The 55,785-nt window shown below is 72.3% G+C and carries 52 protein-coding genes and 1 pseudogene (2 of these 53 only partly in view); 21 read left to right on the top strand and 32 right to left on the bottom strand.

Features of this window, described 5'->3' with window-relative positions; all coding sequences use genetic code 11:
* Window positions 1-54: the 5' end (the start) of a hypothetical protein gene (locus ABT034_RS19045; RefSeq protein WP_351216568.1), read on the bottom strand. It extends 798 nt beyond the left edge of the window; the window shows 54 of its 852 coding nt (coding positions 1-54); its start codon is at window positions 52-54; its stop codon lies off the left edge, out of view.
* A gap of 82 nt (window positions 55-136) precedes the next feature.
* Here ABT034_RS19045 and ABT034_RS19040 point away from each other — a divergent pair, with 82 nt between their 5' ends.
* Together ABT034_RS19040 and ABT034_RS19035 are read left to right on the top strand one after the other, a co-directional pair.
* Complete coding sequence (locus ABT034_RS19040) at window positions 137-919, top strand: SDR family oxidoreductase (RefSeq protein ID WP_351216566.1); 783 nt, start codon at window positions 137-139, stop codon at window positions 917-919.
* Window positions 920-1,105: 186 nt separating this feature from the next.
* Window positions 1,106-2,665: a sodium:solute symporter family protein gene (locus tag ABT034_RS19035; protein ID WP_351216564.1), complete on the top strand. Its 1,560-nt coding sequence runs from the start codon at window positions 1,106-1,108 to the stop codon at window positions 2,663-2,665.
* Here the strand turns inward: ABT034_RS19035 and ABT034_RS19030 are convergent.
* From ABT034_RS19030 to ABT034_RS19005, 6 genes are all read right to left on the bottom strand, one after another.
* Window positions 2,650-3,768, bottom strand: a complete 1,119-nt coding sequence (locus ABT034_RS19030; RefSeq protein ID WP_351216562.1) for an ADP-ribosylglycohydrolase family protein — start codon at window positions 3,766-3,768, stop codon at window positions 2,650-2,652. The two genes, ABT034_RS19035 and ABT034_RS19030, sit on opposite strands and share 16 nt — an antisense overlap.
* A gap of 75 nt (window positions 3,769-3,843) precedes the next feature.
* Window positions 3,844-6,468 (bottom strand): bifunctional FO biosynthesis protein CofGH, encoded by a 2,625-nt coding sequence (locus tag ABT034_RS19025; RefSeq protein WP_351216560.1) that lies wholly within the window; start codon window positions 6,466-6,468, stop codon window positions 3,844-3,846.
* 58 nt (window positions 6,469-6,526) lie between these two features.
* Entirely contained in the window at window positions 6,527-6,925 is a 399-nt protein-coding gene (locus tag ABT034_RS19020; protein WP_351216558.1) for a PIN domain-containing protein, read from the bottom strand.
* Window positions 6,922-7,206 carry a hypothetical protein gene (locus tag ABT034_RS19015; RefSeq protein ID WP_351216556.1) on the bottom strand — a complete coding sequence of 95 codons (285 nt, stop codon included), beginning with the start codon at window positions 7,204-7,206 and terminating at the stop codon, window positions 6,922-6,924. Before ABT034_RS19015 ends, ABT034_RS19020 begins: the two co-directional genes overlap by 4 nt.
* 18 nt (window positions 7,207-7,224) lie before the next feature.
* Entirely contained in the window at window positions 7,225-8,058 is an 834-nt protein-coding gene (locus ABT034_RS19010; protein WP_351216554.1) for an LLM class F420-dependent oxidoreductase, read from the bottom strand.
* Between the two features lie 96 nt (window positions 8,059-8,154).
* Complete coding sequence (locus ABT034_RS19005; RefSeq protein WP_351216552.1) at window positions 8,155-8,859, bottom strand: hypothetical protein; 705 nt, start codon at window positions 8,857-8,859, stop codon at window positions 8,155-8,157.
* Between the two features lie 123 nt (window positions 8,860-8,982).
* Here ABT034_RS19005 and ABT034_RS19000 point away from each other — a divergent pair, with 123 nt between their 5' ends.
* A complete protein-coding gene (locus tag ABT034_RS19000) occupies window positions 8,983-9,729 on the top strand; it encodes a GNAT family N-acetyltransferase (RefSeq protein ID WP_351216550.1) in 747 nt (248 codons plus the stop codon).
* 75 nt (window positions 9,730-9,804) lie between these two features.
* Here the strand turns inward: ABT034_RS19000 and ABT034_RS18995 are convergent, their stop codons facing one another.
* The 6 genes from ABT034_RS18995 to ABT034_RS18970 form a co-directional block, all read right to left on the bottom strand.
* Window positions 9,805-11,370: an APC family permease gene (locus ABT034_RS18995; protein WP_351216548.1), complete on the bottom strand. Its 1,566-nt coding sequence runs from the start codon at window positions 11,368-11,370 to the stop codon at window positions 9,805-9,807.
* Window positions 11,371-11,632: 262 nt separating this feature from the next.
* Window positions 11,633-13,084 carry an aldehyde dehydrogenase family protein gene (locus tag ABT034_RS18990; protein ID WP_351216546.1) on the bottom strand — a complete coding sequence of 484 codons (1,452 nt, stop codon included), beginning with the start codon at window positions 13,082-13,084 and terminating at the stop codon, window positions 11,633-11,635.
* Window positions 13,081-14,820 (bottom strand): N-acyl-D-amino-acid deacylase family protein, encoded by a 1,740-nt coding sequence (locus ABT034_RS18985; protein WP_351216544.1) that lies wholly within the window; start codon window positions 14,818-14,820, stop codon window positions 13,081-13,083. Before ABT034_RS18985 ends, ABT034_RS18990 begins: the two co-directional genes overlap by 4 nt.
* A gap of 151 nt (window positions 14,821-14,971) precedes the next feature.
* Window positions 14,972-16,096: an LLM class flavin-dependent oxidoreductase gene (locus ABT034_RS18980; RefSeq protein WP_351216542.1), complete on the bottom strand. Its 1,125-nt coding sequence runs from the start codon at window positions 16,094-16,096 to the stop codon at window positions 14,972-14,974.
* Between the two features lie 108 nt (window positions 16,097-16,204).
* Window positions 16,205-16,984, bottom strand: a complete 780-nt coding sequence (locus ABT034_RS18975) for an SDR family NAD(P)-dependent oxidoreductase (protein WP_351216540.1) — start codon at window positions 16,982-16,984, stop codon at window positions 16,205-16,207.
* Window positions 16,985-16,995: 11 nt separating this feature from the next.
* Complete coding sequence (locus ABT034_RS18970; protein ID WP_351216538.1) at window positions 16,996-17,913, bottom strand: LLM class F420-dependent oxidoreductase; 918 nt, start codon at window positions 17,911-17,913, stop codon at window positions 16,996-16,998.
* A gap of 159 nt (window positions 17,914-18,072) precedes the next feature.
* Here ABT034_RS18970 and ABT034_RS18965 point away from each other — a divergent pair.
* A pseudogene (locus ABT034_RS18965) lies at window positions 18,073-18,258 on the top strand (PIN domain-containing protein); the annotation flags it as partial.
* 114 nt (window positions 18,259-18,372) lie between these two features.
* Here the strand turns inward: ABT034_RS18965 and ABT034_RS18960 are convergent.
* On the bottom strand, window positions 18,373-19,590 hold the full coding sequence (locus ABT034_RS18960) for an amidohydrolase family protein (protein ID WP_351216536.1): 1,218 nt from the start codon (window positions 19,588-19,590) through the stop codon (window positions 18,373-18,375).
* 281 nt (window positions 19,591-19,871) lie between these two features.
* Between ABT034_RS18960 and afsR the strand changes: the two genes are divergently transcribed.
* The 5 genes from afsR (at window position 19,872) to ABT034_RS18935 (ending at window position 25,881) form a co-directional block, all read left to right on the top strand.
* The gene (gene afsR, locus ABT034_RS18955; RefSeq protein ID WP_351216534.1) at window positions 19,872-23,012 is read left to right on the top strand and encodes an SARP-family global regulator AfsR; all 3,141 of its coding nucleotides are present in this window, start codon (window positions 19,872-19,874) and stop codon (window positions 23,010-23,012) included.
* A 215-nt stretch (window positions 23,013-23,227) separates the two neighbouring features.
* Complete coding sequence (locus ABT034_RS18950; protein WP_351216532.1) at window positions 23,228-23,470, top strand: hypothetical protein; 243 nt, start codon at window positions 23,228-23,230, stop codon at window positions 23,468-23,470.
* A 305-nt stretch (window positions 23,471-23,775) separates the two neighbouring features.
* On the top strand, window positions 23,776-24,612 hold the full coding sequence (locus ABT034_RS18945; protein ID WP_351216530.1) for a helix-turn-helix domain-containing protein: 837 nt from the start codon (window positions 23,776-23,778) through the stop codon (window positions 24,610-24,612).
* Between the two features lie 82 nt (window positions 24,613-24,694).
* On the top strand, window positions 24,695-25,165 hold the full coding sequence (locus tag ABT034_RS18940) for a cupin domain-containing protein (protein ID WP_351216528.1): 471 nt from the start codon (window positions 24,695-24,697) through the stop codon (window positions 25,163-25,165).
* Window positions 25,162-25,881 (top strand): SGNH/GDSL hydrolase family protein, encoded by a 720-nt coding sequence (locus ABT034_RS18935; RefSeq protein ID WP_351216526.1) that lies wholly within the window; start codon window positions 25,162-25,164, stop codon window positions 25,879-25,881. The genes ABT034_RS18940 and ABT034_RS18935 overlap by 4 nt, the downstream gene beginning before the upstream one ends.
* A gap of 469 nt (window positions 25,882-26,350) precedes the next feature.
* Here the strand turns inward: ABT034_RS18935 and ABT034_RS18930 are convergent, their stop codons facing one another.
* The gene (locus tag ABT034_RS18930; RefSeq protein WP_351216524.1) at window positions 26,351-27,886 is read right to left on the bottom strand and encodes a sensor histidine kinase; all 1,536 of its coding nucleotides are present in this window, start codon (window positions 27,884-27,886) and stop codon (window positions 26,351-26,353) included.
* Complete coding sequence (locus tag ABT034_RS18925; protein WP_351216522.1) at window positions 27,879-28,553, bottom strand: response regulator transcription factor; 675 nt, start codon at window positions 28,551-28,553, stop codon at window positions 27,879-27,881. The genes ABT034_RS18930 and ABT034_RS18925 overlap by 8 nt, the downstream gene beginning before the upstream one ends.
* A 94-nt stretch (window positions 28,554-28,647) precedes the next feature.
* Between ABT034_RS18925 and ABT034_RS18920 the strand changes: the two genes are divergently transcribed.
* Window positions 28,648-30,060 carry a DUF2079 domain-containing protein gene (locus ABT034_RS18920; RefSeq protein ID WP_351216520.1) on the top strand — a complete coding sequence of 471 codons (1,413 nt, stop codon included), beginning with the start codon at window positions 28,648-28,650 and terminating at the stop codon, window positions 30,058-30,060.
* Here ABT034_RS18920 and ABT034_RS18915 read toward each other — a convergent pair.
* Together ABT034_RS18915 and ABT034_RS18910 are read right to left on the bottom strand one after the other, a co-directional pair.
* Complete coding sequence (locus tag ABT034_RS18915; protein ID WP_351216518.1) at window positions 30,048-30,725, bottom strand: LppU/SCO3897 family protein; 678 nt, start codon at window positions 30,723-30,725, stop codon at window positions 30,048-30,050. The two genes, ABT034_RS18920 and ABT034_RS18915, sit on opposite strands and share 13 nt — an antisense overlap.
* 162 nt (window positions 30,726-30,887) lie before the next feature.
* A complete protein-coding gene (locus ABT034_RS18910; protein ID WP_351216516.1) occupies window positions 30,888-32,438 on the bottom strand; it encodes a FadD3 family acyl-CoA ligase in 1,551 nt (516 codons plus the stop codon).
* A gap of 83 nt (window positions 32,439-32,521) precedes the next feature.
* Between ABT034_RS18910 and ABT034_RS18905 the strand changes: the two genes are divergently transcribed.
* Genes ABT034_RS18905 through ABT034_RS18895 form a run of 3 tightly spaced genes read left to right on the top strand, consistent with a single transcriptional unit; the run spans window position 32,522 to window position 34,896 of the window.
* A complete protein-coding gene (locus ABT034_RS18905; RefSeq protein WP_351216514.1) occupies window positions 32,522-33,664 on the top strand; it encodes a lipid-transfer protein in 1,143 nt (380 codons plus the stop codon).
* Window positions 33,665-33,673: 9 nt separating this feature from the next.
* On the top strand, window positions 33,674-34,105 hold the full coding sequence (locus tag ABT034_RS18900) for a Zn-ribbon domain-containing OB-fold protein (protein WP_351216512.1): 432 nt from the start codon (window positions 33,674-33,676) through the stop codon (window positions 34,103-34,105).
* Complete coding sequence (locus ABT034_RS18895) at window positions 34,102-34,896, top strand: enoyl-CoA hydratase/isomerase family protein (protein ID WP_351216510.1); 795 nt, start codon at window positions 34,102-34,104, stop codon at window positions 34,894-34,896. Before ABT034_RS18900 ends, ABT034_RS18895 begins: the two co-directional genes overlap by 4 nt.
* Window positions 34,897-34,906: 10 nt before the next feature.
* Here the strand turns inward: ABT034_RS18895 and ABT034_RS18890 are convergent, their stop codons facing one another.
* The gene (locus tag ABT034_RS18890; protein WP_351216508.1) at window positions 34,907-35,515 is read right to left on the bottom strand and encodes a hypothetical protein; all 609 of its coding nucleotides are present in this window, start codon (window positions 35,513-35,515) and stop codon (window positions 34,907-34,909) included.
* A 126-nt stretch (window positions 35,516-35,641) separates the two neighbouring features.
* Between ABT034_RS18890 and ABT034_RS18885 the strand changes: the two genes are divergently transcribed.
* Entirely contained in the window at window positions 35,642-36,268 is a 627-nt protein-coding gene (locus ABT034_RS18885; RefSeq protein ID WP_351216506.1) for a hypothetical protein, read from the top strand.
* A 5-nt stretch (window positions 36,269-36,273) separates the two neighbouring features.
* On the opposite strand, the gene afsK is transcribed toward ABT034_RS18885, so the two are convergent.
* Together afsK and ABT034_RS18875 are read right to left on the bottom strand one after the other, a co-directional pair.
* Window positions 36,274-38,724, bottom strand: a complete 2,451-nt coding sequence (gene afsK / locus ABT034_RS18880) for a protein serine/threonine kinase AfsK (protein WP_351216504.1) — start codon at window positions 38,722-38,724, stop codon at window positions 36,274-36,276.
* Between the two features lie 197 nt (window positions 38,725-38,921).
* Complete coding sequence (locus ABT034_RS18875) at window positions 38,922-39,716, bottom strand: VOC family protein (protein ID WP_351216502.1); 795 nt, start codon at window positions 39,714-39,716, stop codon at window positions 38,922-38,924.
* A 331-nt stretch (window positions 39,717-40,047) separates the two neighbouring features.
* Between ABT034_RS18875 and ABT034_RS18870 the strand changes: the two genes are divergently transcribed.
* Window positions 40,048-40,695 (top strand): TetR family transcriptional regulator, encoded by a 648-nt coding sequence (locus tag ABT034_RS18870; protein WP_015034308.1) that lies wholly within the window; start codon window positions 40,048-40,050, stop codon window positions 40,693-40,695.
* Between the two features lie 87 nt (window positions 40,696-40,782).
* Here the strand turns inward: ABT034_RS18870 and ABT034_RS18865 are convergent, their stop codons facing one another.
* Complete coding sequence (locus ABT034_RS18865; protein ID WP_351216500.1) at window positions 40,783-41,253, bottom strand: nitroreductase family deazaflavin-dependent oxidoreductase; 471 nt, start codon at window positions 41,251-41,253, stop codon at window positions 40,783-40,785.
* Complete coding sequence (locus ABT034_RS18860) at window positions 41,254-42,540, bottom strand: acyl-CoA dehydrogenase family protein (RefSeq protein WP_351216498.1); 1,287 nt, start codon at window positions 42,538-42,540, stop codon at window positions 41,254-41,256.
* Window positions 42,541-42,646: 106 nt separating this feature from the next.
* Between ABT034_RS18860 and ABT034_RS18855 the strand changes: the two genes are divergently transcribed.
* The 3 genes from ABT034_RS18855 to ABT034_RS18845 all read left to right on the top strand — a co-directional run bounded on the left by ABT034_RS18855 (window position 42,647) and on the right by ABT034_RS18845 (window position 44,886).
* Entirely contained in the window at window positions 42,647-43,816 is a 1,170-nt protein-coding gene (locus ABT034_RS18855; RefSeq protein ID WP_351216496.1) for a thiolase C-terminal domain-containing protein, read from the top strand.
* A 126-nt stretch (window positions 43,817-43,942) separates the two neighbouring features.
* The gene (locus tag ABT034_RS18850) at window positions 43,943-44,605 is read left to right on the top strand and encodes a pyridoxine/pyridoxamine 5'-phosphate oxidase (RefSeq protein WP_351216494.1); all 663 of its coding nucleotides are present in this window, start codon (window positions 43,943-43,945) and stop codon (window positions 44,603-44,605) included.
* Window positions 44,606-44,637: 32 nt separating this feature from the next.
* Window positions 44,638-44,886, top strand: coding sequence for an SCO4226 family nickel-binding protein (locus tag ABT034_RS18845; RefSeq protein ID WP_351216492.1), 249 nt, complete (start codon window positions 44,638-44,640; stop codon window positions 44,884-44,886).
* A 49-nt stretch (window positions 44,887-44,935) separates the two neighbouring features.
* On the opposite strand, the gene ABT034_RS18840 is transcribed toward ABT034_RS18845, so the two are convergent.
* From ABT034_RS18840 to ABT034_RS18825, 4 genes are all read right to left on the bottom strand, one after another.
* A complete protein-coding gene (locus tag ABT034_RS18840; protein WP_351216680.1) occupies window positions 44,936-46,771 on the bottom strand; it encodes an AMP-dependent synthetase/ligase in 1,836 nt (611 codons plus the stop codon).
* A 154-nt stretch (window positions 46,772-46,925) separates the two neighbouring features.
* Entirely contained in the window at window positions 46,926-47,630 is a 705-nt protein-coding gene (locus ABT034_RS18835; protein WP_351216490.1) for a TetR/AcrR family transcriptional regulator, read from the bottom strand.
* Window positions 47,631-47,735: 105 nt separating this feature from the next.
* Complete coding sequence (locus ABT034_RS18830; protein WP_351216488.1) at window positions 47,736-49,082, bottom strand: dicarboxylate/amino acid:cation symporter; 1,347 nt, start codon at window positions 49,080-49,082, stop codon at window positions 47,736-47,738.
* 359 nt (window positions 49,083-49,441) lie between these two features.
* A complete protein-coding gene (locus ABT034_RS18825; RefSeq protein ID WP_351216486.1) occupies window positions 49,442-49,708 on the bottom strand; it encodes a DUF4229 domain-containing protein in 267 nt (88 codons plus the stop codon).
* A 159-nt stretch (window positions 49,709-49,867) separates the two neighbouring features.
* Between ABT034_RS18825 and ABT034_RS18820 the strand changes: the two genes are divergently transcribed.
* Both ABT034_RS18820 and ABT034_RS18815 read left to right on the top strand, forming a co-directional pair.
* Window positions 49,868-50,401 (top strand): GNAT family N-acetyltransferase, encoded by a 534-nt coding sequence (locus ABT034_RS18820; RefSeq protein WP_351216484.1) that lies wholly within the window; start codon window positions 49,868-49,870, stop codon window positions 50,399-50,401.
* 114 nt (window positions 50,402-50,515) lie between these two features.
* Window positions 50,516-51,382 (top strand): AraC family transcriptional regulator, encoded by an 867-nt coding sequence (locus tag ABT034_RS18815; protein WP_351216482.1) that lies wholly within the window; start codon window positions 50,516-50,518, stop codon window positions 51,380-51,382.
* Between the two features lie 50 nt (window positions 51,383-51,432).
* Here the strand turns inward: ABT034_RS18815 and mqnE are convergent, their stop codons facing one another.
* Window positions 51,433-52,596, bottom strand: a complete 1,164-nt coding sequence (mqnE, locus tag ABT034_RS18810) for an aminofutalosine synthase MqnE (protein ID WP_351216480.1) — start codon at window positions 52,594-52,596, stop codon at window positions 51,433-51,435.
* Between the two features lie 65 nt (window positions 52,597-52,661).
* The gene (locus ABT034_RS18805; RefSeq protein WP_351216478.1) at window positions 52,662-53,117 is read right to left on the bottom strand and encodes an Lrp/AsnC family transcriptional regulator; all 456 of its coding nucleotides are present in this window, start codon (window positions 53,115-53,117) and stop codon (window positions 52,662-52,664) included.
* Between the two features lie 114 nt (window positions 53,118-53,231).
* Here ABT034_RS18805 and ABT034_RS18800 point away from each other — a divergent pair, with 114 nt between their 5' ends.
* A complete protein-coding gene (locus tag ABT034_RS18800; RefSeq protein WP_167537137.1) occupies window positions 53,232-53,369 on the top strand; it encodes a hypothetical protein in 138 nt (45 codons plus the stop codon).
* Here ABT034_RS18800 and ABT034_RS18795 read toward each other — a convergent pair whose 3' ends face one another.
* The 3 genes in view from ABT034_RS18795 to ABT034_RS18785 are tightly spaced (at most 38 nt apart) and all read right to left on the bottom strand, a layout consistent with a single transcriptional unit that may run on beyond the window.
* Entirely contained in the window at window positions 53,370-54,038 is a 669-nt protein-coding gene (locus ABT034_RS18795) for a UbiX family flavin prenyltransferase (RefSeq protein ID WP_351216475.1), read from the bottom strand.
* A gap of 38 nt (window positions 54,039-54,076) precedes the next feature.
* Window positions 54,077-54,979: a menaquinone biosynthesis prenyltransferase MqnP gene (mqnP, locus tag ABT034_RS18790; RefSeq protein WP_351216473.1), complete on the bottom strand. Its 903-nt coding sequence runs from the start codon at window positions 54,977-54,979 to the stop codon at window positions 54,077-54,079.
* Window positions 54,976-55,785, bottom strand: partial view of a menaquinone biosynthesis decarboxylase gene (locus ABT034_RS18785; RefSeq protein WP_351216471.1) — the 3' portion only. 648 nt of this gene lie beyond the right edge of the window; only the last 810 of its 1,458 coding nucleotides appear in the window; the start codon falls outside the window, past its right edge; it ends in the stop codon at window positions 54,976-54,978. The genes mqnP and ABT034_RS18785 overlap by 4 nt, the downstream gene beginning before the upstream one ends.

The following is a 55,785-nucleotide window of genomic DNA, read 5'->3' as shown; positions in this document are numbered from 1 at the left end:
GACGGCCGCCAGCTCCGCGTACATGGCAGTGTCACTGGACGTCTCCTCGCTCACTCCCGTACCCCTTCCCTAGTCGGTGACGGGCCCCTACTCTGACGGACCGTCAGATGCTTGGCCAGGGTCGAGGAGGGTCCGGATGCTGCTCCAGGGGAAGACGGTCGTCGTGTCGGGGGTCGGTGCCGGGCTCGGGCACCGGGTCGCCGAGACGGTGGTACGGGACGGGGGCAACGCGGTGCTCGGCGCGCGCACCGAGGGCAATCTCGCCAAGTCCGCCGCCGAGATCGACCCGGAGGGGCGCCGTACCGCGTACCGCGTCACCGACATCACCGACGAGGAGCAGTGCGAGGCCCTCGCCGCGCTCGCCGCCGCGCGCTTCGGCGGCATCGACGCGGTGGTCCACGTCGCCGCCCTGGACTCCTACTTCGGCGGCCTGGAGGACGCCGACTTCGCGACCTGGCAGCAGGTCCTCGACGTCAATCTGCTCGGCACGCTGCGGATGACCCGGGCCTGCCTGCCGGCGCTCAGGGAGCGCGGGGGTTCGGTGGTCCTGATCGGTACGCAGTCGGCGGTGGCCGCGCCCTCGCAGGTGCGGCAGGCGGCGTACGCAGCGTCGAAGGGGGCGCTCACCTCGGCCATGTACTCGCTCGCGCACGAGCTCGGGCCGCACCGGATCCGGGTCAACACGGTGCTGCCGGGCTGGATGTGGGGGCCGCCGGTGCAGGCGTACGTCCGGTTCGCCGCGCACGGCGAGGGGGTGCCGGAGGCGGAGGTGCTCGCCCGGCTGACCGAGCGGATGGCGCTGCCGGAGCTCGCGACGGACGGGGACGTGGCGGAGGCGGCGGTCTTCCTCGCCTCGGACCGGGCGCGGGCGATCACGGGGCAGTCGCTGCTGGTCAACGCGGGTGAGCTGATGCGGTGACCCTGCCCCGGAGAGGGTTCCGGACGACGACAACAAGTTCATGGACATGAACAAGGGTCAGTAAACAGAACGATTTTACTGTCCCTTGACCCTCCATTGCATTGTCCCCGCCTCACAACACGCCACACCATGAACGGCGTTCACAAGGGCGTCCACAAGGCGGACCAGACCCCTGGAGGGGGCTTCATGAACAGTCTCGACTGGGCCGTGCTCATCGGCTATTTCGGCGTGATGGTCGCGATCGGCGTCTGGTCCCACAAGCGGGTGGACACCGTCTCCGACTTCTTCACCGCCGGCGGCCGGATGCCCTGGTGGCTCTCCGGCATCTCGCACCACATGTCGGGCTACAGCGCCGTGATGTTCACCGGTTACGCCGGCATCGCCTACACCTACGGCGTCACCTCCTACGTCACCTGGTCCTTCCCCATCGCCATCGGCATCGCGATCGGCGCGAACCTCTTCGCGCCCCGCCTCAACCGGCTGCGCTCCCGGCTCCGGGTCGCCTCCCCGCTCGAATACCTCAAGGACCGCTACAACCTCCCCACCCAGCAGGCCCTCGCCTGGTCCGGTGTCCTCCTGAAGATCGTCGACGTCGGCGCCAAGTGGGCCGCCATCGCGACCCTGCTCTCCGTCTTCACCGGCATCTCCCTCAACCAGGGCATCCTCATCACCGGCGTCGTCACCGGCATCTACTGCACGGTCGGCGGACTCTGGGCCGACGCCCTCACCGAACTCGGCCAGTTCGTCATCCAGTTCTTCGCCGGCATCGCGATGCTCGTCGCCGTCATGGCGAAGCTCGGCGGCTTCAGCGCCCTGTGGACCGTGTGGGACCGGCCCGAGCTCCAGGGCCACACCGCGCCGACGGCCGGCCCGTACACGATGACGTTCCTGCTCGCGTACCTCTTCATCAAGACCTTCGAGTACAGCGGCGGCATGTGGAACCAGGCCCAGCGCTACATGGCCACCCCCAGCGCCCGCGAGGCCACCCGCTCCGGCCGGCTCTCCGCCGCGCTCTGGTTCGTGTGGCCGCTCGTCCTCTTCTTCCCCATGTGGGTCGCGCCGCTGCTCGTCGACCCGAAGAAGCCCGACGCCTCCGACAGCTACGCCCTGATGACCGAGCAGCTGCTGCCGCACGGGCTGCTCGGCCTGGTCGTCGTCGGCTTCTTCTCGCACACCATGGCCATGTGCTCCTCCGACGCCAACGCCATCGCCGCCGTCTTCACCCGGGACATCGCGCCCGTCCTCAGCAAGGCCGCGCGGAGCTGGACGCAGCAGGCGGGGCTGCTCGCCGCGCGCTGGTCGACGATCGCGTTCCTCGCCCTGTCGATGGCGGTCGCCACCCAGGTCAACTCCCCCACCTTCAAGGACATCATCACCGTCGTCATCAAGTGGGTGGCCGGTCTGATGGGCCCGATCGCCATCCCGTTCATGCTGGGTCTGCTGCGGACCTTCCGGAAGTCCGGGCCGACGGCGGCGCTGGTCTCGTGGGCGGCCGGCCTCTTCGTCTTCTGGCTGACCAACTACGGCCTGGACGGCATGGAGCTGCAGATCCAGATCGTCTCGCCGCTCGCCACTTCCCTCATCCTGTACGTCCTCATCGGCTTCGTCAGGCCGGAGGACACCCCGGCGAGGGACGCGATCCTCGACAAGCTCCACTCGGACGACGGCAGCCCGGCCGGAGGAGCCGGAGCCGCCGCGATCCCCGCGCAGACCGGCGGCGACCGCTCGGATCAGCCGCGCGGGTAGCGCGCCAGCCAGCCCGGCGAGGACCCCGTCGGGCCGTGCAGGGCGGCCCCCTGCGTCATCTCCATCGAGAAGTCGTCCGCGAGCTCCAGGAGCGTCGCACGGCCCTCCAGTTCGGCCAGCCAGGCCGGCGGGAGGGCCGTCTCGCCGTGCAGGGCGCCGAGCAGCGCGCCGGTCAGCGTCCCCGTCACCGCCGAGGGCCCGTCGTGGTTCACGGCGAGCCGCAGCCCGTGCCGTACGTCCTCGCCGACCAGGGCGCAGTAGACGGCCGCCGCCAGCTGCCCCTCGGCCCGGTCCTCGTCCGCGCCGAGGGCCGCCACCCGCTCCGGGTTCGGCGCTCCTTCCCGTACGGCTCCGAGGGCGCGTCCGAGCGCCTCGGTGACCGGCTCGTGGCCGGGGCGCGCCGCCAGCAGCTCCAGGGCCCGGTCCACGGCCGCCTCCACGGAGCCGCCGCGCGCGAGACCGTGGACGGTGACCGCGAAGGCGCCCGACGCGAGGCCGGCGGCGGGGGCGCCGTGGGTCTGCACCGCGCACTCCACGGCGAGCTGGCAGACGAGCTGCGGCTCCCAGCCGACGAGCAGCCCGAAGGGGGCGGAGCGGACGAGGGCGCCGGAGTCGGCGGCCTGCGGGTTCTTGGGCTTGTCGAGGGTGCCGAGGATGTCGTCGCCGAGGCCGGTGAGGCAGGCGCGGGGCGGGTTGCGGCGGGCGTAGAGCCACTCCTCGCGGGCGAGCCAGCCGTTGTCCTTGCGGCGCTCGTCGGGGCCCCAGTCGCGCTGGGTGGCGGCCCAGCGGAGGTGCGCCCGGTGGACGTCGGTGGGCGGGTGCCAGACGCCGGTGTCGCGCCGGACCTGGGCGCGGATCAGGCCGTCGACGGTGAACAGGCCCATCTGGGTGGCGGCGGTGACGGCGCCGGGGCGGCCGAACGCGGGCGCGGGCTCCGTGAGTCCGTCAGGTCCGTGGGCGTCCCGGATCGCTTCGAGGGTGAGCCCGTCGACGCCCGCCCCCAGGGCGTCGCCGAGGGCTCCGCCGAGCAGACAGCCCCGTACGCGGGCGCGGAAGTCCTGCTGTTCGGCGCGGCCCCACACGGCCGCGGCTGTCGTGGCCACGTCGTGCCCTCCCCCCGTAGACCGGTCTGCGCAGCACTGTAATCGACCGGGTACGCCCGTTCGGGGGCCGGAACGTTATATGATCCGACGCCCTTCAGGCCGCTTTTGACCGGACTCGCCACCCTCGATCACCGGCAGCAGTTCGGGGAGGTGGCCGTCGGAGGCTCGGGCGGTGTGTTGGCGTTCCTCGGGGACTTCGCCGTACAGGGTCGTGCGGGGTTTCGCCGGGCGGCCCGCTGCCTCCGCGATGGCCTCCAGGTCGCGGATCGAGCGGTACGAGCCGTAACTCGACCCGGCCATGCGGGAGATGGTCTCCTCCATCAGCGTGCCGCCGAGGTCGTTGGCGCCGGAGCGGAGCATCTCGGCGGCGCCCTCCGTGCCCAGCTTGACCCAGCTGGTCTGGATGTTGGGGATGTGGGGGTGGAGGAGCAGCCGGGCCATGGCGATGACCGCGCGGTTGTCGCGGACGGTCGGGCCGGGGCGGGCGATGCCCGCGAGGTAGACGGGCGCGTTGGTGTGGATGAAGGGGAGCGTCACGAACTCGGTGAAGCCACCCGTCTCCTGCTGGATGCGGGCCAGGGTGCGGAAGTGGCCGAGCCAGTGCCGGGGCTGGTCCACGTGCCCGTACATCATCGTGGACGACGAGCGGATGCCCAGCTCGTGGGCCGTGGTGATGACCTCGATCCACGTCGCCGTCGGCAGCTTGCCCTTGGTGAGGACCCAGCGGACCTCGTCGTCGAGGATCTCGGCGGCCGTGCCGGGGATCGAGTCGAGCCCGGCCTCCTTCGCGGCCGTCAGCCACTCGCGGATGGAGAGGCCGGTGCGGGTGGCGCCGTTCACGACCTCCATCGGGGAGAAGGCGTGGACGTGCATGCCGGGGACCCGTTCCTTCACCGCGCGGGCGATGTCGAAGTACGCGGTGCCGGGCAGGTCGGGGTGGATGCCGCCCTGCATGCAGACCTCGACGGCGCCGACCTCCCAGGCCTGCTGGGCGCGGTCCGCGACCTGGTCGAGGGAGAGCGTGTACGCGTCGGCGTCCGTACGGCGCTGGGCGAAGGCGCAGAAACGGCAGCCGGTGTAGCAGACGTTGGTGAAGTTGATGTTCCGGGTGACGACGTACGTGACGTCGTCGCCGACGGCGTCACGCCGGACGTCGTCCGCGATCCGGGTGAGCGCGTCGAGGGCGGGCCCGTCGGCGTGGAGCAGCGCGAGCGCCTGGGCGTCGCTGAGCTTCGTCGGGTCGGCGGCGGCCGTGCTCAGCGCCTCGCGGACGTCGGCGTCGACCCGCTCCGGGACCATCCCGGGCGCGGCGGCCTCGCGCAGCGCCTCCCAGTCGCCGTACACCTCGTCGAAGTCGTCGCGCCGGTCGTGGGTGCGGCCCGTGGTGTCGATGGTGGCGTGCAGGTCGGTGCGGCCGGCGGCGGTGAACGCCTCCTCGGGCTCCTGCCAGGGCAGGCCGCGCACCTCCGCGTCCGGGTTCGCGAGGCCGGTCCCGGGGTCGGCGAGGGCGCGGACGTGCGGGAGGAGCCGGGGGTCGAGCCAGGGTTCGCCCCGGGTGACGAACTCGGGGTAGACGCAGAGACGTTCGCGCAGCTCGAACCCTGCGGCGGCGGAGCGGGCGGCCAGCTCGTCGATCTGCGGCCAGGGCCGCTCGGGGTTGACGTGGTCGATGGTGAGCGGGGAGACACCGCCCCAGTCGTCGATACCGGCGGCGATCAGCCGCTCGTACGCGGAGTCGACGAGGTTCGGCGGGGCCTGGAGGCAGGCGGAGGGGCCCAGGATGAGGCGGGCGACGGCGACGGTGGCGACGAGGTCGTCGAGTTCGGCGTCGGGTGTTCCGCGCATGGCCGTGTCCGGCTTGGCGCGGAAGTTCTGGATGATCAGCTCCTGGATCGAGTGGTACGCCCTCGACACCCGGCGCAGCGCGAAGAGGGACTCGGCCCGCTCCTCCAGGGTCTCCCCGATGCCGAGGAGCAGCCCTGAGGTGAAGGGCACGGAGGACCGTCCGGCGTCCTCCAGGACCCTGAGCCGGACGGCCGGTTCCTTGTCGGGGGACCCGTAGTGGGGGCCGCCGGGTTCGGACCAGAGGCGGGTCGCGGTGGTCTCCAGCATCATCCCCATGGAGGGCGCGACCGGCTTGAGGCGCTGGAAGTCGGTCCAGGACAGCACGCCCGGGTTGAGGTGCGGGAGGAGCCCGGTCTCCTCCAGGATGCGGATCGCCATGGCGCGTACGTACGCGATGGTGTCGTCGTAACCGTGCGCGTCGAGCCACTCGCGGGCCTCGGGCCACCGGTCCTCCGGCTTGTCGCCGAGGGTGATGAGGGCTTCCTTGCAGCCGAGTTCGGCGCCGCGCCGGGCGATGTCGAGGACCTCGTCCGGCGACATGAACATCCCGTGGCCGTCGCGGCGGAGCTTGCCGGGGACGGTGACGAAGGTGCAGTAGTGGCACTTGTCCCGGCAGAGGCGGGTGAGCGGTATGAACACGCTCTTCGAGTACGTGATGATCCCCGGCCGCCCGGCGGCGTCGAGCCCGGCGTCCCGCACCCGCCCGGCGGAGGCGACCAGATCAGCCAGGTCCTCTCCCCGCGCCCACAGCAGCACGGTGGCCTCGGTGACATCGAGCGCCACCCCGTCCCTGGCCCGCTTGAGGGCACGGCGCATGGCGTTCTCGGTGGGTCGCGCTGCCTGGTGATCCGTCATGGACCGAGCATACGAGCGGGTACGGCGGGGAGGATTCGGATCCCCGCAGGTTGGCCGGTCAGTGGTAGCCCAGTATCCCGGGCGCGTCGATGTCCACTGTGACGATGCCGGGCGGGTAGCGGTCCTCGTGGGCCGTGAGCAGGATCGACATGCCGGTGAACTGCGGCCGCGGCGAGGCGCAGTAGAGCGCGTGGCACGTGTCCAGGCCGCCGAAACCGTCGCGCACGAGAGTGCCGACGGTCATTGCGGCGACGGTGTCGAGGTTGTCGACGTCGACGGCGGAGAAGGTGAGGGCGGCGCGCCCTGCACCCTCACTCGTCGCCTCGGCCTCCGCCAGACACAGGGCCGGGACCCGCATGCGGTCGCCGGGGGTCTTCGCCATGTTGGCGGCGAGCTCGATGAGGGCCTTGTGGCCCTCGGCGAGCGCACGAACCGCGCTGGTGTCGAGGATGATCACGCGGCTTCGCTCCGAGCGGCCCGGACCTTCTCCGCCGCGATCTTGTAGATGTTGCCGAGGATGTCGGGCGCCCGGTCGAACTCCTCGTCGCTCATGTCCACGCCGAGGAGCGCTCGGGCATGGTCACGGTCCGCCCGCAGCCGTTCCGCGATCTCCTCGCGAGTGGGCTCCTTCTCCGCCAGCTGCTGGACCAGCTGACCCAAGGTGAGGCCGCGCTCGGCAGCGAGGGTGGCCAGGTGGTCGCGGGTCTCCTTGGAGACCTGGATCGTCGTCGTCGCCATAGACGAACTATATCTGCCTTACGGCAGGTACCGTGCGAACTCGTCCAGCACCCCCAGCACCTCCGCCTCACCCCCCGGCGGCAGCTGGAGGACGACCTCCTCGCAGCCCAGTTCCTCGTAGCGGGCGAGCTTGCCGGGGTTCGGCAGGACCGCGTACGGAACGACCTGCAGGGCCTTCGGGTCGCGGCCCGCGCGCTCCCAGACCTCCCGCAGTACCGGGAGCGACTCCGTCAGTCCCCGGCCGCCGATCGGCATCCAGCCGTCGGTCCGCGCGGCGATCTCCGCGAACAACTTCGGGCCCGCCGCCCCGCCCAGGAGGGTGCGCGGGGCGCCGCCGGCCGGCTTGGGCCAGGCCTCGGACGCCCGGACCGAGTGGCCGAACCCGCCCTCGTACGCCGTCGGCTCCGGCGCCCAAAGCGCCCGCATCAGGTCCAGGCGGTCGCCGGTCAGGTCCCGGCGGGTGGACCAGTCGACACCGTGGTCGGCGGCCTCCTCGCGGTTCCAGCCGTAGCCGACGCCGAGGGTGAAGCGGCCACCGGAGAGGTGGTCGAGCGTGGCGATCTGCTTGGCGAGGGCGATCGGGTCGTGCTGGGCGAGCAGGGTGATCCCCGTCCCGAGCCCGAGCCGCTCGGTGACGGCGGCGGCCTGCCCGAGCGCCACGAACGGGTCCAGGGTGCGCCCGTACTCCCGGGGCAGGTCACCGCCCGCCGGGTAGGGCGTGGTCCGTTCGACGGGGATGTGGGTGTGCTCGGGGAGGTAGAGCCCGGCGAAGCCGCGCTGCTCCAGCTCGCGCGCGAGCCGCACCGGGGTGATGGTCTCGTCGGTCAGGAAGATCGTGGTCGAGATCCGCATAGCGGCACGGTAGGCCGTGCGGCGCGGTTTTCCGAGGGGTACGGCACGGGCGGCGCCCGGCAGGATGTGCCGGGGAGTACGGGCGGGCCGTGTCCGTCAGGAACGGCCCGGGTCCACCGCCCGCTGCTCCGCCGCCAGGTCTCCGTACCCGCCGTGCTCCCAGACCTTCTCGCGGAAGCGCTGGAGGGTGAGCGGGATCCGGTCCTCGCCGGGCACGCCTTCGAGGTGGACGGTGCCGCAGCGGTGGCAGTACCAGCCGTGCGACCAGAGTTCCTCGGCGCGGTGGCGCCCGCGCGTCAGGCGGGCGAAGGCGCTGCGGCGGCGCAGCACCACGGCGAGCACCAGGACGGCGGTGAGCAGCGCGAACGCCGAGATCCAGCCGAGGAAGGCGAAGTCGGGCGGGGGCGCGGCCGCGACCGTCCCCAGCGGCTGCGAGTAGTCCGGCTCGGACGAGCCCTCCGGGATGAGATACACCCCGCCCACGTGCGGCACCCCGTCGCCGCCCGCCGCCGCGGGCTCGTCCTCGAACCAGTGACCGGCCTGGACGCCGCCGATGAAGGTGCCGATCGAGACGAGGGCGGCGAAGACGCCGAGGACGACGATCCCGTACGTCGGCGACCGCGGCACCGGTGCGAGCGCGTCGGAGACCCCCGTGGTCACCGTCCGCGTCACGGTCCGCATGTCGCCGTCCGAGTCCCGCTCACGGCTGCTGACCGCGTCACGTCCCGCGAGGTACACGGCCGGCACGGCCTGCACCCGGTCCTCGCGCCCGCAGCCCGGGCACGTGTGTGTCCTGCTCATCGTCGTCTCCCCCCAGTCGACAGAAGTGACGGGATCATGCCACCCGCGGTTCCTTTCCCGCCCGTTCTTTCCCTCCCAGGAAATACGCCTGCGCCGCCGCTCCCCGCCCTCTACCGTGGCCCGGTGCTGAACCAGATCGAGACGTACTACGACGCCGTCCCCCGCTCCTCCGCCCGCGCCGAGGACTTCGGGCCGCTGACCCTCTTCGTACGGGAGGGCGAGGGCTGGCCCTTCTACGCGCGCCCCACCCTCGGGACCGCCGGTGACATCCCGGTCGAGGCCGTGGAGAAGGTCAGGGCCCGGCAGCGGGAGCTCGGTGTGCCCGAGGCCTTCGAGTGGGTCGCGGAGACGACGCCGGGGCTGCGGGCGGCCGTGGAGGCGAGCGGGCTCACCGTGCACGAGCACCCGCTGATGGTCCTGGCCGGCGACGGGCTCGCCGTACCGGAGCCGGAGGACGTCACCGTGCGGATGGTCGGCGCGGACGACCCGGCCCTGGAGAGCGCCGTCGCGGCGCCGTTCGCCGCCTTCGGCGTCGCCCCCGAGCCGGGCACCGCGGCGCGGACCGGCGCCAGGATCGAAGCCGGGTGGACCCGGCTCGCGGCGGCCCTCGACGGCGCGGGAGGCGCGCTCTCGGCCGGCCAGCACCAGCCCGTCGGGGCCGTCTCCGAGGTCGTCGGCGTCGGCACGGTCCCGGCGGCCCGGCGTCGGGGCCTCGGCCTCGCCGTGACGGCCGCCCTGGTCGCGGACGCCCGCGCCCACGGGACGGAGCTGGTGTTCCTGTCGGCCTCGGACGCGGACGTGGCCCGGCTGTACGGCCGGCTCGGCTTCCGTACGGTCGCGACGGCGCTCATCGCGGAGGCGGAGGCGTAGGACGAAAAACGAAGGTGGCGGACCCCCCACGGGCCCGCCACCTTCGCGTTCGTATGACTCAGGAACGCACGACCGTCAGTCGGCCACCACCAGGGACGGCGTCTCCTTCGTCAGGATCTCGCCGCGGAAGAAGGCGGGGCTCCTGCGCTGCATGACCAGCATGATCACCACGCCGAGGAGGAGCAGCCCGACGCCGATCACGAAGACCGAGCCGACACCGAGGACCGCGGAGCCGGAGCCGTATGCCGGGTCCCACATGTCGTACAGCGTCTTGCCGAAGACGGCGGTCAGCATCAGGCCGCCGAGCAGCGGCATGAGGCCCTTGTAGGCGAAGTTCCGGCCGGAGCGGAAGAGCTCGCCGCGGAAGTACCAGACGCAGGCGAAGGCCGTGAGCGCGTAGTAGAAGCAGATCATCAGGCCGAGCGCGTAGATCGTGTCGACCAGGACGTTCTCACTGAGCAGGGTCATCACGGTGTAGAAGACGCCCGTGGCGGCGCCGGCCACGATGGTGGCCTTGCCGGGGGTCTTGAAGACCGGGTGGACCTTGGTGAAGGACTTCGGCAGCGCCTCGTACGTCGACATCGCGAGCACCGTGCGGGCGACCGGGATGAACGTGGTCTGGAGGCTGGCGGCGGCCGAGGCGAGGACCGCGACGAAGAGCAGGATGCCGAGCGCGGGGCCCATGACGGGGCCGGCGAGCGCGGCGAAGACGTTGTCGGAGGTCTCCGGGTTGGCGAGGCCGAGGCCCTCCTCGCCGGAGCCGACGACCATCTGCGCGGCGATGCCGGTGGCCAGGTAGGAGGCGACCAGGACGACCATCGCGATGAGCGCGGCGCGGCCGGGGGTCTTCGCGCTGCCGGTGGTCTCCTCGTTGGTCGCCATGCAGGCGTCCCAGCCCCAGTACATGAAGATCGAGAGGGAGAGCCCGGCGGTGAAGGCGGCGAAGGACTGGACCGCGAAGGGGTTCATCCAGGACCAGGAGAAGGAGACCGAGGTCTCGAAGTCGCCGGCCTTCGAGAGCGCCATGGCCACGAAGACCACGAGGACGACGAGCTGGAGGCCGACGAGGGCGTACTGGATGCCCTTGGTGGCGGTCATGCCCCGGTAGCTGATCGCGGTGGCGACGGCGATGAGCGTGAGGCAGGTGATGATGTGGACGGCCTTGTTCTCGTCCAGGGCGGCGATGGACTCACTGCCGGTGATCTCACCCGCGAGGAGCCAGAAGTAGGAGGTCGCGACGCCGGCGAGGTTGGAGAGCACGATGATCGTCGCGATGACGAGGCCCCAGCCGCACATCCAGCCGATCTTGGGGCCGAAGGCCTTCACGGTCCACGTGAAGGAGGTGCCGCAGTCGGGCATGACCCGGTTGAGCTCCCGGTACGCGAAGGCGACGAGGAGCATCGGGAGGAAGCCCGCGAGGAAGATGGCCGGCATCTGGAGGCCGACCTCGCCGGCCGTGGAGCCGAGCGTCGAGGTCAGGCAGTAGACGGGGGCGACCGTCGAGATGCCGATCACGGCACTGCCGAGGAGGCCGACGGAGTTGCCTCCGAGGCCCTTGGTGCGAACGCCGTGGCTGTCGCCCGGGGCGTTGACGCCCCTTACCGTGTCTCCGGCCTGAGGCCGTGCTTCCACCTGAGTCATGAACAGGACGTTAAATGCTGCGGTTTCCACATCCGGAGGTCTTGACTCCGCAAGACTCACCGATCTACTGCCTTGCTTTGCGAGGCAGAATCAGGCCAGATGCCAATGATTGAAAGATCGACGACCGCGAGGGGCCGACCAACCGGTAGGTCGATCGACCCCTCGTCCGATATGCGGGAACCGCAGCTGAGCCCGGAATGTCCGTTTTCAAATTTTCCCGAGGAATTTTCGCGGAGGTCGTGCGGGCGCCCTCGACCCGGGCTCAGCCCGGCCACACCACCGCTTGCAGCTCGCTGTAGGCGTGCAGCGCGTACGAGCCCACGTCCCGTCCGACCCCGCTCCGCTTGAATCCGCCGAACGGTGCCTCCATGTTCCGGCCGATCGTGTTCACCCCCACCCCGCCGGCCCGCAGCCGGGCCGCGATCCGGAAGGCGCGGGCCACGTCGCCCGACCACACGTAGTCGATGAGCCCGTAGTCGCTGTCGTCGGCGAGCGCGATCCCCTCCTCCTCGTCGTCGAAGGGGACGACCACGACGACCGGGCCGAAGATCTCCTCCCGGACCACCCGCATTCCGGGGGTGCAGTCGGCGAGCAGCGTCGGCGCCACGTAGAAGCCCCTGGCGAGGTCCGGGCGCTCGCCGCCCGCGACGACCCGCGCCCCCTCCTTACGGCCGAGCTCGACGTACGACTCCACCCGGTCGCGGTGGGCCGCCGAGATCACCGGGCCGACGACCGTGCCCTTCGCCGCCGGGTCCCCCACCGTCATGAAGGCCATGTACCCGGTCAGCTTCTCGACCAGCCGCTCGTAGATCCCGCGCTGGGCGAGCACCCGGGTCGGGGCCGTACAGATCTGTCCGCTGTAGAAGGAGAACGTCGTCCCGATCCCCATGACCGCCGAGTCCAGGTCGGCGTCGTCGAGGACGAGCGCGGCCCCCTTGCCGCCCAGCTCCATCAGCTGCCGCTTGAGCGCGCGGCCGCAGACCTCGCCGATCGCCTGCCCGACCGCCGTGGAGCCGGTGAACGACACCATGTCGACGTCCGGGGAGTCCACGGCCGCCTGCCCGGCCTCCACGGAGGAGCCGGTCACCACGTTGACGACGCCGGGCGGGACGCCGGCCTCCTCCAGGGCGCGGGTCATCGCGTACACGGAGAGCGGGTCCTGCGGGGCGGGCTTCACGAGGACCGTGTTGCCCATGGCGAGGGCCGGGGCGATCTTGCCGGCCGGGTTGGCCCAGGGGTTGTTGTACGAGGTGATGCAGGTGACGACGCCGACCGGGCGCCGTACCGCCACCGCGCCGAACACCCCGGCCTTCCCCATCGGGCCGGCTTCGTTGACCTGCGGGGGCAGTGCCTGCTCGACCGGCTCCATGGCCCCGCGCGCGTACCGCCGGAAGCGGGCGGCGCCGACGGCGACCTGCATGCCGCGCGCGGTGGCGGTGGTGGCCCCGGTCTCGGCGCGCGCGAGCAGGACGTTCTCCTCGGCGTCCCTGGCCATGAGGTCGGCGGCCCGGTCGAGGATCGCCGCCCGCTCCTCCGGCCGCGTACGGGACCAGGTGGCGAAGGCCTCGCGGGCGGCGGCGGCAGCCTCGTACACCTGGTGTCTGCCCGCCTCGGGCGCGAGGCCGACGACCTCCTCGGTGGCCGGGTCGATCACCTCGTAGTGACCGCCGTCGGGCTCGACCCACTCGCCGCCGATGAAGAGCTGCTGGTTCACCTGGTCGCCACCGTCCTCGTGTCGCGGCCGGAGCGCAGGACCTTCCCCGGGATCGCGCCGGTCACCTCGTCGTCCCGTACCGTCTCCACGCCGTTGACCCGTACCGACACGATCCCGACCGCCCGCGAGTCGAGGCGCGGGCTGTCCCCCGGCAGGTCGTGCACGAGGGTCGCCGGGCCCGCGTCGATCCGCTCCGGGTCGAAGAGGACGAGGTCGGCGTGGAAGCCCTCCTCGATCCGGCCGCGCTCGCGGAGGCCGAAGAGCCGGGCCGGGTCGTCGGTCAGCATCTGCACGGCCCGCTCCAGGGGGACCAGCTTCCTGCCCCGTAGGCAGTCGCCGAGGAACCGGGTCGTGTACGGGGCTCCGCACATCCGGTCCAGATGGGCGCCCGCGTCGGAGCCGCCGAGCAGGACGTCCTCGTGGTCCCAGGTCGCGCGGCGCAGGGCCCAGGAGGCCGGGTCGTTGTCGCTGGGCATCGGCCACAGGACGGTCCTGAGGTCGTCGTTGGCGCAGATCTCGACGAGGCACTGGAAGGGGTCCTGGCCGCGTTCGGCCGCGATGTCGTCGACGACGCGACCGGTGAGGCCCTCGTTCTCGCGGCTGTACGTGTCACCGATGACGTACCGGCCGAAGTGCGCGAGGCGCCGGAACACCCCGGCCTCCCTGGAGTCGGCGCGCCGCAGCATCCCGGCCCGTACGTCGGGGTCGCGGAGCTTCGCGAGCCGCTCGGGGAGGGGCAGTCCGAGGATCTCGCCCCAGCCCGGGATGAGGTTGAGGGCGCAGAACGTGCCGAGGGACATGTTCATGGGGGTGAGGATCGGCATGGTGAGGGCGACGATCCGGCCGCCGGACTTACGGGCCCGTTCGGAGGCGGTGAGCTGGCGCGGGACGCGTTCGGGGACGGCGGCGTCGATGGTGAGGACGTTCCAGTTGAGGGGCCGGCCGGCGGCGGCGCTCATCTCGACGAACAGGTCGATCTCGTCGTCCGAGAACTGGTCCAGGCAGCCGGCCAGGATCGCCTCGATCTGGGTGCCCTCGTGTTCGCCGACGGCCGCGGAGAGGGCGATCAGCTCGGCGGGGGTGGCGTGCCGGGAGGCGACGGGGGCACCGTCGCCGTCCGAGTGGGTGGAGGACTGGGTGGTGGAGAGCCCCCAGGCGCCGGCTTCCATGGCCCTCTTGAGGAGGGCGACCATCTGCTCCAGCTGCTCGGGGGTGGGCTGCCCGCCGACGGCGTCGGCGCCCATCACGTACCGGCGGAGGGCGCAGTGGCCGACCAAGAAGCCGGCGTTGACGGCGATCCGCCCGTCGAGGGCGTCGAGGTACTCGGCGAAGGAGGACCAGCTCCAGTCGACGCCCTCCTCCAGGGCCTTGAGCGCCATGCCCTCGACCTTGGACATCATGCGGCGGGTGTAGTCGGCGTCCTCGGGCCGGTCCGGGTGGAGCGGGGCCAGGGTGAAACCGCAGTTGCCGCCGACGACGGTGGTGACGCCGTGGTTCATGGAGGGGGTGGCGTACGGGTCCCAGAACAGCTGGGCGTCGTAGTGGGTGTGCGGGTCGACGAAGCCGGGGGCGAGGACGAGGCCGGTGGCGTCCTGGGTGGTACGGGCGGGCTCGGTCGCGGTGCCGGGTTCGGCGACCAGAGCGATGCGTCCGTCGCGTATGCCGACGTCGGCGGGGAAGCGGGGGGCGCCGGTGCCGTCCACGACGGTGGCGCCCTTGATCAGGTGGTCGAGCATGACGTTCCCTTTCTGGACGTGGACACGGGTGCGCCCCGGACCGGGGGCCGCCGCGGAACGGCTCCCGGCCGGGGCCGGTACGGGGTGGCGGTCCGGGAAGACACCACCCCGCGCTCGAACGCCGGGGCCGGCCCCGCCACCCGCGGCCCCGTCAGGAGCCCGCGGCCTGGCGGAAGCGGGTCGTGCGGTGGATCGGGTCCGTGTCGATCTTCGGGATCACGTGCTCACCGATCAGCCTGATCGAGTTCATCGTGTCCTCGTACGAGATCCCGATCGGCAATCCGAAAGACAGCTGGTCCGCCCCCGCCTGCTCCCACCGCTTGCACTGGGCGAGCACCTCCGACGGATCGCCGCAGATCATCAGCTCCTCCTGGATGAGGAGTTCGATGATCTCGGCCGAGTACTCGGGCAGCAGCTCCGGCCACTCGGGCACGCCCTCGGGCCGGGGGAACGTGTCGTGGTAGCGGAACAGCAGCGACTGGAGGTAGTTGAGGCCGCCCCCGACCGCGATCTCCACCGCCTTCTCGTGCGTCTCCGCGCAGATCGCCGTCGACGTCACCATCACGTTGTCGTTGACGAAGTCACCGACCGCCCGCGCCTCCTTGATCGCCGTCTTGTAGGACTCGACGACCCACTCCATGTCGGAGACCTTCTGCACGCTGAAGCCGAGGACGCCGAGCCCCTTCTTCCCCGCCATCGCATACGAGGACGGGGACCCGGCCGCGTACCACATCGCCGGGTGGGACTTCCCGTACGGCTTGGGGAGGATCTTGCGCGGCGGCAGCGACCAGTGCTTGCCCTGGAAGCCGACGTACTCGTCCTGGAGCCACATCTTGGGGAACTCGGCGATCGTCTCCTCCCACAGCTCCTTCGTGAAGTTCATGTCGGTGACGCCCGGCATGAACCCGAGGATCTCGTGGGAGCCGGCGCCACGCCCGGACCCGAACTCGAAGCGCCCGCCGGACAGGTGGTCGAGCATCGCGACCTTCTCGGCGACCTTGACCGGGTGGTTGACCGGGGCGAGCGGGTTGAAGATGCCCGAGCCGAGGTGGATCCGCTCCGTCGCGTGGGCGAGGTAGCCGAGGTAGACGTCGTTGGCGGAGAGGTGGGAGTACTCCTCCAGGAAGTGGTGCTCCGAGGCCCAGGCGTACTTGAAGCCGGACCTGTCCGCCTGGATGACGTACTCGGTCTCCTCCATGAGGGCCTTGTGCTCGGCTTCGGGATCGGTCTCGGCGCGCTTGCCGACGTATCCCTGTACGAAGATCCCGAATTCCAAGGGGGTTCACCGTCCTCGTCGTCACCCATGAATTCTGACGTACCGTCAGATTCTCGATGTGCCCGACTGTCGCACCACCCGACAGGGGCGTCAATACCTGATGGAGCGTCAGAAAAGGCTGACCCCGGCCAGCCAGCCGCCGTCGATCACGAACGGCTGGCCCGTGATGTACGCCGACTCGTCCCCGGTCAGGAAGAGCGCGAGCGCCGCCACCTCCTCCGGGCGCCCGATCCGCCCGAGCGGCACGAGCGTGCGGTACAGCTCGGCCGCGGCGGCCGGGTCCACGCCCTCCGGGTTGCTCATGGGGGTGTCGATGGCGCCCGGGCAGAGGGCGTTCACCCGGATCCCCTTCGCGGCCAGCTCCAGCGCGGCGACGCGGGTGAGTCCGAGGACGGCGTGCTTGGAGGCGGCATAGGCGCCGACCCCGGCCATGCCCGTGAGCCCGGTGTACGAGGCGGTGTTGACGATCGTCCCGCCGCCGGCCGCCGCGATCTCGGGCGCGACCGTCCGGATGCCCAGGAAGCAGCCGGTCTGGTTGACGGAGACGATCGCCTGGAACTCCTCCAGGGGCGTGGAGAGCAGCTCGTTAAAGCGGAGGATGCCCGCGTTGTTGACGAGCCCGTCGATCTTCCCGAAGCGCTCCTTGGCGAACTCCACGGCCGCCGCCCAGTCGTCCTCGCTCGTCACGTCCAGGTGGACGTACGCGGCCCGCTCCTCCCCCGACCCTGCCGACTCCCCCAGCTCCTTGGCCAGCGCCTCCCCGGGACCGTCGAGGACGTCCGCGAGCACGACCCGCGCCCCTTCCCCCGCGAACAGCCGCGCCTCCTGCTCGCCCTGCCCGCGCGCCGCGCCGGTGACGAGGACGACCCGCCCGTCGAGCTTGCCCATGTCCGTACTCCCTAGAGGTGGGGGGCGACCTCCGTGCCGAAGGCCGCCATCTGGTCGATGAGTTCGGTACGGCTCCGGGAGCGGAACCGGACCTGTATCTGGTCCACGCCCATCTCCCCGTACGCGCGCAGGGAGGCGGCGAGCTCGTCCGGCGGCCCGCTCAGGGTGCGGCGGCCGACGCTCCAGGCGGGGCTGCCGACGTACAGCGGCTCGACGATCGCGCCGACGGTGATCGGCTCCGCGATCCCGGCCTCGGCGCGGAGCCGCAGCAGCTTCTGGATCTGTACGGCCAGCCGGTCGCGCGGGTCGCCCTGCGGCAGCCAGCCGTCGCCCTTGAGCGCGGCCCGGCGGACGGCGGCCGGGGAGGAGCCGCCGACCCAGAGCGGGACCCGCTCCTGCGCGGGCCGCGGCAGCTGGCCCAGCTCCTTGAAGGTGAACCGCTCCCCCGAGTGCTCCGGGTACTCCTCGGGCCCGAGCGCCGCCCGCAGCGCGTCAACGGTCTCGTCGAGCACGGCGCCCCGGCGCGCGAAGTCCACCCCGAGCGCCTCGAACTCCTCCTGTACGTGTCCGGCGCCGACCCCGAGCACGAGGCGGCCGCCGGAGAGGTGGTCGAGGGTCGCGTACGCCTTGGCGGTGACGAGCGGATGACGCAGCCCGACGACGGCGACGTGCGAGAGGAGCCGGACCCGCTCGGTGGCGGCGGCGAGGAAGGAGAGCGTGGCGACCGGGTCGTACCAGACGGTGCTCATGGCCTCGGCGAGCCGGCGCGGGATGGCGACGTGGTCGCAGCTCGCGAGGTAGTCGAAGCCGTGCGCCTCGGCGGCCCGGGCGACGGCGAGCAGATCGGCGGGCCCGGCGCCCGCCTCCCAGGGCTCGGCGTAGAGGGCGGACTGCGACTGGACGGGCAGCTGCATCCCGTAGACCACCATGGGGACCCCTTAACTGACGGTACGTCAGATATGACGAGGGGGCCCATCGTCACCGGTGACGGGCGAGGAGGCAAGGGGTGGGGCGGGGATGGCCCCGGTCGGGCGCCGGGCCCCGGGCGGACCGACAGGCAGCCGAAATGTTGGTGCAGTACATGTTTTGTAGAGATGTTCACCGACCTCGACCCCGACGTGGCCGTACCGAAGAACGCCGGACGCTGGATCGGTTCCGTCCAGCACCGGATGGCGAGGGCCGGGGAGCACCGGAGCGCCTCGGCCGTCGATCTGATGATCGCGGCCACCGCGGCCCATCACGGCCTGACCGTCCTCCATGACGGCGTCGACTAGCGCACCATCGCCCGGCACGCGGCCGACCTGAGCGAGCACAGCGTCCACGACGTCGGGTAGCAGCCGGGCTCGACGTCGGGCAGCGGCCGGGCTCGACCGGGCGCCCGGCCCCCGTCACGGCCGCCAGAGGCCCTCCGGCGACAGCCCGAGGAGGTCGATCGCGTTGCCGCGGACGATCCGCTCGACGACGTCCGGCGGCAGGTGCCCCATCTGGGCCTCGCCGACCTCCCGCGACTTGGGCCAGGTGGAGTCCGAGTGCGGGTAGTCCGTCTCGTACAGGACGTTCCCCGCCCCGATGGCGTCGAGGTTGCGCAGCCCGAAGGCGTCGTCGAAGAAGCAGCCGAAGACGTGCCCGGCGAAGAGCTCGGACGGCGGGCGCAGGACCTTCTCGGCGACCCCGCCCCAGCCCCGGTTCTCCTCCCACACGACGTCCGCGCGCTCCAGGATGTACGGGATCCAGCCGATCTGCCCCTCCGCGTACATGATCCGCAGGTTCGGGAAGCGCTCGAACGTGCCGCTCATCAGCCAGTCGACCATCGAGAAGCAGCAGTTCGCGAAGGTGATGGTCGAGCCCACGGCCGGCGGGGCGTCGGCGGAGGTGGACGGCATCCGGCTGGAGGAGCCGATGTGCATGGCGATGACCGTGCCGGTCTCGTCGCAGGCGCGGAAGAAGGGGTCCCAGTGGTCCGTGTGCACCGAGGGGAGCCCGAGGTGCGGCGGGATCTCGGAGAAGGCGACGGCCCGCACCCCGCGAGCGGCGTTCCGGCGCACCTCGGCTGCGGCGAGCTCCGGATCCCAGAGCGGGATGAGGGTGAGCGGGATCAGCCGCCCGTGGGCCTCGGGCCCGCACCACTCCTCCACCATCCAGTCGTTGTACGCGCGGACGCAGAGCAGCCCGAGTTCGCGGTCGTCCGCCTCGGTGAAGGTCTGCCCGCAGAAGCGGGGGAAGGTGGGGAAGCAGAGCGCGGACTGGACGTGGTTGACGTCCATGTCGGCGAGGCGGTCGGGGACGGAGTGGGATCCGGGCCGCATCTGCTCGAACGTGATGACTTCGAGGCGGATCTCGTCCCTGTCGTAGCCGACGGCGGTGTCGAGCCGGGTGAGGGGCCGGTGCAGGTCCTCGTAGACCCACCAGTCGCCTATCGGCCCGTCGTCCCCCTTGGCGCCCATGACCGGGGCGAACTTGCCGCCGAGGAAGGTCATTTCCTTGAGGGGCGCCCGGACGATCCGGGGGCCGGTGCCGCGGAAACGGGACGGGAGCCGGTCCCGCCAGACGTGCGGGGGCTCCACGGTGTGGTCGTCCACCGAGATGATCTTCGGGAAGGTCTCCATGGCTTTCACGGTAGCGCCGATCTGACGATGCGTCAGCTATCGTGCGGCAGATCGGGGGAGGGGGTGGGTGCGGGGGTGGGTGCGGGGGTGGGTGCGGGGGCGTCGGTCGTGCGCGGTGCCGGCGGCGGTACGAGGCGGCTCGGGCGGCGGTGCGTGCGCGATGCGGCGGCCGTATGGGGGTGCTGTGACGGGCTGTAGTGCGACCGACCCGATGCTGACGGACTCCCTCCGGACAAGGCAGACTGTCCTGGGCGAAACCAGCGGTACGGGCAGGGGGAGCGATGGACCGTGAGAACGGGCCGCGAGTTCCGGTGCAGCGGACACCGAAGACGGACGCGGGTGCCGACTCCGGCGCGGGCGTGGGTACGGGGATGAGCGCGGGCGCGGACGCCGACGCTTCGCGCGGCGACGGGGGCGTAGGCGCGGGCACGGGGGTCGCAGCGAACAGTTCCGGCAACGGCCCCGCCGCACCCACCGAAGCCGGGACCACCACCGACACCACCGACTCCGGCGCCCCCGCCCCCACCCAAGGTCTGCGTTTCGCCGTGCTCGGGCCCGTGCGGGCCTGGCGGGACGGGGAGCCCGTGCCCACCGGGTCGCCGCAGCAGCGGGCCCTGCTCGCGGCCCTGCTCCTGCGCGGCGGGCGTACCGCCACCGCGTCCGAGCTGATCGACGCGCTCTGGGGCGAGGAGTCGCCCTCGCGGGCCCTCGCGGCCGTACGGACGTACGCCTCCCGGCTCCGCAAGGCCCTGGACCCCGAGGTCCTCGTCAGCGAGTCCGGCGGCTACGCCCTGCGGACGGCCGCCGCGGCCCTCGACGTCACCCTCGCGCAGGAGCTCGCCGCCGGGGCGGAGAAGCTGCGGTCGGCCGGGGACCGCGCGGGCGCCCGCGACCGGCTCGCCGAGGCCCTCGACCTGTGGGACGGCGAGGTGCTGGCCTCCGTACCCGGCCCGTACGCCGAGACCCAGCGGACCCGCCTGGAGGAGTGGCGGCTCAGCCTCCTGGAGACCCGGCTCGACATCGACCTGGAGGTCGGCGCGCACGCCGAGGCCGTCTCCGAACTGACCGCGCTGACCGCCGCGCAGCCGCTGCGCGAGCGGCTTCGCGAGCTGCTCATGCTGGCGCTCTACCGCAGCGGGCGGCAGGCGGAGGCGCTCGCCGTGTACGCCGACACCCGCCGGCTCCTCGCCGACGAGCTGGGCGTCGACCCCACACCCGAGCTCTCCCGGCTCCAGCAGCGCATCCTCCAGGCCGACGCCGAACTCGCCCGCCCGGTCGAGGAGGCGGCCCCGGCTGCGGCGCCCGTCGCCCGCCCGGCTCAACTCCCGGCGACGGTCCCGGACTTCACGGGCCGGGGCTCGTTCGTACGGGAGCTCGGCGCCCGGCTCGCCGCCGCCGAGGGCCATGTCATGGCGGTGTCGGCGCTCGCGGGCATCGGGGGCGTCGGCAAGACGACCCTTGCCGTGCACGTCGCCCACGAGGCGAGGCCGCACTTCCCGGACGGCCAGCTGTACGTGGACCTCCAGGGGGCGGGTTCGCAAGCCGCGGCGCCGGAGACGGTCCTCGGTTCGTTCCTCCGCGCGCTCGGCACTCCGGACTCCGCCATCCCGGACTCCCTCGACGACCGGGCGGCGCTGTACCGCTCGACGCTCGACGGCCGCCGGGTTCTGGTCCTCCTGGACAACGCCCGGGACGCCGCCCAGATCCGCCCGCTGCTCCCCGGTACGGCGGGCTGCGCGGCCCTGGTGACGAGCCGGATCCGGATGGTGGACCTGGCGGGGGCGCACCTGGTGGACCTGGACGTGATGTCCCCGGAGGAGGCGCTCCAGCTCTTCACGAGGATCGTCGGCGGGGAGCGGGTCCAGGCGGAGCGGGAGGCGGCCCTGGACGTGGTCGCGGCCTGTGGTTTCCTTCCCCTGGCGATCCGTATCGCCGCGTCCCGCCTGGCGGCGCGCCGGACGTGGACGGTCTCCGTCCTGGCGGCGAAGCTGGCCGACGAGCGCCGCCGCCTGGACGAGCTCCAGGCGGGCGACCTCGCCGTCAAGGCGACCTTCGAACTCGGCTACGGGCAGCTGGAACCGGCGCAGGCGCGCGCGTTCCGGCTCCTCGGCCTCGCCGACGGCCCGGACATCTCCCTGGCGGCGGCGGCCGCCGTCCTCGACCTCCCGCTCTGGGACACGGAGGACCTCCTGGAGGCCCTGGTCGACACGTCGCTGGTGGAGTCGGCGGCCCCGGGCCGCTACCGGTACCACGATCTGGTCCGCCTCTACGCGCGTGCGTGCGCGGACCGCGACGAACAGCCCCCGTCGGAGAAGGAGGCGGCGCTCTCCCGGCTCCTCGACTTCTACCTGTCGACGGCGGCGCGCGTCTACGCGATCGAACGCCCCGGCGACCGCCTGGTGGACCACCTGGAGCCGACGGGCTACGAGGGCCTGACCTTCACGGACCGCCACGAGGCCCAGGACTGGCTGTACGCGGAGGCGAACTGCCTCCTGGCCACGGTCCGCCAGTCCGCCGCGTCCCCGACGACCCTGCGCAGGGCGGTGGACCTGCTATGGGCGTCGCTGGACCTCGGCGAGTCCGGGGCGAACTCCAAGGAGTTCGAGGCGACGGGGGCGGTCGTGCGCGACGCTGCCCACGCCCATGGCGACGACAGGGCCGAAGGCCGGGCGTTCACGGTGCTGGCGGGCGTCCACCACACGGCGGGCCGCTTCGAGGAGGCGGACCGCGACGCCGAACTCGCCCTGCCCCACGCCGATCGGGCCGACGATCCGGTCCCGGCCTGCTGGTCCGCCAACGCCCGGGGCATCATCGCCCTCTACCAGAACCGCTTCGCGGAGGGCGAGCAGTACCTCACCTCGGCGATCGAGCGGTTCCGGGGCATCGGGGACGAGCCGGGTGAGGCGAGCGCCCTCTGCAACCTGTCGCGCATCCACCTGGCCACAGGCCGTACGTCGAGCGCCATCGCTCTCGCCCGGCAGGGCACGGAGATCTACGACTCGATGGGGCACACGCTGCGGGGCGCCAACGGGCGGTACGCCCTCGGTCTGGCGCTCACCCAGGACAACCAGCTCACCGCGGCCGGCGACCGGCTCCGCGAGGCGCTGGCCGTCTTCGCCGACAGCAGGCAGCGGCTGTGGGAGGGCATGACCTACTTCCGGCTGTCCGAGGTGGACCTCGCGGCCCGGCGCCACGCGCAGGCGGCGTCGAACGCCGAGATGGCCCTCACGGTGCTCCGGGGCATCGGGGGCGAGTGGCGGCGGGGCAACGTCCTCACCGTGCTCGGCCGGGCCCTCTTCGGCATCGGCCAGAGCGGCCGGGCCCTGGTCTGCTGGCGGGAGGCCCTCGGCATCTTCGAGGAGCTCGGTGCCCCGGAGGCCGCGGACGTCCGCGCGCTGCTTGCCCCCGCGACGGCCGCGTAGGCCGGTGGCCAGTACGTTCATCGTTCGTTTATCGCCGCCCGGCATGCTCTGCCACATGACGATCCGCCGCGTCGGGGGGCAGACGGGTCGCCGATGAGGGCCACACCCCGGGAGTACTAGGGTGACCGGCCCCGGAGATTCGTCCAGCCGTCCACGGGGGAACGACTGGGCGAATCTCCACACATCTCGGACATCACACGCAGGAGTTGACGAGCATGACCGACCCGAACAAGCAGGACCCGCTCATCACCACCAAGGACATGCACGCCACCTCCGAGCCGGCGGTCGGCGCGATCACCGAGAAGATCACCGGCGGCAAGGAGGCGACCATCACCACCAAGGACATGCACGCCACCTCGGAGCCCGCGGTCGACGCGATCACCAAGAAGGTCACCGGCGGCCACGAGGAGTCCATCACCACGATGGACATGCACGCCACGACGGAGCCGGCCAAGTAGACCACTCCCGACGGGGAACGGCCGCGGCGGCGACTTCGGGGGAGCCGCCGGGGCCGACCAGGGAGGTCCGGTCGACGGGGGAGCACACGGGCTCGGGGGACACCCGGCGGCACCAGGGGGGAGCCGTCCGGGCAGGGCCCGTGCGCAACGCGATCGGACCACCGCACAACGGAGGGGCCGGGCAACTGCCCGGCCCCTCCGGCGTGTTGGGGTCCCAGTAAGAAGCGTGCCACCAGCCGCGAACGGCGGTGACCGGTCCTTGGACGGTGGTCTTGCCGGACCGGTCGGCTCGTACACTGACGAAAATGGAGGACCACACGGCCACCGGGATCGGTGCGCGTCCGGCGCCCGCCTTACGGCAGTACGTCGACTCGTATGTCGGCTTCGACCTCCGCGGGCTCCCGGCGGGGGTGCACTGCGGCCCGCCGAGCCGCGCGCTCACCGCGGTGATCAGCCTGTCGGATCCTTTGGAGGTGGCGGCGGGCGTTGACGACGGGTCACCGGTCACCCGGTTCAGCAGCGTGGCCGGCGGCCTGATGCGCCGGTCCGTCGCGATCCACCACGACGGGCGCCAGCACGGTGTGCAGGTATCGCTGACACCGCTCGGGGCCCGGGCCGTCTACGGCACGCCCGCCGCCGAGCTCGCCCACCGACTGGTCCCGCTCGACGAGCTTCTCGGAGCGCTTGCCGTCGAGCTGGTCGACCGGCTCCGATCGGCGACGACATGGGCGGCGCGGTTCACCGCGCTGGACGAATTGCTCCTCCGAGCTGTCGGCCGTGGCGCCCGCGACGACCCTGTGCGCCAGGTTCGTCCCGAGGTGGCCGAGGCGTGGCGCCGCCTCGTCGCCGCGCGGGGTCACGTCCAGGTCGGTGCGGTCGCCGCGGAACTCGGCTGGAGCCGCCGGTACCTCACCGAGCGGTTTCGCGGTGAGGTGGGCCTGTCGCCGAAGACCTTCGCCCGAGTCCTGCGCTTCGAGCACGCCCACGAACTGGCGGCGACGCGGGATCCGCTCCCGTGGGCCGATGTGGCGACCGTCTCCGGCTACGCCGACCAGGCCCATCTCGTGCGGGACTGGCGTGAGTTCACCGGCCGGTCGCCGACGGCCTGGCGTCGTGGCGAAGTCCTCCTCGGAGCCGGGTAGCCGCCGACCGCCTGCCCGTCGCGTCGGCTTCTCTTCCCTTTCCTTCAAGACCGCCCGATCACTGTCGTGGACGATCGTCGGCATGAGACTCGTCAACCACGAACGCAACGCCGTGGACCTGCGGACCATCCCCGTGCACCTCGGACTGGGATCGAGAGCGAAACCCGTCGAGGGCTTCGCCTGGGACCCGGAGGTGCTCCGGGCCTACAGCGCCGCGGTCGCGGCGGACGGCGCAGAGGGCCGGATGGTGATGATCTTCGAAGGCGACGGCCCCGGCGATCATTGGGAGAGCCACCCCGCGGGCGACGAACTGGTCGTTTGCCTCAGCGGGTCGGTGACGGTCACCCGCGACGTGGACGGGGTGCCCGACCGCGTTCTGCTCGGGCCGGGCGAGGCCACCATCAACCCGGCGGGGGTATGGCACGTGGTCGACATGGAGGGGCCTACGTCCATCCTGTCCATCACCGCGGGCCTCGGCACCGACCACCGACCTCGGACCGACACCCGTCCGACCGGACGTGACGGCACGACCGGCCCGGAGGAAGCGCCGTGACGACACGCGTCGCGTGCCTCGGCGACAGCCTCACCCGCGCGCAGTTCAGCGTCGACTACCTGGATCTTCTCGGACGACGCCACCCTCCCGGTGACGTGCGGCTCGCCCGCTTCGGCGCCAACGGCGACTTCGCCTACAACCTCTTGCAGCGCCTCGATGCCGTCATCACGGACCCGCCCGATGTGATCACGGTGTTGATCGGAACCAACGACGCCCGAGCGAGCCTCGCCGGCTACCCCGTCGAGCAGGCCATGAAGCGCAAACAGCTTCCCGGTCGCCCGTCAGCCGACTGGTTCCAGCAGTGTCTGGGAGCCGCCGTCGCGCGGCTGCGGGCGGAGACCGACGCGACGATCGGTCTGCTGTCGCTACCGGTACTCGGCCAACAACTCGACGGAGCAGCGGCCCAGGCATCGCAGGCGTACAGCCGGATGATCGCCGAGGTCGCCGCCACCAACGGGGTGGCCTACCTTCCGCTCCACGAACGCCAGATCGAGGAACTGCGCCGAGCGGACCCACCGCCGATCTCGTACCGGGAGGTGACGCCCGCAGCAGTCGTCGGCGTCCTCGTCCAGCATGCGGTACTGCGCCGCAGCCTCGACACGATCTCGCGGCGCCGAGGTCTCGTGCTCACGACCGACCACATCCACCAGAACAGCCGCGGCGCCGGCCTCATCGCCGAGGTCATCGACGCCGGTCTGCTGACCCGGAGCGCGTAGCCGTTCCGGCGCCCGGCCAGTCGGATGCCGTCCACCGCGCGGAGGCGGCGTCCGATCCGGGCGGTCGACGCCTACGGCACCGAGGTCAACCGGTGGTTCTCCAAAGGGGAGGGCCGGACGGCCCGCGGCGCGAGACCTGGCCGCTCGTGGCGACAGTGACGTCACCATGCTCCGCATGGGCCGTGGCCGCGAGCAACGCATCGATGGCGTGTTGTGGCCGTGCAGGCCTTCGAGCGTTCCGGCGCGGGCGCGGCTCTCGATCACGCCTTCGTTCCGCAGCAGCCCGAGCGCGTTGCCGGTGGCATGTTCCTGTACCTGACCGTTGTGCGGCACGAGTGCGTGTACGTCCTCCAGGTCAGCCCCTTGAGGAGGTGAAGGACACGGAGGCGGACCCGCTGGATACCCCCGGGGCCGGCGTCGACCGGGGTGTATCCGACGGTCTTCTCGACCGTAGCGTAGGCGAGGCTGCTCATCGCGGCTGGAACGTACTCGTCGCGGGACAGGTCCGGGACGCACACCCCGTGCTTGGGGTGAGACCCGCCGGGAAGCGCGCCACCAGCCGCGCCCCGCGCGCCGCGTCCTCGACCGTCAGGGTGCCGGCGTGGTCGGTGGCGATGTCGCGGGCGATGGGGAGGCCCAGGCCCGCGCCGCCCGAGGCGCGGGTGCGGGAGGCGTCGAGGCGGGTGAAGCGGTCGAAGACGCGGGCGCGGTCGGCGGGTGGGATGCCGGGGCCGTCGTCCGCCACGGCGAGGGTGACCGACGTGCCGTCCGCGGTGACCGTGACCGTGATCTGCGACTCCGCGTGGCGGCACGCGTTCGCCAGGAGGTTGCGGAGGAGTCGTTCCAGACGGGTCGCGTTGCCGTGGACGAGCGCGGGCGCCGGGGCCTCGCAGGTGACCACGAGCCCGGCGGCGTCCGGCAGGTGCTGGTGTTCGCGGACCAGGTCCTCCGCGAGGGCCGCCAGGTCGACCGGCTCCCGGGGCGCGGCCGTGGCCCGGTGGCTCGCCAGGAGCAGCAGATCGTCGGCGAGCGTCTGGAGGCGTACGACGTCGGCGGCTGCCTCCGCCACCACTTCCGGCCAGTCCGTGACCGAGTCCGGGTGGCGCAGGGCCGTCTCCAGCTGGGCGCGCAACCCCGCGAGGGGGCTGCGGAGTTCGTGGGCGGCGTCCGCCACGAACTGCTGTTGGCGTGCCGAGGACTGCTCCAGGCGGTCGAGCGTGTCGTTCGTGGTGACGGCGAGCCGGGCGATGACGTCGCCGGTGGCCGGGACGGGGACGCGCCGGTCGAGGGACTGGCCCGTGATCTCGGCGAGTTCGCGCCGGATCGCCTCGACGGGGCGCAGCGAGCGTGCCGCCGTGACGTGGACCAGTACCCCGGTGAGCAGGGCGACGAGCGGCGCCCCCGTGATCAGCGCGATCCAGTAGGCGTTGCCCATCGGCTCCGCGTGCTCCGGCTGCGCCCGTCGCATGACCTCGATCGCCACCGCGAACAGTCCGCCGGTCGTCACCGCCGCCACCAGTACCGTTCGGTTCCGGTACGGCATCCTGCCCGCGCCGCTGCCGAGCGCCGCCCAGACCGCTGCCGCCGTGAGCAGACCCGCCGAGGGGCCGATGAACATGAGGCCCCAGCGGAAGGCCTCCTTCGCCACGAGCCACGGCTTGAGCGGGTTCTCCCGGACGAGCCACTGCGTGTACATGACCATGAGGGCGCCCGACGTCAGGAAGCCGACCACCGCCGCTCTGAGCCGCGCCGTCCGTACATGGCCGCGGCCCGCGAGCCAGCCCGCGGCGCCTACGCCCAGCGCGCCCCACACGAAGCCCGGCCAGGCGAGGAACGCGATCTGCGGGCCCACCCGGTCGGTGCCCAGCACCTCGGGGATCACCCAGGGGAGCGGCCCCACCGCCCGGTCCTCCGCCTCCAGCCAGATCACCGCCGCCGCCACGACCCCCCACGCGGCCAGCCCGGACGTCACCGCCTGCCCGTAGCGCCGCCACCACTCAGCCACGGCCCGCCACCCGGTACCCCGCCCCCCGCACCGTCTCGATCGTCTCGCGCCCGAACGGCGCGTCGATCTTCTTCCGTACGGCGCTGATGTACACGTGCACGATGTTCGGGTCGCCCGTGAAGTCCGCCGACCACACCTCGTCGAGGATGTCGAGCGTCGGGACCACCTCGTCGGGGCGCAGCAGCAGGCAGTGGAGCACCGCGAACTCCTTCGGGGTCAGGGCGATCGGCTCGGCGCCCCGGCCGCAGGTCCGGCGGGCCTGGTCCAGCCAGAGGTCGCCGCACTCCAGGCGGGTGCGGGTGCGGGCGCCGCCGCGGCGCAGCAGGGCGCGGAGCCGGGCCTCCAGGACGACGTACGAGAAGGGTTTGGCGAGGTAGTCGTCGGCGCCCGTGTCGAGGCCCTCGGCCTCGTCGTACTCGCCGTTCTTGGCCGTCAGCATCATCACGGGCACGTCGTTGTCCTCGGCGCGGAGCCGCGAGCAGACCTGGTAGCCGTTGAGGCCGGGCAGCATGAGGTCGAGCAGGACGGCCGCGTAGCGGTGCTCCCGTGCCAGGTGGAGCCCCGTGACGCCGTCGTGGGCCACGTCGACCGTGTACCCGACGGCCGAGAGGCCGCGCCGCAGTGAGGCGGCGATCCTCACCTCGTCCTCGATCACCAGTACGCGCATGGGCCGAGTATCTCCGGGGCGCCGGATGCGGGGCTGAGGAAATCCTCAGGGTTCCTCAGCCCCGCCTCAGGGTCGGTCACCGAGGGTCGCCCCCATGGCTGTGATCCTCTCCCCCACGCCCGCTCCCCCACCCTGCCTCTCCCGTACGGCTTCCCGGACCGTACCCGGCCTGCTCGGCTTGCTCTCCTTCGTCTCCTCCTCGGTGTTCGCGCTGCGCGAGCACGCCCGGTTCGGGACGACGGGCTACGACCTGGGGATCTTCGGGCAGGCGGTGCGCTCGTACGCGGAGGGGCGGGCGCCCGCCTCGGAGCTCCGGGCGGCGACCGCGCCGACCGGTTTCGCGGGGGACGCGTATCCGCTGCTCGGCGACCACTTCCACCCGGTCCTCGCCCTGCTCGCACCGCTCTACCGGCTCGTCCCGCGCGTCGAGACGCTCCTCGTCGCGCAGGCCGCGCTCGTCGCCCTCGCCGTGTACGTCGTCGCGCGGACGGCGCAACGGCACCTGCCGGGGCGGAAGTTCGCGCCGGTGGCCGTCGGGACGGCGTGCGGGCTCGGCTGGGGGGTGCAGCAGCTGATCGGTTTCGACTTCCACGAGGTGGCGTTCGCCGTACCGCTGCTCGCCCTCGCCTGCCGCGCGTACCTCGACGGGCGGACCCGGGCCGCCGCGTGCTGGGCCGCCGCCCTGCTCCTGGTGAAGGAGGACCTGGGGGCGACGACCGCCGTCCTCGGGCTGCTGCTCGCGCGGCAGGACCGGCGCGTCGGCCTCGCGCTCACCGCCGGGTCCCTGCTCGGCGCCGTACTGATCGTGTACGGGGTGATCCCGGCGTTCGCCGCCGACGGGCAGTACGTGTACCTGGCCCAGACCCCCGGGTCGTCCGCGGCTTCAGGGGCGTACGGGCTCCTCGACGGCTGGCACGTGAAGGCGCTGACCGTCCTGCTGCTGCTCGCCGCGACCGGCGGGCTCGTGCTGCGCAGCCCGCTCGCCTGGTTGCTGCTTCCCACTCTCGCCTGGCGGTTCACCTCCGCCAACCCCGCCCACTGGGAGCCGGGGCTCCACTACTCGGCGGTGCTCGTGCCGATCGCCTTCGCCGCCCTCGTCGACGCCCTGCGCAGGGGCGCCCGGCTGCCGCTCTCCGTGCCCCTGGCGGTCGCGCTCCTGCTGCTGCCCGTCCAGCCGGTGGCGGCGCTCGTCACCCCCGGTTTCTGGCGGGACGGGCCCCGGGAGGCCGCCGCCCGCCGGGCCGTCGAGCTGGTGCCGGACGGGGCCCGGGTCGCGGCGAGCAACAGTCTGGCCCCGCACCTGACCGACCGGGCGACCGTGCACCTGGTCGCGGACGGGGTCCTGGACCGGCGCCCGGTCGTGGAGTGGATCGTGGCGGACCGGGCGGAGAAGTACCCGGCCGGCGCGGTCGGCGGCGTTCTGGAGCGGGCCGCCGCGGCGGGGTGGCGGGTCGTGCGGGAGGAGGCCGGGATCGTCGTGCTCGCGCGGACGGGTCAGCGGGCGTAGGAACCGAGGCCGATCAGGCAGTACACGTACTCGCTGACGACGGCGCCGTTCATCGTGTAGCGGTGCGAGAAGGCGTACTGCGTCTTGGGGTTGGAGTTGCAGTTGTCCATGTCGGAGGTGAAGGGGAAGGTCTGGATCACCTTGTAGTGGGCGTCGGCCGCCGAGCAGGGGACCTCCTCGACGTCGTCGACGGTCTGCGCGGTCGTCGAGTCGGGGAGGGAGCCGTTGAGGCAGGTGCCCTTGTCGTAGGGGTCGGGCTCCTCCTCGGTGGGGGTGGCCGTCGCCGTGGCCGTGGGGTCGCCGAGGACGGGCGGCGGCTCGAACGAGAAGGTCGGCACCACCACCGGGCCGGGGCCCTTGGAGCCGGCCGCGCCGTCGTCGCCGTCGCCGTCGCTCAGGAGGGATATGCCTCCGATGATCGCGCCGATGACGAAGAGGGGGACCAGGCAGCCGAGGATCCCGGACTTCTTGGCGGGCTGCGCCGCGCCGGCGACCGTGATGCGCAGATACACGGTGCCCTCGCCGAACCGGGCCGCGACGAGCTCGCCGTGGTGGCAGGGACGGACGGTGATGTGAGCGGGCCCGGTCGGCAGCTGGACGGTGAGGATCACGCCCTGGGCGGCCTGCTGAGGGGTGAGGGTCAGGGGAATCTCTTGCGTCGACACCGGCTGCTCCTGAGGAGGGGAGGGGTGGGGAGGTAGAGGTGCGGGACTGCCCATATGACGTGTACACGGAGGGGGTTGGTTGCGCACCGGCCGCGCGGGGCGCGGGAAGCACGGGAGGCGCGGTCAGCGATTCCGGCACCCCACTCCTTGAACACCCCCCACCTACCTTCCCTCCCGCAGCACCCCCTTCACCACCTTCCCGCTCGCGTTTCTCGGCAGTTCGTCCACGAACTCGACCTGTCTCGGCACCTTGTAGTTCGCCATCTCCCGCCGCGACCAGGCGATCAGGTCGTCCGCCGTGACCCTCGCCCCCGGTCGCCGTACCGCGAAGGCCTTGCCCACCTCCCCCAGTCTCGCGTCGGGGACGCCGATCACGGCCACGTCCGCGATGTCGGGGTGGAGGCCGAGGAGTTGCTCGATCTCGGCCGGGTAGGCGTTGAAGCCGCCCACGATGAACATGTCCTTGAGCCGGTCGGTGATCCGCAGGTTGCCGGCCTCGTCGAGGACGCCGACGTCCCCCGTACGGAGCCAGCCGTCCGCGTCGATCGCCGCCGCCGTCGCCTCCTCGTCGTCGTCGTAGCCGCTCATCACGTGGTGGCCGCGGACCAGGACCTCACCGGTCGGGGAGAGACGGACCTCGGTGCCGGGGATCGGGCGGCCCGAGGTGGTGGCGACGGTCGTGTCCGGGTCGTCGCGGCGGCACATGGTGACGATGCCGCTCGCCTCGGAGAGGCCGTACGCCGTGAGGACCGTACCGACGCCCAGGTCGGCGCGGAGGCGTTCGACGAGCCGGAGGGGGACCACGGCCGCGCCCGTCACGACGAGGCGGAGGGAGGTGAGGTCGTGGGCCGGGCGGGCGGGGTGGTCCAGGAGCGACTGGTGGAGGGTGGGCGGGCCGGGCAGGACCGTGATGCGTTCGGCGGCGATGTTGGCGAGGACCGTGTCGACGGTGAAGACGGACTGCGGGACGATCACCGCGCCCCGCATCAGGCAGGCGAGGATCCCGGCCTTGTAGCCGAAGGTGTGGAAGAAGGGGTTGACGACGAGATAGCGGTCGCCCTCCCGGAGGCCCGCGAGCTCGGACCAGATCGCGTAGCAGCGCAGGCTCTGGGCGTGGCTGATGACCGCGCCCTTGGGGCGGCCGGTGGTGCCTGAGGTGTAGATGATGTCGGAGGGTGCGCCGGGGGCGATCGAGTCGGCCCGCGCGCGGACCCGGGCGGCCGGGACGCTGTCGCCCTCCGCGAGGAAGGCCTTCCAGGTCGTCCAGCCCGCGTCGTCCGGGGCGGTGTCCCCGAGGACCACGACCCTCTCCAGGTGCGGCAGCGCCACTCCGCAGCGGCGCAGGGAGGCCACGTACGAGGTGCCGAGGAAGGTGCCGGTGACGAAGAGCAGCCGGGCCCGGGAGCGCTGGAGGACGTGGGCGGCCTCGGTGCCCTTGAAGCGGGTGTTCAGGGGGACGAGGACGGCGCCGGCGGTGACCGCGCCGAGCGCGGAGACGATCCAGTCCAGGGTGTTGGGGGCCCAGACCGCCACCCGGTCGCCGGTCCGGACGCCGGTGGCGAGGCAGGCGGCGGCGGCCCGTTCGACGCGTGCGCCGAGTTCGGCGTAGCTCACGCGGGTCCGGCCGTCGACGACGGCCTCCCGCGCGCCGTACCGCTCGGCCGCCGCCCGTACGAGACCGGGGATCGTGCCCCACTCCAGGTCGCCGCGCATACCCCACCTCCTGTAGCTGACTGTTCGTCAGATTAGTTGTAACCTGACGCGCTGTCAGCAGTGCTGTCGCATCGGGAGGTTCCGTGCTCAAGGACGCCACCGCCATTGTCGGGATAGGTCAGACCGCCTTCGCGAAACAGCTCCCCGAGACCGAGAAGGCCCTCGCCTGCCGGGCGATCCTCGCCGCCCTCGACGACGCGGGGATCGACCCGTCCGAGGTCGACGGCTTCGCCTCGTACACGATGGAGGAGACCGACGAGGTCGAGGTCGCCAAGGCCATCGGCGCCGGCGACGTGACCTTCTTCTCCAAGGTCGGCTACGGCGGCGGCGGCTCCTGCGCGACCGTCGGCCACCTCGCCGCCGCCGTCGCCACCGGTCAGGCGAGCGTCGGCGTCGCCTGGCGGTCGCGGAAGCGGGGCAGCGGGCCGCGCCCCTGGAAGAACACCGCCGTCCAGCTGCCCACCCCCGGCCAGTGGACCCGGCCGTTCGGCCTGCTCCGCCCCGCCGACGAGATCGGCATGCTCGCCCGCCGCTACATGCACGAGTACGGCGCCACCCGCGACCACCTCTTCAACGTCGCCCTCGCCTGCCGCAACCGCGCCAACCAGAACCCCGACGCGATCATGTACGAGCGCCCGCTGACCCGCGAGATGTACATGAACGCCCGGTGGATCAGCGAACCCCTCTGCCTTTTCGACAACTGTCTGGAGACGGACGGGGCGTTGGCGTGCGTGATCGTCTCCGCCGAGCGGGCCCGCGACTGCCGCCGGAAGCCGGTGTACGTCCACTCCGCCGCCCAGGGCCTGCCCGCCCAGCACCACGGCATGGTCAACTACTGGAACGACGACCCCCTGTCCGGACCCGCCTGGACGGCCGCCCGCCACCTCTGGAAGCACGCCGACTTCGGCCCCCAGGACGTCGACGTCGCCCAGATCTACGACGCCTTCACCCCGCTCGTCCCGCTCTCCCTTGAGGGATACGGCTTCTGCGGGCGCGGTGAGGGCGCCGCCTTCACCGAGGGCGGCGCCCTGGAGATCGGCGGCCGGCTCCCCCTCAACACCGGCGGCGGCGGGCTCTCGGAGGCGTACGTCCACGGCTTCAACCTCATCACCGAGGGCGTGAAGCAGCTCCGCGGCACCTCCACCGCCCAAGTCCCCGACGCCGCCACCTGCCTCGTCACGGCCGGCGAGGGCGTCCCCACCTCCGCGATCCTGCTCAGGAACTGAGGAGTCGAGATGCTGACCCCCGTCACCGACACGGACGGCGCCCCCTTCTGGGAGTACACCGCCCGGGGCGAGCTCCGCGTCCAGGCCTGCGCGGCCCCCGACTGCGGCGAGCTCCGCTTCCCGCCCCGCCCCTGCTGCCCGCACTGCCGCTCCTTCGACAGCGAGTGGCGGCTCATGTCCGGACGCGGCCGGATCTGGTCGTACGTCCTGCCCCACCCGCCGCTCCTGCCCGAGTACGCCGCCCAGGCCCCGTACAACGCGGTGCTCGTCGAACTCGCCGACGCCCCCCGCATCCGCCTCGTCGGCAACGTCGTCGCCGCCCCCGACGCGCCCCTGAACTCGGTCGACCCGGGACGGCTGCGCATCGGCGCCCCGGTGAAGGTCGCGTTCACCGAGCTCGACGGCCTCGCCGTCCCCCGCTGGCTCCTGGAGCGCGGATGAGAACCCCCGGCGCCCCCGGCATCACGGTCGACCGCGACAAGGAGACCGGCGTCGCGGTCGTCACCCTCGACCGGGCGGAGAAGCACAACGCGATCACCCTGGACATGGCCCGCGAACTGGCCGCCGTCTGGCGGGGGTTCCGGTACGAGGACGAGGTCCGCGCGATCGTCGTCACCGGGGCCGGGGGGCGGGCCTTCTGCACCGGGATCGACCGGGCCGCCGTCGGGGACATCCCCCAGCCCTCCTCCCCGTACACGATCGACGATCCGCTCCTCACGATCGGCCCCAAGGCGAACGACCTGTGGAAGCCGGTGATCGCCGCCGTCGAGGGGATGGCCTGCGGCGGGGCGTTCTACCTGCTCGGCGAGTCGGAGTTCCTGATCGCGGGCGAGGACGCCACCTTCTTCGACCCGCACACCACCTACGGGATGGTCAGCGCCTTCGAGACCGTCCACATGGCGCAGCGGATGCCCTACGGGGAGATCGCCCGGATGGCGCTGATGGGCAGCGCGGAACGGATCTCGGCCCGGCGGGCGTACGAGACGGGGCTGGTCAGCGAGGTGACGGAGCCCGGCGGGGCGCTCGGCGCCGCCCTCACGGCCGCCACCGTCATCGCCGGCCATCCCACGGAGGGGGTCCAGGGCACGGTCCGGGCCCTGTGGTCGGTGAAGGAGACGGCCAGGGCCCAGGCCCTCGCCCACGCGCCGCATCTGGTGGCCCTGGGGAACCTGTCACCGGAGCGGCAGGCGGAGCTGTTCGTGCGTCGGGCAGCGGGGTTCAGGACGAGGTAGGCAGCGGGGTTCAGGACGAGGTGGGCGAAGGGGTCGAGGAGGGCGTGGTCGAGGCGGTGGCCCCGTCGGCCTCGCCCTCGTCGAGGGCGACGCACTCCCTCACCCGGTCGACGGTCCCCGGGTGCGCCATCTCCACCTCGAAGGTCTTCGTCCCCCGGCGCTCGACCGTGACCGTCGTCTCGGCCTGGTCCACCACCTTGTGACCCGCCCCCTCGAACCGCACGACGACCCGGAACGTCTTCTCCTCCCACGCGTCCGAGGTGATCCTCACCGTGGCCGTGGTGTCCGCCTTGCGGGCCGGCTTGCCCTTGCGCTTCTTCTGCGCGGGCTTCACGCAGTCGACGACGGTGACGCGGACGTCCGCCGTCGGAGTGGCGGTCGGCGCGGGGTCGTACGTGTACTCGTCGGCGGCGCTGTTGCCGCCCGACCCGCTGTAGTCGTCGTTGCTCTTCTCGTCGTTGGAGCAGCCGCCGCCGGAGTCGTCGTCCGAGCGGCTCTTGCTCTTCCCGCTGCCGCCGCCGCTGCCGCCGCTGCTGCCGCCCTTGCCGGTCTGGAATCCGGTCAGCGCGAGCACCACCACCGTGAGCGTCGCCGCCAGCTTCAGACGTGTGCGTACCATCGCCGTCCCCGCCATCCCTGTCGTGTCCGCGCCACTCTAACCACGTCCCGATGCCGCCTGGCGGGCCCCCCGCACCGGGCGTAGCGTCGGGAGCGGGAGCGCCCGGACCGTCAGGAGGCCGCATCGATGATTCGCAACATCGTCGGCTCGGTCCTGGCTCTCGCCGGAGCGACGGCCGCCGTCTGGAGCCCCTTCCGTGCCTGGTACGACGGCCGTCACGGACGCGACTACGCCCTCGGCGACCTGTTCACCGGCATCACGGGCGACAAGGCCGACGTCCTGGGCTCGATCCTGCTGCCGTTCCTCCTCGCCGCGCTCCTCACCCTCGTCGGTGTGGTGCTGCGCTCGCGCCTGCTCGTCGCCCTCGCCGGGGTCGTCGTCCTCGGCTTCACGATCCTGTGGATGGTGCGGGTCGGGCAGGCCGAGGGCAGCCTCACGGTCGGCGGCGACGGTACGGGGCTCGGTGACGGCGTCGGATTCGCCTCCGGCGGCGGCGTCCTGCTGCTGCTCGGCGCGCTCGTCATGTCCGGCAGGACCCGGGCGCACCGGGTGGACGGGAAGCCCCGCCACCAGCACCCGCCGCTGGACCAGCAGCCGCCGCACGGCGGCCCGCCCCTCGACGGCCCGCCGCAGGACGACACCCCGGCCGATCCCCGCCGGCACCCCCAGGCCTCGACGCCGTACGCCTCGACGCAGACGTACGACGTCCCGACGTGGGACCCGGACCGGGAGAACCCGCCGCCACGGCAGTAGCCCCGCTACCGCGCGGCGGCCCCCCGGCCGGTGGCCGTGCCCTTGACCGCGTCGAGCGCGTACACGCAGCGGTCCTTGCTGCACGCGTACACGACCCCGCCCTTCGCCACCGGCGAGCCGGTGATCTCGCCGCCGGTCGCGAGCTTCCAGCGCAGCTGACCGCCGGTCGCGTCCAGGGTGTAGAGGACGTGGTCGGCCGAGCCGAAGTGCACCCGTCCGTCGGCGACGACCGGGGAGCCGACCAGTTCGCCGCCCGCCGCGAACCGCCACCTGGGCGTGCCCGTGACGGCGTCGAGCGTGTAGAGCGCGCTACCGCTGCCGACGTGCACGTTGCCGTCGGCGACGAGCACCGGTTCGGCCGACTGGCGCGGCTCGGTCGCGATCCGCCAGCGGTCCTGCCCGGTGGTGGCGTCGATCGCGTACACCGTGCCGAGGTGGTCGGAGAGGTACACCCCGCCGCCCGTCACGGCGGGCCCCGGCGCGAACGCCGGCGGGGAGAGGAAGACGGCCGGCGCCTCGAAGTGCCAGCGGACGTGCCCGGCGGCGATGTCGATCGACAGGACCCGCGTCCCGGCGGAGACGTACACGCAGCCGTCCTCGGCGGGGGCGACCCGGACCGGCACGTTGGCGCAGGACGCGGCGTCGCCGATGGGGTACGACCAGCGCTCCACGCCCGTACGGGCGTCGAGGGCCTGGAGCCGGGCGTCCCGCCACACGTACACGGTGTCGCCGTGCACCGACGGCCCCGCCTCCGGGGTCTCGAAGTCGGTCTGGGCGCCGGTGATCTCCCACAGCTTGGAGCCGTTGGAGGCCTCCCAGCCCTGCACCCCGCCGCCGCGCGTGCCGGTGACGACCGTGCCCCGGTCGACCTGGAGCGAGTACACCCAGGCGTCCGTCCGCAGCCGCCAGCGCTCGCTGCCGTCGGTCGCGTCGAGGGCGTAGAGCGTGGGCCCGTCGGAGGCGTGGATACGGCCGGAGGCGACGGCCATGGACCAGGCGACGTCCCGGGTCTTGAACTGGCGCCGGCCGCTGCCGGTGTCCAGGGCGTGTACCTCGAACGAGGTCACGTACAACAGGTCGCCGTCCACCACCGGGGTCCCCCACACGTCGTTCGACATGCGGAAGCGCCACGGCCGCCACGGGCCGGGCTCGGCCGGCTCGGAGCCCTGGGCGGGGACGTTCACCGGGCGGGAGCCGGGCGGCGGGCCGGGCTCCCCCGGATGCGCACCCGGGTCCGCGCCGTGCGGGCCGCCGCCGGGAGGCCGGATCCAGCCGGTCGCGGGACCGGGACCGGCGTCGGCGCCCCGGCCGACGGCGAGGGCGGCGCGGGTGTCGGCGACCCGGGGGCCGGGGCCGATCGGGACGGTCACGCCCGCGAGGCGTACGGGCCCGCCCGCGCTCTCGGCGGGCCCCGCGTGCCGGCCGCCACCGACGGGCGCGGGCTCGGGACGACGGCCACCGCCGCCGCCGGGCGCGGCCTCGGGGAAGCGCGGGTCGCCGCCACCGCCGGGCTGCCGCGGCGGGCGCGGCGGCATCGGCGGCGCGGTCGGCGCCGGGGCGGGACGGCCGCCGCGGCGGGTCTCGATCATGGCGGTGGCGCTCTCCGGCAGCCAGGCCGACGCCGTACCGCTGTCGTCGCTGCCGGGGCCGAAGAGGTGCGGGGCGAGCTGCGCCTGGAGGTCGGCCGGGGTGGGCCGGCGGGAGACGTCCGTCTGCATACAGGAGTCGATGAGGGGCCGCAGCTCCTCGGGCAGGCCCTCCAGGTCGGGGCCCTCGCGGAGCAGCATGAAGACGGTCTCGACCGGATTGGCGCCGTGGTACGGCGCGTGGCCGGTGGCGGCGAAGACCAGCATGGAGCCCAGCGAGAAGACATCGCTCGCGCCGGTGACGCTGCGCGAGTCGCGGGCCTGCTCGGGCGACATGTAGGCCGGGGTGCCGACGGCGACGTTGGTCATGGTCAGGCGCGTGTTGGAGACGCCCGACGCGATGCCGAAGTCGATCACCCGGGGGCCGTCCTCGACGACGAGGACGTTGGAGGGCTTGAGGTCGCGGTGGACCAGGCCCGCGCCGTGGATGGACTGCAGGGCCTCGGCGACACCGGCGGCCAGCCAGCGCACGGCCTGGGCCGGGAGCGGCCCGCACTCGTTCACTATCTCTTCGAGCGAGGGCGCGGGGACGTAGGCGGTCGCCAGCCAGGGCACGGCGGCCCGGGGGTCGGCGTCCACGACGGCGGCCGTGTAGAAGCCGGAGACCGCCCGCGCGGCCTCCACCTCCCGGGTGAAGCGGACCCGGAACAGCTGGTCCTCCGCGAGCTCCGTGCGCACGGTCTTGATCGCCACGCGCCGGCCCGAGGCCGAACGCGCGAGATAGACCAGGCCCATCCCGCCCGCGCCGAGCCGGCCCAGCACCTCGAAGGGCCCGATACGTCTCGGGTCGTGCTGCGTCAGCTGTTCCACTTGCCTGCCACCTCCCCGTACGGGCCATGAGTACGGCCCCGTGGCCCTGATTCTTCCTGTCCGAGGGCCCGGTTGCGAACCCGGGGGCGGATCGGGGTGTCGCAGGTCATGGGGGGCGGTCCGGCGGGGGGCGGGTACCGGCCGGTACGGCTCGGTCCTACCGCCCGTACGGTGCGGTTCTCACCGGCCCGTACGGGTCAGCTCCCGTCGGCCGGCTTCGGTTCCGCGAGGACCGCGAAGCGGGCGCCCTGGTTGTCGTGGAGGACGGCGATGCGGCCGTGCGGGGTGTCGAAGGGCGGGGTGGCGACGCGGCCGCCGAGGCGGACGGTGGTGGCGCAGGCCTCGTCGCAGTCGTGGACGACGAAGTAGACGAGGACGTGACCGGGCATCTCGGCGGGGAAGTCGTCGGTGATGACGGCGCGCCCGCCGAAGGCGGCGCTGTCGTCGCCGGGCCGCGAGCCGGGAGGCGACCAGACGCGGTAGTCGAAGCCCTCGTCCCTGCCCTCCTCCTCGGCGTCGGTCTGGCGGCCGAGGTAGCCGAAGACGGTGGCGTAGAAGGTGTCGACCGCCGCGGGGCGGCGGGTGTACACCTCCATCCAGCAGAAGGCGCCCGGCTCGTTCGTGATCTCGAACCCGTCGTCGTCGCCCGCCTGCCGGAGCCCGAAGACTGCGCCGCCGGGGTCGGCGGCGAGGGCGAGGACGCCGAACGGGCCGACGGGGTACGGCTCCATGACCATCTGCCCGCCTGCGGCCTTGATCCGGGTGGAGAGGGTGCCGGCGTCCCGGGTGGCGAGGTAGAGGGTCCAGGTGGTGGGCATGCGGCCGTCGCGCTTGGGGAGGAGCCCGGCCACGCGTCGCCCGTCGAGGAGGGCCTCGTCGCGGTCGGGGTCGAAGGTCCAGCCGAAGAGCTCGCCGTAGAACCGCTTGCCGGCCTCCAGGTCGGGAAGCTGTGCGTCCACCCAGCAGGGGGTGCCCTCAGTGCGTGCCGCCATGGCTCCACGCTAGGGCGGCGGGGGCGGCGCCGCACGCCCCGAAATACGAACAAAGAGACGATTCGACCCACTACGACCCTTGGGGCGCTTGAGTTGTCCACCGAAGTTGTCCACAGCCTGTTCATAAGCCTATTCGAGTACGGGGCTCCCGAGGGCTCCCCCGACCGGACCCCGCCATGACCCCGCGGCGCCACCACACTGGCTTGAACCCGCCCCTGCGCACCGAGCCGCAACACGCGAGCCGACCTCGCAGAACACCCGCGGGACAGGGTCGCACCCCATTTGCACTCGGCCGAATCGCGCGCCGACACCCCCTCGGTAAGCTGACGGCATGACAGGACAAGTACGCACCGTCGACGGCCGCGTGGCCGGACGACGCGGTCAGGCGACGCGGCAGAAGCTGCTCGACTGCCTCGGTGAGATGCTCAGCTCCTCGCCCTACCGGGACGTCAAGGTCATCGATGTGGCCCGGAAGGCGGGTACTTCACCCGCGACGTTCTATCAGTACTTCCCGGACGTCGAGGGGGCCGTTCTCGAGATCGCGGAGGAAATGGCCAAGGAGGGCGCCGGGTTGACCGAGCTGGTCTCCGGCCGCTCCTGGGTCGGGAAGGCCGGCTGGCAGACCTCCGAGGAACTCGTCGAGGGCTTCCTGGACTTCTGGCGGAAGCACGACGCGATCCTCAGGGTCGTCGACCTCGGCGCCGCGGAGGGCGACAAGCGGTTCTACAAGATCCGCATGAAGATCCTGAACTCGGTCACCAACTCCCTCACGGACGCGGTGAAGGAGCTCCAGACCAAGGGCAAGGTCGACAAGGAGGTCAGCCCCGCCGCCATGGCCGGTTCGCTCGTGGCGATGCTGGCCGCGGTCGCCGGCCACCAGAAGGGCTTCACGACCTGGGGTGTGAAGCAGGCCGAACTCAAGCCGAACCTGGCCCTGTTGGTCCATCTGGGCATCACCGGCAAGAAGCCGACCAGATAGCCCCGACCCCCTACTCCACCCGTCCTGTCGTCGACGCCGACGGCGGCCCGCCCCCACGGACCGCCGTCGGCGTCGCCGTGTCCACGGCTACCGCCGGGTGAGACGGAAGAGCCTGATCTCGCGCTCCACCCGTGCCTGGTACGTGGCGTACGGCGGCCAGAAGTCCAGCGCCGCCCGCCAGGCCGCCGCCCGCTCCTCCCCCGTGAGCAGCTCCGCCCGTACGGGCACGTCCTCGCCCCGCCAGTTGACCTCGGCGTCCGGGTGGGCGAGCAGGTTCGCCGTCCACGCCGGGTGTCCGGGGCGGCCGAAGTTGGAGCCGACGAGCAGCCAGCGGCCGTCCGGCTCCGGCATGCAGGCCAGCGGGGTGACCCGGGGCAGCCCGCTCTTCGCACCCCGGGCGGTGAGGACGACCCCGGGCAGCATCTGGGCGCTGAGCAGCACTTTTCCCCGAGTGAGCCGGTGGACGGCCCGGTCCATGGCGGGGATGACGCGGGGGCCGACGCGGGCGAAGGCCCGGGTCGAGGAGATCTTCTGCACGAGTCCGCGTCCGACGGGCATCTACGCCGCCACCTCTCCGAAGAGTCCGGTCCGTTCCGCCGCCCGGGCGCGCAACCGCCGCACGGGACCGAAGAGCAGCTCGTCGGACGTGGCCCGCTCGAAGAAGAGGAGCGGATCGTGTTCCGCGGCGGAGCCGTCGCCGCCGTGGATCCGGAGGGACTCCTCCGCGGTGGCCCGCAGGGCCTCCAGGGCGTGGGCGAGCGCGAGCGGCCCGCTCTCCGGTCCGGGGCCGGGTTCCCGTACCGCGCGGGAGGTGAGGGAGCGGGCGGCCTCGACCTGGACGTGGAGGTCGGCGAGCCGCTGCTCGGCCGCACAGGACGAGACGGCCCGGCCGCCGACGGCTCGATCGGCGGCGCGGTCGACGATGCGCTCCGCGGCGCGGTCGAGGGCCTCCCGGGCCGCGCCCACCGCCTCGGCGGCCAGCATGGCGGCGGCGGTGCGGCCGGTGGCGGCGAGGGCGCCGAGGACGTCGGCCGGTTCCTCGCCGAGGAGTTCGGCCCGGGTGTCGCGGAACTGGACGGTGGCCCGGGGCCGGGTCCGGTCGAGGGCGGGCGTCCGGACGCGGACGAGACCGGGTACGTCGGCCTCGCCGGTCCGTACGAGGAAGAGGAGCGTACGGCTGCGGGCGAACCCTCCCGTGTGGGCGGCGACGAGCAGCAGCCCGGCGCTGTGCCCGTCGACGACGTGGGCGGCCTCGCCGTACAGCCGCCAGCCGTCGCCGTCGGCGCGGGCCTGGACGCCGCCCGCGCGGCCGCCGCCGGACCAGTCGCCGGCGGTGTTGTCGCCGGTGAGGCCGAGGGCGAGGGCGAGGGAGCCGCCGGGGACGGCGAGGGCGCAGGTGAGGGTGGCGTCGGCGAGGCGGGGGAGCAGGGCGGCGCGCTGGGCGGGGGTGCCGAGGGCGGTGAGGAGCGGGGCGGTGAGGACGCTGGTGGCGAGGAGCGGGGAGGGGGCGAGGGCGCGGCCGGTCTCCTCGCAGACGAGGGCGAGCGAGGCGGGCCCCCGGCCGGCGCCTCCGTACTCCTCGGGGAGGGTCAGCCCGGCAAGACCGAGGGCACCGGACATCCGGGGGCCGGACATCCACCCCCAGAGCTCGGGGTCGTACCCCTGGGGGTGGGCGACGGCCGCAAGGTTCTCGCGGGGCCCGGCGCGTGCGGCGAGGAGCTCGCGCAGGGTGCGACGGATCTCCTCCTGCTCCTCGGCGAGCGGACCGGTGAGCGGGTCGACGAGCGGGCCAGCGATCGGATCGGTTCCGGTGGCGGCGAGCGGCACACGTTCGGCGGCGTCCATGAGACTCCCTCCGTATCTGACGGAGCGTCATGTTAGAACCGGGCGCCGCCACTTGCCCAGAGAAGCGCCGACCCGGTTGCAAGTAATCTGATGTACCGTCAGATCCATGGCGCCCACCACACCCCCACGGAGTCCCCGCCGCGTCGCCGTCGCCGGCGTCTCGCTCGCCGACTGCGGCCGGGTCGACGAGGCCACCCCGTACGCGCTGCACGCCCAGGCCGCCCGGCGCGCGCTCGCGGACAGCGGCCTGGACCGCTCGGTGATCGACGGCCTGGCGTCGGCGGGCCTCGGCACCCTCGCCCCGGTCGAGGTCGCCGAGTACCTGGGGCTCCGGCCCCGCTGGGTGGACTCGACCGCCGTCGGCGGCGCCACCTGGGAGGTCATGGCCGCGCACGCCGCCGACGCGATCGCCGCCGGGCACGCGAACGCGGTCCTCCTCGTGTACGGCTCCACCGCGCGCGCCGACATCCGCGCCCGGCGCCGTACCGCCAACCTCTCCTTCGGGGCGCGCGGCCCGCTCCAGTTCGAGGTCCCGTACGGGCACACCCTGATCGCCAAGTACGCGATGGCGGCCCGCCGCCATATGCACCAGTACGGGACGACCCTGGAGCAGCTCGCCGAGGTGGCGGTGCGGGCTCGGGCGAACGCGGCGCTCAACCCGGAGGCGATGTTCCGCGACCCGATCACCGTCGACGACGTCCTGTCCGGGCCGATGATCGCGGACCCGTTCACCAAGCTGCACTGCTGCCTGCGCAGCGACGGCGGCTGCGCGGTGCTGCTCGTCGCCGAGGAGTACGTCCAGGACTGCCGTACGGCCCCGGTCTGGGTGCTCGGCACCGGTGAGCACGTCTCGCACACCACGATGTCGGAGTGGGAGGACTTCACGGTCTCCCCGGCGGCGGTCAGCGGCCGGCTGGCCTTCGAGCGGGCGGGGGTGACCCCGGCGGACGTCGACCTGGCCGAGATCTACGACGCCTTCACGTACATGACCCTGGTGACCCTGGAGGACCTGGGCTTCTGCCCGAAGGGCGAGGGCGGCCCGTTCGTCCAGGAGAAGGACCGGCTGCCGGTGAACACGGACGGCGGCGGACTCTCGGCCTGCCACCCGGGCATGCGGGGCCTCTTCCTGCTCGTGGAGGCGGTGCGGCAACTGCGCGGGGAGGCGCCGGGCCTCCAGGTGCGGCGGGCGGACGGCTCACTGCCGGAGGTGGCGGTGGCGTCGGGGACGGGGGGCTGGTTCTGCTCGTCGGGAACGGTGGTCCTCGGCCGGGGCTGAAGTCCCGAACGGATGCTCCATATTCCGGTTGCCGCCGGTCCGGAACCCACCCGGAGCGGCGCTCGAAACGGCGCGGCAGGCGGGAGTCGCCCTCCTCCAGGCGGGCGAGGATGTCACCGTGGCCGCATGACCGACTTCCACCACGCCCTCCGCTCCCTCCGCGTCTGGGACACCGAGCTGCCCTCCTTCGACCCGGCCGGCGCCCCGCCGGAGCCGCTGCCGCTCTTCCACGACTGGTTCACGGCGGCGGTCGCGGCCGGCCAGACCGAACCGCACACGCTCTCCCTGGCCACCGTGGACGAGGACGGCAGGCCCGACGTCCGTACGGTGATGCTGCACGACGCCGACGCGCGCGGCTGGCACTTCGCCTCGCACGCCACCAGCGCCAAGGGCCGCCAGCTCGCCGCCCGCCCCGAGGCCGCCCTCAACTTCTACTGGCCGGTCCAGGGCCGCCAGGTCCGGGTCAGGGGCCACGTCACCACCGGCACCGCCGAGGAGGCGTACGAGGACCTCCACGCCCGCACCACCGGCGCCCTCGCCTCGGCACTCGTGGGCCGGCAGAGCGAGGTCCTGGACTCCCCGGAGACCCTCGCGGAGGCCAGCGCGGCGGCCTGGCGCCGGGCCGAAGCGGAACCGGACGCCCAGGCGCCCACCTGGACCCTGTACGTCGTCGAACCGGCCGAGGTCGAGTTCTTCCAGGGCGACGGACACCGCCGCCACCTGCGCCTCCGCTACCGCCGCGACCCGGCGACCACCACCGGCTGGCTGCGCGAGCTGCTCTGGCCGTGAGGGCGCACCATGGAAGTGGAGGTGGGTGAACCATGGCAACGTACATGGACGTGCACCGGGGCATGATGGGCATCACGGCCGAGCAGCTGAACGAGGCGCACCAGGCCGACCTCGCCGTCGAGAAGGACGAGGGAGTGCACTTCGAGAGGGCGTGGGCCGACCCGGAGTCGGGGACGGTCTACTGCCTGTCGCACGGCCCGTCGGCCGAGGCGGTCCAGCGGGTCCACGCCCGCACGGGCCACTCCGCCGACGAGATCCACGAGGTGTCCCTCATGGTGTGAGGAGCGACGCGCGTACGGACGCGGGGCCCCGCCCCACTCGGGCCCCGCCCTACTCGGCGTCGGCGCCCCCCGTCCCGTACATCTCCTCGATCTCCCGCGCGAAGTCCCGCAGCACGGCGCGCCGTCGGAGCTTGAGCGACGGCGTCAGATGGCCCGAGCTCTCGGAGAGTTCGGCGGTCAGGACGCGGAAGGCGCGGATCGACTCCGCGCGCGAGACCAGCCGGTTGGCCTCGTCCACCGCGCGCTGGAGCACGCCGAGCAGCTCCTCGTCCCGGGTCAGCTCCCAGAGCGCCAGGTGGTCCTTGTGCCGCATGCGCCGCCAGTGGGTGAGGCCCTCGTGGTCGAGGGTGATGAGGGCGGTGATGTACGGGCGGTCGTCGCCGAGGACCACGCACTGGGCGACCAGCGGATGGGCCCGCAGCCAGTCTTCGAGCGGGGCGGGAGCGACGTTCTTTCCCGCCGAGGTGACGAGGAGGTCCTTCTTGCGGCCGGTGATCCGCAGATAGCCTTCGGCGTCGAGCGAACCCAGGTCGCCGGTGGGGAACCAGCCGTCGTCCGTGTACGGGACGGCGGCCCCTCGCTGGGCGTCCCAGTACCCGGCGAAGACGTGGCCGCCCTTGAGCCAGACCTCCCCGTCGTCGGCGATCCGCACGGCCGTGCCGGGCAGCGGCCGGCCGACGGTGCCGGTGCGCGGCCGTTGCGGCGGGGTGACCGTCGACGCGCCCGTGGTCTCCGTCAGGCCGTACCCCTCGAAGACCTCGACGCCGGCGCCCGCGTAGAACTCGGCGAGCGGCACGCCGAGCGGGGAGCCGCCGCAGATCACGTACTTCACCCGGCCGCCGAGCGCGGCGCGGATGCGCCGGTAGACGAGCGGGTCGTACAGCGCCCGGGCCGCGCGCAGGGAGAGCGAGGGCGTGTCCTCGTGCCCGTACCGGCGGGCGACCCGGGCGGCCCGGTCGAACACGGCGGCCTTCCCGCCGCGTTCGGCGGTGGCGCGGGCGGAGTTGTAGACCTTCTCCAGGACGTACGGGATGGCGAGGAGGAACGTGGGGCGGAAGCCCGCGAGGTCGGCGAGGAGCTCCTGGCCCTCGACGGAGGGGGCGTGCCCGACGCGGACGCGGGCCCGGACGCAGCCGATGGCGACCATGCGTCCGAAGACGTGGGAGAGCGGCAGGAACAGCAGGGTGGCGGCGGGTTCCTCGCTCTCGGCGACGAAGACGGGGTGGAGGAGCGGGACGGCGTTGTCGACCTCGGCGAAGAAGTTGGCGTGGGTGAGGGCGCAGCCCTTGGGGCGGCCGGTGGTGCCCGAGGTGTAGACGAGGGTGGCGAGGGTCTCGGGGGTGAGCAGCCCCCGGCGGGCGGTGACGGCCTCGTCGGCGACGCGGGAGCCGGCGCGGCGGAGCTGGTCGACGGCGCCGGTGCCGAGGACCCAGAGGTGGGCGAGGCCGGGCAGTTGCCGCCGCTCGGCGGAGACGAGCCGGGCCTGCTCCGGGTCCTCGACGACGCAGGCGGTGGCGCCGGAGTCCTGGAGGATCCAGCGGGTCTGGAAGGCGGAGGAGGTGGGGTAGACGGGGACGGTGACGAGTCCGGCGGCCCAGGCGGCGAAGTCGAGCAGGGTCCACTCGTAGCTGGTCCGGGCCATCAGCGCGAGCCGGTCGCCGGGGCGCAGGCCGTGGGCGACGAGGCCCTTGGCGACGGAGTGGACCTCGGCGGCGAAGGCGGAGGCGGTGACGTCGTACCACTCCCCCTGAGGTCCCTTACGGGAGAAGAGGACGGCTGCCGGATCCTGGCGGGCGTTGTCGTACGGGAGGTCGGCGAGCGACCCGCGCCGGACGGGCGCGGCGAGGGCGGGCACGGAGACCTCCCGCACCGCTCCGTCGACCAGGACCTTGCGCGGCTCGACCGGCTCACTCGCGGACGGCTCGTTGACGACGGACACGTGCGGCTCCTCGGTCTGCGCGGTGAACTGAGGTCGTACGTCGGTGCGTTGCCCTCTCCACGAGGAGTGACTAGCCGGTAACCTTACTGCGAGGTAAGAGTCAACGGGGAGACCAGCGCTCGCTTTTCATGAGGTTCCCGAGCCCGGACCACGCGAAGTTCATCAGCGTCGCGGCCGCCTCCTTCGCCGTCGCCCCCGGCGTCTCGTTGGCCCAGCTCGCCAGCGACTCGGCGGAGCCGACGAGCGCCTGCGCCAGCGCCGCCACGTCCCGCCCGGTGATGTCCGCGCCGCCCCGCGCCTCCCGCGCGGCCTCACCGATCAGCCCCGCCACGAACGCCGTGATCTCGTCCCGCATCCGGGCCGCCTCCCCGGCGAACGGCTCCCCCTGCGTCCGCGCCTGCCGGCTGAGCACCGCCCAGGAGTCCGGGTGCTCGGCGGCGTACGTGAAGAAGGCGAGCAGCCCGGCCCAGAGCCGCTCGTCGGGCGGCGCGCTCCGATCGCGTCGTTCGTCGGTCGGCGTGCTCCGGTCTCGCCGCTCGACCGGCGGCGCGCTCCGGTCGGCGACCGCCTCCGCGACCACGGCGAGCAGCGCCTGCGCCTCCCGCCGGATCACGGCGGTGAAGAGCTCCTCCTTGGAGTTCAGGTACAGGTACACCAGCGGCTTGGAGACCCCGGCCAGCTCGGCGATCTCGTCCATGGAAGCCGCCTGGTACCCGTGCCGCGCGAAGCACCGCACCGCCGCGTCCATCATCTGCCGCTCCCGCACGGCCCTCGGCAACCGCCGCGCCTTCGCACCGCCGGCCATGGCGCCCCACCCCTGCTTCCAAGATCCACTGGATGCCCCGCAGAAGCGTACGTGCCCCCTGCCCGGACGGGGCAGGGGGCACGTGTCGGACGCGCTGTGAAGGTGTCAGGCCGCGACCGGCACCGAGACCTTCCGCTCGGCCTCGCGGCTGTCGGCCAGGTCGTCGATCGGGGACGACGAGGCGTTCTCGTACGCGGTGAGGTCGAGGATCTTCTCGCGGGCGGAGACGATCACCGGGACCAGCGCCTGGCCCGCGACGTTCGTGGCCGTCCGGATCATGTCCAGGATCGGGTCGATCGCCATGAGGAGGCCGACGCCCTCAAGCGGGAGGCCGAGGGTGGAGAGGGTCAGGGTCAGCATGACCGTCGCGCCGGTCAGACCGGCGGTGGCCGCCGAGCCGACGACGGAGACGAAGGCGATGAGCAGGTAGTCACCGATGCCGAGCTGTACGTCGAAGATCTGCGCGATGAAGATCGCGGCGAGCGCCGGGTAGATCGCGGCGCAGCCGTCCATCTTCGTGGTGGCGCCGAACGGGACGGCGAAGGAGGCGTACTCCTTCGGGACGCCGAGGCGCTCGGTGACCTTCTGGGTGACCGGCATGGTGCCGACCGAGGAGCGGGAGACGAAGGCCAGCTGAATGGCCGGCCAGGCGCCCTTGTAGAACTGGATCGGGTTGACCTTGGCGACGGTGGCGAGCAGCAGCGGGTAGACGCCGAACATGACCAGGGCGCAGCCGATGTAGACGTCGGCGGTGAAGGTCGCGTACTTGCCGATCAGGTCCCAGCCGTAGTCGGCGATGGCGAAGCCGATGAGGCCGACGGTGCCTACGGGTGCGAGCCGGATGACCCACCACAGGGCCTTCTGGAGGAGCTCCAGGACCGACTCGGAGAGCGTGAGGATCGGCTTGGCCTTGTCGCCGAGCTTGAGGGCGGCGATGCCGGCGACGGCGGCCATGAAGACGATCTGGAGGACGTTCAGCTCGGTGAAGGGCGTGATGACGTCCGTCGGGATGATGCCGGTGAGGAAGTCGATCCAGGAGCCCTCGCGCTTCGGCAGCTTGCCGTCCTGCGGGGTGAGGCCGGTGCCGGCGCCCGGGTTGGTGATCAGGCCGATGGCGAGGCCGATGGCGACCGCGATCAGCGAGGTGATCATGAACCAGAGCAGGGTGCGGGTGGCGAGCCTGGCGGCGTTGTTCACCTTCCGCAGGTTGGTGATCGAGACCAGGATCGCGAAGAAGACGAGCGGCGCGACGGCCAGCTTGAGCAGCTGGACGAAGATGTCGCCGACGTGGCCGAGGGTCTCCTTCAGCCAGGACACGTCCTGGCTGCGGGCTATCCAGCCGAGCAGGACACCGAGGACGAGACCGGCGATGATCTGGGCCCAGAAGGGGACCTTGGGTATCCGGGACGAGGGCTTGGTCTCGTTCTCGGGCGTGGTCGCGGACGCGGACACAGACACACTCCACAGGTGCGTATCGGGCAATACGGGGACGGGGGTGCGGCACACACGCGCTTTCACGCGGGCCGCTGCATGATGCCGGGTCAGAGCGCGCGGCAACAGACCGCGGACATACAGCGGCAGAGATCGACGTGCAGGCGCGCCACGAGCGGGGTGCTCGCGGCGTCGAAGGGGCGCACTGCTGTCGTCATGGCGAACACGTTAACACTTGTACTTTGAGAACCTCAAAGCCCTTCTTTGGGGTGCGGGGACCCCTTCCCGCCTCCGAAACGCAGAACACCCCAGACAGGAGCCTTGGAAGCTCCCACCCGGGGTGGATGACCTGTGACGAACCTTACGCAGCCTTTACGTGGCTACAGGGCGTCCTCCTGCGACCGGTTCGCCGCGAGGCGGTCCTTGGCGCGGTCGACCTTCTCCACGACCGCGGCGCTCGCCTCGTCCCGTACCTTGCGCAGGAGGACGAAGCTCAGCGGGGCGGAGATGACGAGGGAGAGCATGAGCACCCAGAGCAGGTTCGAGTCGCCGAGGCCGCGCGGCAGCGCACCGACGTAGACGAGACCCCACAGGGCGAGGAAGCATCCGGCGAAGATGCCGAGACGCATCAGCGTGTAGCGGAGCATGTCAGCCCACTCTTCCGTTCCGACGTTCCGAAATTGTTCGTTCCGAAAAGTGCCCAAGATCCCTTACGGGACCGTCGCCCCTCCAGTGAAGCACGGAGGGGAGAGCCGCCCGGGACCGGGCCACTTGAGCAGCTCGCGAGTAATATCTAGTATCGCCTTATGACCCTTACGTTCGAGGTGGACCCGGCGGTCGACCGCGCCCTGCGCGACGGCCTGCTCTCCCTCTGGGCCGACGTCTCCAACGCCGGCGGCTCGGTCGGCTTCGTCCCTCCCGTCACTCCCGAAGACATCCGCCCCGTGCTGCTCAAGCACCTCATCGGGATGACCGAGGGCGGCACCCGCCTGCTCGTCGGCCGCGACGAGGACGGCGAGGTCGCCGCCACCGCCTTCTTCACCTTCAACACCCACCCGCTGATGACGCACTGGGTGTGGCTCTACACGGTGATGGTCCACCCCCGCCACCAGGGCCGGGGGTACGGCCGCGACCTCATGGCGGCGGTCGAGCACACCGCCCGTACCGCCGAGGGCTTCGAGGCGATCGAGGCGGTCCGGCTGACCTGCCGGGGCGGCACCGGCGTCGACGGCTTCTACGCCAAGGCCGGCTACAAGGAGGTCGGCCGCGTCCCCGACGCGATCCGGGTCGCCCCCGGCGACGACCGCGACGACATCATCATGCTGCTGCCCCTGACCTGACCCGACGGACCGAGCCCACGGACCGGACCCGACCGGATCGGGCACGAGATGTCGGGTGCGGGGCCTCCCGCCCTTCCTACGGTGAGGACAAGGAAGAAGGGAAGGACGGACCACGTGCTGGAACGGCTCAACCAGGCACTCGACCACATCGAGGAGCGCCTCGACGGCGACCTCGACCCGGCCGAACTCGCCCGGATCGCGACCACCTCCGAGTACCACCTCCGGCGTCTGTTCTCCGCGCTCGCGGGGATGCCCCTGTCGGAGTACGTACGCCGCCGGCGGCTCACCGTCGCGGGCGCCGAGGTGCTCGCCGGGGAGCGGACGCTCCTGGAGATCGCGGTCCGGTACGGCTACGGCTCCGGGGAGGCCTTCGCCCGCGCGTTCCGCGCGGTGCACGGGGTCGGCCCCGGCGAGGCCCGCCGTACCGGGGCGGCACTGCGCTCCCAGCCGCGGATGTCCTTCCGCCTCGTCGTCGAAGGGAACAGCACCATGCGGTACAGGGTCGTGGAGAAGGAAGCCTTCGGGATCATCGGGCGCGGGGCCCGGGTCCCCCTGGTCCACGAGGGGGAGAACCCGGCGATCGCCGCGCACATCAGGTCCATCGGCCAGGAGGCCCTGGACCGGCTCGCCCGCCTCTCGGACGGGGAGCCGGAGGGGATCGTCTCGGCGGTCACCCACCTCACGGAGAGCCGGGAGGAGGGCGCCGAGCTCGACTACTGGCACGGGGTCGTCAGCGGCGCCGAGGTCCCGGACGGGTTCGAGGTGCTCGACGTGCCGGCCGGGACCTGGGCGGTCTTCGAGAACGAGGGTCCGTTGCCGAAGGCCGTCCAGTACCTGTGGCGGGACGTCTTCACCCAGTGGTTCCCGTCCAACCCGTACGCGAGCCGGCCGGGCCCGGAGATCCTGGGCGTCCGCCCCTCGGCGGACTGGACGACGGCTCGGGCGGAACTGTGGATCCCGGTGGAGCGCACCGGGGCATGAGGAAGGGCCGGTGGGCGAACCCCCACCGGCCCTTCTCCGTACGAGCGACCTCAGACCCGCATCGCCTGCGGCGTCTCCCGCAGCTCCGTGTCCGGGCCCGGGTACTCGCGGATGATCTCGTACCGCGTGTTCCGCTCGACCGGCCGGAAGCCCGCGTCCCGGATGAGTTCGAGCAGGTCCTCGCGGCCCAGCTTGTTCGGCGTGCCGTAGTTGTCGGCGTCGTGCGTGATCTTGTACTCGACGACCGAGCCGTCCATGTCGTCGGCGCCGTGCTGGAGCGCGAGCTGCGCCGTCTGGACGCCGTGCATGACCCAGAAGACCTTGACGTGCGGCACGTTGTCGAAGAGGAGACGGGAGACCGCGAAGGTCTTCAGGGCCTCGGCGCCGGTCGCCATCGTCGTGCGCGCCTGGAGCTTGTTGCGGACCTTGCCGTCCTGCATGTCCACGAAGTCGTGCTGGTAGCGCAGCGGGATGAAGACCTGGAAGCCGCCGGTCTCGTCCTGGAGCTCACGCAGCCGCAGCACGTGGTCGACGCGGTGCCGGGGCTCCTCGATGTGCCCGTACAGCATCGTGCTCGGGGTCTTGAGCCCCTTCTCGTGCGCGAGGCGGTGGATCCGGGACCAGTCCTCCCAGTGGGTGCGGTGGTCCACGATGTGCTGGCGGACCTCCCAGTCGAAGATCTCGGCGCCGCCGCCGGTGAGGGACTCCAGACCGGCCTCGATGAGCTCGTCGAGGATGTCGGATGCCGACATGCCCGAGATGGTCTCGAAGTGGTGGATCTCGGTGGCGGTGAAGGCCTTGAGGGAGACGTTCGGCAGGGCCTTCTTGAGCTCGGAGAGGGAGCGCGGGTAGTACCGCCAGGGCAGGTTGGGGTGCAGCCCGTTGACGATGTGCAGCTCGGTGAGGTTCTCGTTCTCCATCGCCTTCGCGAGGCGCACGGCCTCCTCGATGCGCATGGTGTACGCGTCCTTCTCGCCCGGCTTGCGCTGGAAGGAGCAGTAGGCGCAGGAGGCGGTGCAGACGTTGGTCATGTTCAGATGCCGGTTGACATTGAAGTGCACCACGTCGCCGTTCTTGCGGGTCCGGACCTCGTGGGCCAGACCGCCGAGCCAGGCGAGGTCGTCGGACTCGTACAGGGCGATGCCGTCCTCACGGCTCAGCCGCTCACCGTCCCGGACCTTCTGCTCCAGCTCGCGCTTGAGCCCCGCGTCCATGCGGCCGCCTCCCTCTTTTTCTCCGAAATCAGACTTCGTCGTTCACCGTACTCTCAGCCGTTCCGTCAGCCCTCTTCGGGCAGCTCCCCGACCCGGTTCTCCCACTTCGTGGAGAGCACGATGGTCGTACGGGTGCGGGAGACGCCCTTGGTGCCGCTGAGGCGGCGGATCGTCTTCTCCAGGCCGTCGACGTCGTTGGCGCGCACCTTGAGCATGAAGGAGTCGTCGCCGGCGATGAACCAGCAGTCCTCGATCTCGGCGAGGTCCTTCAGGCGGCGGGCTACGTCCTCGTGGTCGGCGGCGTCGGAGAGCGAGATGCCGATGAGGGCGGTGACGCCGAGGCCGAGCGAGGCGGCGTCGACGGTGGCGCGGTAGCCGGTGATGACTCCGGCGACCTCAAGGCGGTTGATGCGATCGGTGACGGAGGGGCCGGAGAGCCCGACGAGCCGGCCGAGCTCGGCGTACGAGGCACGTCCGTTCTCGCGCAGAGCCTGGATGAGCTGCCTGTCCACGGCGTCCATAGGTATGAGGCCTTCCATTGTCCAGCGATACCGCAAGTTTAGGTATAGAATCTAAGGTACACAGGGGTCGACACCCTGTGAATCTTTCAGCAGATCAAAGACGATCTTTCAGGAGTGGTGTTCACCGTGTACACGATCGAGATGGCCTACGCCCGTATGCGCGAGCTGCAGGACCTGGCCAACCGCTCGCGTGCCCACCAGCCGACCGCCGCCTCGAAGCGTGCCGAGAAGAAGCACGCGAAGAAGCGCTGATCAGACCGGGCGGGTCGCTCCACCGAGCTCTCCCTCCCAACGGCGGTACAGCCGGTGCGGCACCCCTGCCGCGTCGAGCACCCGCCCGGCGACGAAGTCCACCAGATCCTGGATGTGCGTCGCCCCCGCGTAGAACGCCGGAGAGGCGGGCAGCACCACGGCGCCCGCCTCGTCCAGTGCCACCATGTGCTTGAGCGTCTGCCCGTTCAGCGGGGTCTCCCGCACGGCGACCACCAGCGGCCGCCGCTCCTTCAGCGTCACGCTCGCGACCCGTTGCAGCAGGTCCTTCGAGAGCCCGAGGGCCACTCCCGCCACCGCCGCGGTCGAGGCCGGCACCACGAGCATCCCCTTCGCCGGGTACGACCCCGAGGACGGCCCCGCGGCCAGATCGCCGGCCGCCCAGTACCGCACCCCGCTCACGTCGACCGCGAAGGTGTCCGGCTTCCCGTCGGCGCCCCGCGCCAGCCACGTCTCCAGGTCCTCGCGCCAGTGCGCGTCCCGGAAGGAGATCCCCGTCTCGTCGAGCAGTGTGAGCCGCGAGGCCCGCGACACGACGAGGTCGACGCTCTCCCCCGCGGCGAGCAGCCCCCTCAGTACGGCGGCGGCGTACGGCGTACCCGACGCCCCGGAGACGCCGACGATCCAGGGAGTGCGCTTGCCGTCGTCCATGCCGTCGAGCCTATCCGCCATCTCCCGACCGGCCCGGGCTACGGGGTGAGCCCGCGGACCAGCAGATCCAGCAGGGCGCACACGAAGAGGGTGATGCCGATGAAGCCGTTCGTCGTGAAGAACGCGCGGTTCAGGCGGGACAGGTCGTGCGGCTTCACGATCGAGTGCTCGTAGCAGAAGGCAGCCGCCACGATCACGAGCCCGGTCCAGAGGAAGACGCCGGCGCCGGTCGCCAGGGCGTACCAGACGAGCAGGCCCGTGGTGACGACCGCGGAGGCGCGGGCGCCCCACAGCGCGGCCGGGATGCCGAAGCGCGCCGGGACGGACAGCACGCCGTGGGCGCGGTCCGCCTGCACGTCCTGGCAGGCGAAGATCAGGTCGAAGCCGCCGATCCAGACGCCCACCGCGAGGCCCAGGATCACCGCGTCCCAGGACCACTCGCCGGTCACCGCGATCCAGGCGCCGATCGGCCCTATCGCCTGGGCGAGCCCCAGGATGGCGTGCGGGAAGTTCGTGAACCGCTTGCCGTACGGATAGACGACCATCGGGATGACGGCGAGCGGCGCGAGCGCCAGACAGAGCGGGTTGAGGAGGGCGGCGGCGCCGAGGAAGACGACGACGGCGATCCCGGCCCCGGTCCACGCCGACCGCACGGACACCGCGCCGGTCACCAGCTCGCGGTTCGCGGTGCGCGGATTACGCGCGTCGATCTCGCGGTCGATGATCCGGTTGCAGGCCATGGCGAAGGTCCGCAGGCCCACCATGCAGACGGTGACGAGGAAGAGCTTCCACCAGTGGATGTTCCGGTCGAGCTGGAACATCGCGGTGAGGGAGGCGGTGTAGGCGAAGGGCAGCGCGAAGACCGAGTGCTCGATCATCACGAGCCGCAGGAACGCCTTCGTACGCCCCGGCTGGGCGCCGGGTACGGCGGCCGTGGTCACAGGCCGTACTCCTTCCAGCGGCGGTCCACCAGGGCGGCCGTCGCCGGGTCCGACTCGACCATGTCCGGCCAGCCGCCGTCCCGGGTGTAGCCCTCCTCGGGGAGCTTCTTCGTGGCGTCGATACCCGCCTTGCCGCCCCAGAACTGCTGGTAGGAGGCGTGGTCGAGATGGTCGACCGGGCCCTCGACGACCGTGAGGTCACGGGCGTAGTCGGTGTTCCCGAGGGCCCGCCAGGACACCTCGTGGAGGTCGTGGACGTCGCAGTCCTTGTCGACGATCACGATCAGCTTGGTCAGCGACATCATGTGCGCGCCCCAGATGGCGTGCATGACCTTCTGCGCGTGCTTCGGGTACTTCTTGTCGATCGAGATGATCGCGCAGTTGTGGAAGCCGCCCGACTCCGGCAGGTGGTAGTCGACGATGTCCGGCACGATGATCTTGAGGAGCGGCAGGAAGAAGCGCTCCGTGGCACGGCCGAGCGGACCGTCCTCGGTCGGCGGCCGGCCGACGACGATCGACTGGAGCAGCGGACGCTTCCGCATCGTGATGCAGTCGATCTTCAGCGCGGGGAAGGGTTCCTGCGGGGTGTAGAAGCCGGTGTGGTCGCCGAAGGGCCCCTCCGGCAGCATCTCGCCCGGCTCCAGCCAGCCCTCGACGACGACCTCGGCGTTCGCCGGGACCTGGAGCGGGACGGTCTTGCAGTCGACCATCTCGACCCGCTTGCCCTGCACGAAGCCGGCGAAGAGGTACTCGTCGATGTCGCCCGGCAGCGGGGCCGTCGAGGCGTACGTCACGGCCGGCGGGCA

The organism is Streptomyces sp. NPDC002773 (genome assembly GCF_040295605.1).
In the GTDB taxonomy this organism is placed as follows: domain Bacteria; phylum Actinomycetota; class Actinomycetes; order Streptomycetales; family Streptomycetaceae; genus Streptomyces.
Note: the sequence above shows the minus strand (reverse complement) of the source record. Positions and strands in the feature narration are given on the sequence as shown.

What these genes read in the sequence shown, in the direction of transcription:
- ABT034_RS19040 (WP_351216566.1), top strand. Translation starts at nt 137, where the DNA reads ATGCTGCTCCAGGGGAAGACGGTCGTCGTGTCGGGGGTCGGTGCCGGG.
- ABT034_RS19035 (WP_351216564.1), top strand. Translation starts at nt 1,106, where the DNA reads ATGAACAGTCTCGACTGGGCCGTGCTCATCGGCTATTTCGGCGTGATG.
- ABT034_RS19025 (WP_351216560.1), bottom strand. Translation starts at nt 6,468, where the DNA reads ATGACGGATCACCAGGCAGCGCGACCCACCGAGAACGCCATGCGCCGT.
- ABT034_RS19015 (WP_351216556.1), bottom strand. Translation starts at nt 7,206, where the DNA reads ATGGCGACGACGACGATCCAGGTCTCCAAGGAGACCCGCGACCACCTG.
- ABT034_RS19010 (WP_351216554.1), bottom strand. Translation starts at nt 8,058, where the DNA reads ATGCGGATCTCGACCACGATCTTCCTGACCGACGAGACCATCACCCCG.
- ABT034_RS19005 (WP_351216552.1), bottom strand. Translation starts at nt 8,859, where the DNA reads ATGAGCAGGACACACACGTGCCCGGGCTGCGGGCGCGAGGACCGGGTG.
- ABT034_RS18995 (WP_351216548.1), bottom strand. Translation starts at nt 11,370, where the DNA reads ATGACTCAGGTGGAAGCACGGCCTCAGGCCGGAGACACGGTAAGGGGC.
- ABT034_RS18985 (WP_351216544.1), bottom strand. Translation starts at nt 14,820, where the DNA reads ATGCTCGACCACCTGATCAAGGGCGCCACCGTCGTGGACGGCACCGGC.
- ABT034_RS18975 (WP_351216540.1), bottom strand. Translation starts at nt 16,984, where the DNA reads ATGGGCAAGCTCGACGGGCGGGTCGTCCTCGTCACCGGCGCGGCGCGC.
- ABT034_RS18970 (WP_351216538.1), bottom strand. Translation starts at nt 17,913, where the DNA reads ATGGTGGTCTACGGGATGCAGCTGCCCGTCCAGTCGCAGTCCGCCCTC.
- ABT034_RS18960 (WP_351216536.1), bottom strand. Translation starts at nt 19,590, where the DNA reads ATGGAGACCTTCCCGAAGATCATCTCGGTGGACGACCACACCGTGGAG.
- afsR (WP_351216534.1), top strand. Translation starts at nt 19,872, where the DNA reads ATGGACCGTGAGAACGGGCCGCGAGTTCCGGTGCAGCGGACACCGAAG.
- ABT034_RS18950 (WP_351216532.1), top strand. Translation starts at nt 23,228, where the DNA reads ATGACCGACCCGAACAAGCAGGACCCGCTCATCACCACCAAGGACATG.
- ABT034_RS18945 (WP_351216530.1), top strand. Translation starts at nt 23,776, where the DNA reads ATGGAGGACCACACGGCCACCGGGATCGGTGCGCGTCCGGCGCCCGCC.
- ABT034_RS18940 (WP_351216528.1), top strand. Translation starts at nt 24,695, where the DNA reads ATGAGACTCGTCAACCACGAACGCAACGCCGTGGACCTGCGGACCATC.
- ABT034_RS18925 (WP_351216522.1), bottom strand. Translation starts at nt 28,553, where the DNA reads ATGCGCGTACTGGTGATCGAGGACGAGGTGAGGATCGCCGCCTCACTG.
- ABT034_RS18920 (WP_351216520.1), top strand. Translation starts at nt 28,648, where the DNA reads ATGGCTGTGATCCTCTCCCCCACGCCCGCTCCCCCACCCTGCCTCTCC.
- ABT034_RS18910 (WP_351216516.1), bottom strand. Translation starts at nt 32,438, where the DNA reads ATGCGCGGCGACCTGGAGTGGGGCACGATCCCCGGTCTCGTACGGGCG.
- ABT034_RS18900 (WP_351216512.1), top strand. Translation starts at nt 33,674, where the DNA reads ATGCTGACCCCCGTCACCGACACGGACGGCGCCCCCTTCTGGGAGTAC.
- ABT034_RS18895 (WP_351216510.1), top strand. Translation starts at nt 34,102, where the DNA reads ATGAGAACCCCCGGCGCCCCCGGCATCACGGTCGACCGCGACAAGGAG.
- ABT034_RS18890 (WP_351216508.1), bottom strand. Translation starts at nt 35,515, where the DNA reads ATGGTACGCACACGTCTGAAGCTGGCGGCGACGCTCACGGTGGTGGTG.
- ABT034_RS18885 (WP_351216506.1), top strand. Translation starts at nt 35,642, where the DNA reads ATGATTCGCAACATCGTCGGCTCGGTCCTGGCTCTCGCCGGAGCGACG.
- ABT034_RS18875 (WP_351216502.1), bottom strand. Translation starts at nt 39,716, where the DNA reads ATGGCGGCACGCACTGAGGGCACCCCCTGCTGGGTGGACGCACAGCTT.
- ABT034_RS18870 (WP_015034308.1), top strand. Translation starts at nt 40,048, where the DNA reads ATGACAGGACAAGTACGCACCGTCGACGGCCGCGTGGCCGGACGACGC.
- ABT034_RS18865 (WP_351216500.1), bottom strand. Translation starts at nt 41,253, where the DNA reads ATGCCCGTCGGACGCGGACTCGTGCAGAAGATCTCCTCGACCCGGGCC.
- ABT034_RS18860 (WP_351216498.1), bottom strand. Translation starts at nt 42,540, where the DNA reads ATGGACGCCGCCGAACGTGTGCCGCTCGCCGCCACCGGAACCGATCCG.
- ABT034_RS18855 (WP_351216496.1), top strand. Translation starts at nt 42,647, where the DNA reads ATGGCGCCCACCACACCCCCACGGAGTCCCCGCCGCGTCGCCGTCGCC.
- ABT034_RS18850 (WP_351216494.1), top strand. Translation starts at nt 43,943, where the DNA reads ATGACCGACTTCCACCACGCCCTCCGCTCCCTCCGCGTCTGGGACACC.
- ABT034_RS18845 (WP_351216492.1), top strand. Translation starts at nt 44,638, where the DNA reads ATGGCAACGTACATGGACGTGCACCGGGGCATGATGGGCATCACGGCC.
- ABT034_RS18835 (WP_351216490.1), bottom strand. Translation starts at nt 47,630, where the DNA reads ATGGCCGGCGGTGCGAAGGCGCGGCGGTTGCCGAGGGCCGTGCGGGAG.
- ABT034_RS18825 (WP_351216486.1), bottom strand. Translation starts at nt 49,708, where the DNA reads ATGCTCCGCTACACGCTGATGCGTCTCGGCATCTTCGCCGGATGCTTC.
- ABT034_RS18820 (WP_351216484.1), top strand. Translation starts at nt 49,868, where the DNA reads ATGACCCTTACGTTCGAGGTGGACCCGGCGGTCGACCGCGCCCTGCGC.
- mqnE (WP_351216480.1), bottom strand. Translation starts at nt 52,596, where the DNA reads ATGGACGCGGGGCTCAAGCGCGAGCTGGAGCAGAAGGTCCGGGACGGT.
- ABT034_RS18805 (WP_351216478.1), bottom strand. Translation starts at nt 53,117, where the DNA reads ATGGACGCCGTGGACAGGCAGCTCATCCAGGCTCTGCGCGAGAACGGA.
- ABT034_RS18795 (WP_351216475.1), bottom strand. Translation starts at nt 54,038, where the DNA reads ATGGACGACGGCAAGCGCACTCCCTGGATCGTCGGCGTCTCCGGGGCG.